Genomic DNA, 57671 nt, shown 5'->3' on the forward strand with positions numbered 1-57671 from the left:
GCGACCAAACCCCCGACTTGCCTGCGTCATAAACCTGTGCCAGACTTACCCACCATGAAAACCCAAGCATCCCTCACCCCCACCACCACTGCGACCACGCAGCGGGCCGGTGCGCGCGCGTTGATGGGTGCCCGCTCGACGACTGCCGCCTCCTCGGCCGCACTACACATCGCACTGCTACACCTAGTGATCGGCTGCCGAGCCTAGGGCTCGTGGTAGTTCGGCAGCCTGTCGCCACACCCGTCTTTTCCATTCGTGTGTCGCCATTCCAGGCAAAAGGTGCAGTCATGATGTTGCAAAACCCCAATACCAAATATCTCCCCAGCGTTCAGATCGACATCCCCGATCGCACGTGGCCGAACAAGACGATCACCCATCCGCCGATCTGGATGAGCACCGACTTGCGCGACGGCAACCAGTCGCTCATCGAACCGATGAACCACGAACGCAAAATGCGTTTCTTCGAACAGCTGGTGAAAATCGGCTTCAAGGAAATCGAAGTCGGTTTCCCCTCAGCGTCGCAGACCGACTTCGATTTCGTCCGTGCACTGATCGAAGAAAAGCGCATTCCCGCAGACGTCACCATCGAAGTGCTCACGCAATCGCGTGAAGACCTGATCCAGCGCACCATCGAATCGCTCGCCGGTTCGCCCCGCGCCATCGTCCACCTGTACAACGCGATCGCCCCGGCCTTCCGCAAGATCGTGTTCAACATGTCGAAAGAGCAGATCAAACAGATCGCCATCGATGGCACGACACTCATCAAGAAGCTGACCGACCAGCACCCGGAAACCGAGTGGATCTATCAGTACTCGCCGGAAGTGTTCAGCTCGGCCGAGGTCGAGTTTGCCAAGGAAGTGTGCGACGCGGTGTCTGAAGTGTGGGGTGCCACGCCTACCCGCAAGATCATCTTCAACTTGCCCGCGACCGTCGAAGGCTCGACGCCGAACGTCTACGCCGACCAGATCGAATGGATGCACCGCAACCTGGCGCGCCGCGACTCGATCATCCTCAGCGTGCACCCGCACAATGACCGTGGCACGGCCGTGGCCGCTGCGGAACTCGCTGTGATGGCGGGCGCAGATCGCGTCGAAGGCTGCTTGTTCGGCAGCGGTGAGCGTACCGGCAACGTCGACCTGGTCACGCTTGCCTTGAACCTTTACACCCAGGGCGTGCACCCGGGCCTGGACTTCTCCGACATCGACGAAGTGCGTCGCACGGCGGAATACTGCAACCAGTTGCCGGTGCACCCGCGTCACCCTTATGTGGGCGACCTGGTCTTCACCGCGTTCTCCGGTTCGCACCAGGACGCCATCAAGAAGGGCTTCGCCCAGCAAAAGCCGGATGCCTTGTGGGAAGTGCCTTACATGCCCATCGACCCGGCCGACCTCGGCCGCAGCTACGATGCGGTCATTCGCGTGAACAGCCAGTCGGGCAAGGGTGGCGTGTCGTACCTGCTCGAACAGGAACACGGCCTGGTTTTGCCGCGCCGCCTGCAGATCGAATTCAGCCGCGCGATCCAGCGTGTGACGGACGAAGAAGGCCGCGAAGTGACTGCTGCCGACGTCTACACGATCTTCCGCCAGGAATACCTGGAACGCGACACGCCCTTCCACTTCGTGCGTCACCGCATCGCCGGCGAAGAAGGCGAGGTGAAGGTGGAAGTCGACCTGAGGACGGAAGGTCAGGTCAAGACGGTTCATGCCAGCGGCAACGGCCCGATCGATGCCTTCGTGCATGCCTTGAACGCTGACATCGAACTCATCGACTATCACGAGCACGCCATTGGCAAGGGTGCCGATGCGGCTGCCGCCTGCTATGTGGAACTGCGTGTCGGTGGCTCGCCGGTAGGCTTCGGTGTAGGCGTGGACCGTGACATCGTGACCGCCTCGTTCAAGGCGGTGCTCAGCGCCTACAACCGCCTGGCACCGAGCGCCCAGTCGCAGGAAAAGCGCGCCGCCTGATCCGCGTGTCGTGTTGCCCTGCCATCAAGCTCGATGGCAGGGGTTGTCTGATCTGTTAGCGGTTCGTCCCGCCAGCCAGCCTGGCCGGGACTTGCCGTTTTCCCCTCAAGGCTTGGCCGCGATTTCCAGCGCGCGTTCAAGCGAGGCCCGTAGCATCTCGCCGTGGCCGAACTGGGGGAACACTTCATAGCTTGCATGCGCACCGCCCGCGCGCAGCCCCTCGGCCATGTCGCCGGCGGCACTGCGCGGAACTGCCTGCGTGTTGCTCGCAAGTGTCGCCGGCATGGGCCGTGCCGGATCGCGCGGCTTGGTGCCTACCAGCACCGCCACCCGTTTGCCGGCCGCCCGCGTGGCATCGAAGCGCTTCCACTCGTCTACCAGCACCCCATCGTTCCACCATGCCGACGGATCGCCCACGATATAGCGGGCGAACGCATCCGGCTGAGTGAACAACACATGCAGCGTGAACAGGCCACCATAAGAATGGCCCCACAGATACTCACGCGCCGGGTCGATGGCGGCCTGCCTGCGCACCAGCGGTTTCACCTGCGTGCGGATGAAGTCCAGGAAGATGTCGGCACCGCCGCCCTCACGGCCTCGCACGACCGGGTTGGGTGCCGAGGCTCCGTTTCCGCTGCTCGGCGGGGTGTAGTCATACGCGCGTGAAGTCACATTTACGCGAGTAGCCACGTCGTAGCCCACTGCCACCAGTACCGGCGTTACCGCCGCTTTGCCCAAGGCCTGCAGGTCGGCGTCGGTCAGTGCTTCCAGCGCGGCATTGCCATCGAGCATGTACAGCACCGGGTTGCCGCCTGCGGGTGCCGGTGTCTGGGGCACGGCGATCTGGATGCGGTAGTGGCGCTTGCCATCCACCGAATCAAGCTTATGCGTCTCGAAGCGGTAGACCGTAGAAGGTCGATCGGCCACGGTGTCGCCCACCGCTTGCATGCCTGGCCGTGCGGGATTGGCTGCGGGCTGGGATTGTGCGCTGGCGGCAACGCTGATGGCGGTCAGTGCGGTGGCGAGCGAAACACGGAGCAGAAGCGTCGATGGCATGGGGTGTTGCGGGTTCCTGAATGAGTCGTGGCCGCCGCCGGCGCAATGACGGCGGAAATAGGGCGCAATAAATAGGAATAAGACGCATTCTATGTGCTGGCGATGCCGCTCGTCATACGCTTGCCCGCTGCCGCATGCGTCACCGCTACTCTGTTTCGAACACCCGCTGACCCACCTGTTCCACCATCTGCGCCAATCCGGCCGTTTTGCGCGATGTCGCCCCTGTGAAAGAATCGACCCACTTACAGGATGGAGAACGGATTGCAGATCGACGCACAGCGGTTTCAGCAGCTCATCAAGATGCGACACCTTCGCCTGCTGCTGACCCTCGACGATTGCGAAAGCATCAAGGCAGCGGCCGAACGCCTGAACGTGACGCAGGCTGCCGTCTCGAAGGCCTGTACCGAGCTGGAACACATGCTCGGGCAGACCTTGTTCGAGCGCCAGCGCAATCAGCTGCGGCCCACGCCGATCGGTGTGCGCATGATCGCGGGTGCGCGGCGCATTCTGTCTGACGTGGGCGCGCTGGGTGAAGAACTGGTGCTGCTCAGTCAAGGCGCAGTCGGCACCGTGCGCATTGGCATGCAGACGATCTCCGCGCAGGCCTTCATCGCCGAGGTGAATACCTCGTTCAAGGCCATGTACCCGCATCTGACGCTGCGTTTCGGGCGCAACGTACTCGAAGGCTTGTTCGACGATCTTCGGCAAAACCGCATCGATCTGTTATTTGGTCGATTGACCGGCGATGCGCTCGACCCGATATTTGCCAATGCCCCCATTTTGTTCGAGCCGACCATGCTGGTTGCATCGGTCGGGCACGAATTATTGAAAGTCGACCGCCCGGATTGGACGGAATTGGTCCGACATGCGTGGATCGTGCCGCAGGCCGGCACACCGATGCGCGATTATTTCTATCGCTTTCTGGCTGGACGCGGATTGGCACCGCCTGCGAATCGAATAGAAACTGATGACGCTTTATCGATGGTGTCTTTGCTGCGTGCGGGTAAATACCTAGCGCTGGCTCCGCGTGGTATTGCCAAAAGCTGGATGGATACGTCTTTGGTGCGTGTCGTAAACGTTGATGTACCGCGCGTAGCCGGTCCTATCGGCATGGTCTGGCGGGCCGATCAGGTATTACCGCCCTCGGTCGCCTTATATAGAGATCACATTCTGCAGAATATCGTGACTGCAGAGTAAATAAGATTCATTCCCATTTTCTGTCCTTTGATTAATCAAATGGTTAATCAAAGGATAAAAAAACTTGGTTGAATTATTTCCGTTACCGCTAATACACTGCTTTTTGAGACACAAAGACAGCAAATTCAATCCGGATGCAGTAATGCACCAGTTTGGGGTTTGTATTAATAGTAATTAAGAAGTTTGGCACTTAAAGGGAGCGGTATGCAAACCAAGTTGGTGCGTATTTGGTCTTATGGCCTGATCGTCGCTGCATTTTCTGGTCTGACGGCCGGTACGGCTGTGGCGCGTGACCTCGTTGTCGCGCTGAAAACCGAGCCCAGTTCGCTCGATCCGCAGTACCACGCGTTGACGCCGAACAACCAGATCGCGCAGACCCTGTTCGAAGGTCTGGTCAAGAGCAGTCCGGACATCGTCCCGGAACCGGCACTGGCCGAATCCTGGACCAACGAAGGCAGCACCTGGACCTTCAAGCTGCGCAAAGGCGTGAAGTTCTCGGACGGCTCGCCGTTCACCGCCGATGACGTGGTCTTTACCTACGCACGCGCTGCCAAAGTGCCGAACAGCCCGTCGCCCTTCACGATCTACCTGAACGGTATCGAGAAGGTCGAGGCAGTCGATCCGCTCACCGTCAAGATCACCACCAAGGGCCCGAACCCGCTGCTGGTTACCAACCTCGGCAACGTGCCGATCCTGTCGTCCAAAGCCGCAGCTGGCCCGGCCGCTGAAGGAAAGACCACCGCCGAACTGAATTCCGGCAATGGTCTGGTCGGTACCGGCCCGTACAAGTTCGTGTCGTGGCAACGTGGTGCCGAACTGGTGTTCGAGCGCAACCCGCACTACTGGGGCACCAAGCCGGCCTGGGACAAGGTCACCTACCGTCCGCTCAGCAGCGCCGCCGCCCGCGTGGCCGCCCTGTTGTCCGGTGGTGTCGATCTGATCGAAGATCCCCCGACCGATGACCTGGCCAACCTGAAGAAGAACGATGCGCTGAACGTCATCGAAAAGGCCTCGGCTCGCGTGATCTACGTGGCGCTGGACCAGCACGGCGAAAAAACGCCGGGCGTGATCGGCACTGCCAAGAACCCGCTGCTGGACAAGCGTGTGCGTGAAGCGCTGTCGCTGGCCATCGACCGTCCGGCCCTGGTCGAACGCATCATGGGTGGCGTGGCCAAGCCGGCTGCTCAGTTGCTGCCGTATCCGATGCTGGGTGCAAGCCCCAAGCTGCAGGAAGCGCCGAAGGCTGACATCGAAAAGGCCAAGGCCTTGTTGAAGGAAGCTGGCTACGGCAGCGGCTTCGCCATTCAGCTGGGTGCACCGAACGGTCGCTACATCAACGACAGCCGCGTGGCGCAAACCATTGCGTCGATGTGGAGCCGCATTGGCGTGAAGACCAGCGTCGAAGCTGCTGCACCGCCGGTGTTCTTCAAGAACCGCGATTCGTATGCATACAGCGCCTATCTGGCAGGCTGGGGCACCGCAACCGGCGAAATGTCGAACACGCTGAACTCCTTGCTGGTCACGCCGAACCCGGCCCTGGGCATCGGAACGACCAACCGCAGCCGTTACTCCAATCCTGCCATGGACAAGCTGGTTGCCGATTCGGCCACCATCATGGATGACAAGGCTCGCGGTGCAAAGCTGGCAGAAGCCAGCGAGATCGCCATGGCTGACTACGCCATGCTGCCGATCCACTTCGAAATGTCCGTCTGGGCAATGAAGAAAGACCTGACCTACAAGGGTCGTGCGGACCAGATGACCCTGGTCCAGGACGTCACCGCCAAGTAATACCCCGCAAGTAAGTCCTTGCCGTTCGTTATGTGCCAGTTGCCGCCCGGTTCGCCGGGCGGCACGGGCCGGCACGTCCGTTATTTCATCTACCGGCCTTCCACAACATGCTTGCTTTCATTATTCGCCGCCTGCTTCAGGCCATCCTGGTGATGGTCGTGATGTCGGCGCTGGTGTTCATCGGGATCTACCTGGTGGGCGACCCGATTTCCATGCTCGCGAGTCCCGATGCCACTGAGCTCGATCGCGCCGCGATCCGCCAGTCGCTGGGACTTGATCTGCCCCTGTGGCAGCAATATATGGTGTTCGTCAGCCAGGCCGTCCAACTGGACTTCGGCAAAAGTTTCCTGGCCAATCAGCCTGCCATGCAGCTGATCCTGGAACGCATGCCCGCCACGCTGGAACTGGCGTTTGTGTCCATGTCGATCGCCGTCCTGGTCGGTGTGCCGCTGGGCATCATCGCCGGCCTGCGCCCCAAGGCTGTCGCATCGCGCGGCATCATGACCGGTTCGATCCTGGGTTTCTCGCTGCCCAACTTCTGGGTCGGCCTGATGCTCATCATGGTCTTCGCCGTGTTCCTTGGCTGGTTCCCGTCGGGCGGCCGTGGTGACACCGTTGCCGTCGGCCCGGTTCAGCTCAGCCTGTTCACGCTCGATGGCTGGAAGCATCTGCTGCTGCCCGCCCTGACCATCGCGTTGGCCAAGGGTGCACTGATCATCCGCGTGACGCGTGCCGCTACCCGCGAATCGCTGCCGATGGACTACATCAAATTCGCGCGCGCCAAAGGTCTGTCCTGGGGCCGCATCCTGCGGGTCCACCTGCTGAAGAACATCCTGATCCCGATCGTCACGATCAGCGGTCTGGAATTCGGTCAGGTCGTGGCGTTTGCCGTGGTCACTGAAACCGTGTTCGCCTGGCCCGGCATGGGCAAGCTGCTGCTGGATTCGATCATCACGCTTGATCGTCCGGTGGTTGTGGCCTACCTGCTGCTGGTGGTGTTCTTCCTGGTCATGCTCAATCTTGTTGTCGACATTCTGTATTCGGTGCTCGACCCGCGTGTACGTCTTCAAGGGGGCCGCTCATGAGCCAAGCCACTGTTACTGCTACGCCTGATGTGGCAAAGGTCGCTGGCGTCGAAACCCCGTGGCAACGTTTCAAAAGCGATTTCCTGGCCAGCAAGATTGCCATCTTCGGTCTGATCCTGATGATCCTGGTGCTGGGGGCCGCCATCCTGGCACCCTGGATCGCCCCGCAGAATCCGTACGACATCGGCAACCTGGACATCTTCGATTCCAAGCTGCCCCCGCTCAGCAAGAGCGCCGACGGCAGCATGACCTACTGGCTGGGTACCGACGGCCAGGCGCGTGACCTGCTCAGCGCCATCCTGTATGGCATGCGTACCAGCATGATGGTCAGCATCGTGTCGGTGGCCGCTGCATTGGTCCTCGGCACTCTGGTTGGCTTGGTTGCCGCCTACTTCGGCGGCTGGGTCGATGCCCTGCTGATGCGCATTGCCGACATCCAGCTGTCCTTCCCCTCGATCCTGGTGGCCCTGGTGCTGCTGGCCGTGCTGGGCAAGGGCGTGGACAAAGTGATCATCGCGCTGATCATCGTGCAGTGGGCGTACTTTGCCCGTGCCGCACGAAGCGCGGCGCTGGTCGAACGCACCAAGGAATACGTGGAAGCCGCGCGCTGCATGTCGCTGGGTTCGGCTCGCGTGCTGCTGCGTCACATGCTGCCGAACTGTCTGCCGCCGCTGATCGTGATCGCCACCATCGACCTGGCACACGCCATCGCGTTGGAAGCCACGCTGTCGTTCCTGGGCGTTGGTGTCCCGGTGACCGAACCGTCGCTGGGCATGCTGATCTCGAACGGCTTTGAATTCCTGATGGGCGGCAGCTACTGGATCTCGTTCTTCCCCGGTATTGCGCTGGCCCTGGCGATCATCGCGATCAACCTGGTGGGCGACCACTTGCGCGACATCCTCAACCCCTACAACGCTCACTAAGGAGGCATGTGATGGCAACAGAAAACACACGCGCCGCCGCTGGTGCGCCGGTACTGGACGTCGAAGGCCTCCAGACCCACTTCTTTACCCGTGGCGGTGTCGTCAAGGCCGTCGACGGGCTGGACCTGAAGGTCGGCGCAGGCGAAATCCTGGGCCTGGTCGGTGAATCAGGCTCGGGCAAGAGCATTACCGGTTTCTCGATCATCGGCTTGATCGACGAACCGGGCCGCATCGTCGGCGGCAAGATCAACTTCATGGGCGAGAACCTGGTCGGTGCAAGCGAGAAACGCTTGCAGCAGCTTCGCGGCAAAGACATCGCGATGATCTTCCAGGACCCGATGATGACGCTCAACCCGGTGTTGCGCGTCGACACGCAGATGATCGAGGCCATCCAGGCCCACGAGAAGGTCAGCACCCAGGCCGCCCGTGCGCGAGCCCGCGATGCGCTGGCGACCGTAGGCATCCCGGCTCCCGATGAACGCCTGACGACCTACCCGCACCAATTGTCGGGCGGCATGCGTCAGCGTGTGGCGATTGCCATTGCGCTGCTCAATCGCCCGAAGTTGATCATTGCCGACGAGCCGACCACCGCGCTGGATGTGACCATCCAGGCGCAGATCCTGTACGAAGTGCAGAAGCTGTGCCGCGAAACCGGTACCGCCCTGATCTGGATCACCCACGATCTGGCCGTGGTGTCGGGTCTGGCCGATCGCATTTCGGTGATGTATGCCGGACGCGTGGTGGAAAGCGGGTCGACCGCCAACGTCATCCAGCGCCCCGGTCATCCGTACACCGAAGGCCTGATCCATTCGATTCCGACGCGTGAGACGCATGGCAGTCTGCTGGCGCAGATTCCCGGCATGACACCGTCCCTGCTCAATCTGCCGAAAGGCTGCTCGTTCCGGCCCCGCTGCCCGCGCGCAACGGATGCCTGTCTGGAAGTGCCACCTGTGGTCGAGGTGAGCCCCGGTCAGTTCTCGCGCTGCTGGCACGCCACTGTTGCGGAGCCCGCGCTGTGAATACATCCGCTGTGAATACCTCTGCCATCAACGCTGCCGATGCCTCGGCACCCACCGCTACCCCCATTCTGTCGTTGCGCGGCATCCGCAAGCAGTTCGCGCAATCGCCCGACCTGGCGGCACGCATCGCCGGCATGCTGGGCGCGGCTACACCGCCGTCGGTAGTGAAAGCGGTCGACGGTGTCGATCTCGACATCCTTCCCGGTGAAGTGGTTGGCGTCGTGGGCGAATCCGGCTGCGGCAAGTCCACGCTGGGCCGCATGATTGCGGGCATCAACCCGCCGTCGGCCGGTGACATCCACTATCGCGGCAAGTCGGTCGCCGCGATGGACAACAAGACCCGTCGATCTTTCGAACTCGACGTGCAGATGATCTTCCAGAACCCGATGGCGTCCTTGAATCCGCGCATGCGGGTGGAAGACATCATCGGCGAGGCACCGGTGGTGCATGGCCTGATCAAGCGCGGCGAGCAAAAGGAATACGTGGCTGGTCTGCTGCGCCAGGTGGGCCTGGACCCGGCCTACGCCCAGCGTTATCCGCACCAGTTCTCGGGCGGCCAGCGCCAGCGTATCGGCATTGCGCGCGCGCTTGCGCTCAAGCCCAAGGTCATCGTCTGCGACGAGGCGGTTGCCGCACTCGACGTGTCGATTCAGGCACAGGTGCTGAACCTGTTCACGGAACTGCGCAAGACCTACGACCTGACGTATGTGTTCATCAGCCACAACCTGGGGGTGGTTGGCCACATCTCCGATCGTGTGGTGATCATGTACCTGGGCCGCGTGGTCGAAGTGGCAAACACCGACACGGTGTTCAACCGCCCGAACCATCCGTATACGCAGGCTTTGCTGGGCGAGCTGCCGTCGCTGGATGCCACCCGTCGTGAGTACCAGCCGATCAAGGGCGAATTGCCCTCGCCGCTGGCTCCGCCGCCGGGTTGCACTTTCCATCCGCGCTGCCCGCACGTGATGCCCAAGTGCAAGACGGAAGCCCCGAGCTTGAAGGGCATCGGCATCCGTCACCTGAGTGCTTGCCACTTGAATGACCTGCCGCCCGAACAGCGCCCGGCACCGCTGAACGCACACTGATTGCATGCTTTGAAGGCCAGCGCGGCAACCCTGCGCTGGCCTTTGTTCTGATCTGCACGACAAACGTAGTACCCAGCTGTCTCCCGAACACAGGATTTTCGATGTCCAGCCCGTCTACTGCGGTAACCGCCGCTGTCTCCGCCTCTGTCCCTGGGGCCTTTGCGCCCTACACCCTGACCCTGCCGCAAGGTGAAGCGCTTCCGCTGATCGGCGACTCGCCGCACAGTGGCACCACCTACCCGAGCGACTTCCGTTTTGCCGCCGATTTCATGGACGTGCGCTCGGGTGAGGACACCTACGTGCACGAGTTGTGGTCGCAGCTGCCGGCACATGGCGGCACGCTGCTGGCAGCGGAATTCCCGCGCAGCTACATCGACCCGAATCGTGAAATCGATGACATCGACCAATCGATGCTCGACGCGCCGTGGCCGGGTCCGGTCAACGCAGGCGAGAAAACCCGTCTGGGCATCGGCCTGATCTGGCGCGATTCGAACAAGAAAGCCATCTACGACCGCAAGCTCACGCCTGCCGAAGTGCAGTCGCGTATCGAGCGCTTCCATGTGCCGTATCACCTGGCACTGAATGCGCAGATCGAAGCGGCGTATCAGAAGTTCGGTGCGGTCTGGCATCTGAATCTGCATTCGATGCCGGGCAACTCCTACGAGTCGCTGCAGATCAAGTCGGACAAGCCTTTGGCTGACTTTGTCCTGGGTGACCGTGACGGCACGACCTGCTCGCCGGAGTTCCTCGACGTGGTGGCCACGGCACTGCGCAAGTGCGGCTACAGCGTTGCCATCAACGACCCCTTCAAGGGCGTGGCGCTGATCGGTCGCATTGGCCGTCCGCTGGAAAATCGGCATAGCATGCAGATCGAAGTACAGCGCTACCTGTACATGAGTGAAAAGAATTTCGAGCGGAATGACCACTTCGTCAAACTTCAGGCCGACCTGGTTGAAGTTACGAAAACGGTCGCCAGCTATATCCAGGAGAAAATTGCATGAAGACGATCGACGAAATCGAACGCGCCCATCCGGCGCTGACCGCCATCCGACGTGACTTCCACGCGCACCCGGAAATTGCCTTTGAAGAAGTCCGCACGTCGGCCCGCGTGGCAGAACTGCTGACCGAGTGGGGCATTGAAGTTACCCGTGGCCTGGGCAAGACCGGCCTGGTGGGTGTGTTGCGCGGAACCGGTGGCACGAGCACCCGTTCGATCGGCCTGCGCGCCGACATGGACGCACTGCCCATGCCCGAGCACAACCGCTTCGACCACGCCTCGCAGAACCCCGGCCGCATGCACGGCTGTGGCCATGACGGCCACACCACCATGTTGCTGGCCGCCGCGCAGTACCTGTCGGCACACCGTGACTTCGACGGCATCGTCAACTTCATCTTCCAGCCCGCGGAAGAAGGCGGCAACGCTGGCGCGCGCGCAATGATGCAAGACGGCCTGTTCGAGCGTTTCCCGTGCGACGAGGTCTATGGCATTCACAACTGGCCCGGCATGCCCACCGGTCACTTCGGCTTCCTGGTCGGCCCGTCGATGGCGTCCAGCAACCGCTTCGAGATCAAGGTGCACGGCGTCGGCGCGCACGCTGCCACCCCGGAAAACGGTGTTGACCCGGTCTTCATCGCAGCCGAGATGGTCGGTTCGCTGCAATCGCTGATCACCCGCAACAAGCCGGCCGGTTCGACCGCCGTGTTGTCGATCACGCAGATTCACGCAGGCGACGCCTATAACGTGATCCCGGCCGAGGCCATCATCCGTGGCACGGTGCGTACCTTCCACACGGAAACCCTCGACATGGTCGAGGAAAACATGCGCCGCATCGTGACGATGCTGCCGCAGGCTTATGGTGCCACCGGTGAACTGAACTTCATCCGCGCCTACCCGTGCCTGGTGAACCACGAGGAGCAGACCAAGTTCGCGGCCGATGTGGCTGAAGCCATGGTCGGCCCGGGCATGGTCACGCGTTCGTTGAAGCCCATCACCGGTTCGGAAGACTTCTCGTTCTTCCTGGAAAAGGTGCCGGGTTCGTACCTGTTCCTGGGTAACGGCGGCGGTGAGCATCGCGCCTACGAAGCCTACGAAGGCATGGGTCCGTGCGAGCTGCACAACCCCAACTACGACTTCAACGATGCGCTGCTGCCGATTGGCGGAAGCTATTGGGTGAAGCTCGTGCAGGCCTTCTTCGCGAAGGCTTGATTGTTAGCGAATCGGTAGCGACCAAGCAGGCACCTTGTAAACAAGGTGTCTGACCAAGCTCATGCTAAGACGGCGGCTCAGGCCGCCGTTGTCACGTCTGGGCCGGGCAATGCCGGGACGGTGGTGTCGGCACACTGCGTCACGTGGTTCGCCAGCCAGCGTTCCAGGTCGGCGGCTGGCATGGGCTTGGCAAACAGATAGCCTTGGGCAATCTGGCAACCGTGTTCGGCCAGGAAGCGGAACTGTGCTTCGGTTTCCACGCCCTCGGCCACCACGTCCATGCCCAGGCTTTCGCCAATGCGCAGCACTGAGGTCGTCAGTGCGCGGGCCGCGTCGCTGTGTTCCAGATCGTGCACAAAACTCTTGTCGAGCTTGAGTTCGCAGATCGGCAGACGATGCAGGTAGCTCAGGCTGGAATAACCCGTGCCGAAGTCATCGATCGACAGGCGCATGCCTCGGTTGTGCAGGGTGTCGATGCACGCAAGCGTGGCCGCATCGGCGTCCAGCATCACGCCTTCGGTCATCTCCAGCACCAGTTCGTCGGGCTGCAGTCCGTGGGTGGTCAGCAGAGAAGCCACGGTGGTCGGCAGTTCGGGATTGCGGAAGCTGATCGGCGACACGTTGACGGCAATCTTGGGTATGGCGATGCCGCGCTGACGCCAGTCGGCCAACTGACGGCAGGCGTGTTGCAAGACCCAGTCGCCCAACTGATCGATCAGCCCGCATTGTTCGGCCAGCAGCACAAAACGTGGCGGTGCAATATTGCCCAGCACAGGGTGCCACCAGCGCAGCAGTGCTTCCACACCGGTGACCCGGCGGGTGGCGACGTCGATCTGCGGTTGGTAGTGCAGCGCCAGCCCATCGGTTTTCAACACCTCGCGCAGACCCGCTTCCAAAAGCAGGCGTTCGTGCGCGTGGCGGTTCAGTTCCGCACTGTAGAAGCAGAAGCCGTTGCGGGTATCGGGTTCGACCTGGCGCATGGCCATGTCGGCGTTGCGCAGCAATACCCCGATCGACATGCCGTCGTTGGGATACATCGCGATGCCGATGCGCACATCGATGGTCGCCACCAGTGCGCCCAGCTCGAAGGGGCGGCGGCAGGCTTGCTGTATCTGTTCGGCCATGCCTGCTGCCTGGGTTGCATCGACGGGCAACAGCATCACAAAGTCGGCCCCGGTCAGCCGCACCAGGCTGCCGCCTTGGCCGGTCATGGGGGCCAGGCGTCGTGCCAAGGCGCGCAACAAGGCGTCGCCGGTCGGATAGCCGTGGAAATCGTTGATGCGCTTGAAGCGATCGACGTTGATGAACAGAATCGCAAGCGAGGTGCCGCGTCGCAGGGATTCAGTCAGCGCCTTGGCCGACAGCGACGCCAGTGCGGTGCCGTTGGCCAGGCCGGTCAGGGTGTCGCGTGATGCCAGATCGCGGATGAAATTCCGGCTTTCCTCACGTTCCAGCAGCATGCCGCAGAGGTCCACACAGGTCTCCACCAGCCGTTGGTGGAAGGGCGTGGGCGCAGTCCTGGTCCGGTAATAGAACACAATGGCCCCGACCACATCGCCATCGCTTTTCTTCAGGGGCACTGCCCAGGACGACAGCAGGCCCAGGGGCGTGGAAATCTCGGCGCAGCGGCGCGAGCGGGGATCGGTGGCCATGTCCTCGATCCAGACCGCATGGCCTTCATTCATGGCCGCGCCAAAGCTGCCGGCGTCGGGGCCGACCATCATGCCGTCGATCTTGTGCGCCGCTTCGGCGGGCAGGCTGGGTGCCGCCAGCGGGTGGATGCGCTTCATGCTGTCCACCGCGAAGATGGCCGCCACCACGTCGGGTGCCAGGCGCTCGACCTCGCGACAGATCAGTGACATGACATCGATCAGCGGGATTTCATGCGCAACGGCGGTCAGCGCCTTGTGCTGCAGCAGTTCGTAGATCTTGGTCTGGGTGATGTCGACCAGCGTGCCCAGGTAGTTGATCAGGCGGCCTTCGTCGTCATAGACCGGGCTGATCTGCACGGACACCCAGACAGGTTTCCCGGCCTTGCTGTAGACCAGTACGTCGATCTGCTGTCGTTTTCGGACGTCGGCGGGGGGGAGCGCGATCATCTCGCGGATTTTTGCGATCGCCTTCGGGTCGGTGTTCGGGCCGGTGATGACCTGGCTCGCGATCTTGCCTTCCAGGTCGGGCAGGGTGTAACCCAGCAGACGGGTGACCCCGGCGTTGATGTAGCGCACCCGGGTGTCCGGGCCGGTGACGATGGTTGCGCTGTCGCTTTCGTTGACGGCAACCAGCACCTGGCGCAGCAGGACTTCCTGCTCGCGCTGGTGGGTCACGTCTTTCAGGAATGCGGTGTAGAAGATGCGGCCGCCGCTGTCGATGCGGGAAAGCGACACGCTGACCCAGCGGCATTCGCCATTGGCACGCTCGATCGACACATCGCGCGAGATACCGATGGCGCGATTGATGCCGGTCTTGCGGTTGTTCTCGATATGGTCGTCATGACCGAATTGATGCATATGGGGGATCAGCAAGCTGACATGCTGACCCAGCACGGTGGCACGGGGCCTGCCCCATAGCGTTTCCGCTGCGGCATTGAACAAGGTGACGCAGTTGTGCTCGTCGATCACGACGACGGCATCAGCCGCTTGTTCCAAGGTCTGCGCGAGTATGTCGCTGGCAGCGTCGGCGCGTGGTTCGGTGCTCGTGTTCATCCTTTCAATTCCTGAACGCGCGACAGGTGGCCGATATCAGCCTTACCTACAGTAACGGTTCTTCGTTTCGTTTTTTTATGGCAATTATTGGCTTGCTGCGTTCCATTTATGGTGTGACAGCGGCATGGAAAGCCATGCTTTTGCGCGTCTGTTTGGGGTCTGGCAGCTGAAACCGGCTCGGTAAACTGCCCGTCCAAAGGCGTCCCGGCAGAAAAAACGGCCCATGATCAAGCTTGATGACATTGCCATTTTTGTCCACGTGGTCCGCGCAGGCGGGCTCGCGGCTGCTGCACGCCGCCTTGGCATGCCTGCCAACACCATCAGCCGCCGTCTGCGTGAACTGGAAACGGCGGTGGGGACGCCCTTGCTGCTGCGCTCGTCGCGCTATCTGCATTGCACGGCGGCAGGCGATGTCTTTTTTTCGCGCTGCCAGGACAGCGTCGATGTGCTCGAACTGGCTTCGCGCGACCTGCACTCGTCTGGTTGCCAGATTCGGGGCGAAGTCCGGGTGGCGATGTCATCGAGTTTTTCGGAGTTCGCGGGGCCGGGATTCTTCAACGATTTTCTGGATACCAACCCGCAGGTGCGGGTGCAGTTCATGATCATTGACCAGGAACCTCGCCTGGTCGACAACGGTATCGACCTTGCCTTGCGCCTGGGGCCCATCGACAAGCCCAGCAAGGTGGTCCGCAAGCTGGGCCGCGTAACCTTGGGGCTGTACGCAAGCGAGGCCTATATCGCGGCGTACGGCCAGCCGTGTCATATCAGTGACCTGCGTGCGCATCGGCATATTCGCTACCTGGACCCGCGCCACAACGAAAACTGGGTGATCAAGGGGCCGGATGGCGAGCACCCATTGCGCATGGACGGCCAGTTTGCGTCGGATTCGACCATGGGCATGATCCACGCGGCGGAAGCCGGCCGCGGTATTGCACTGATCAGCACCCAGGCCATGCGCCACGGCCGTCATGCCCTGGTGCGGGTGCTGCCCGATTACCACGTGGTGACCGACGGGTTCTATGCGGTGTACCCGGCCCACGGCACCTTGTCGGCAGCGGCCAGGGCGTTGCTGGATTTCGTGATTCAGGCGACGGCCCTGCTTGATCAGGCCGCGGGCGACGCCTGACAGATGGGGCAGGGCGGTCGGCCGGGTTGACCAATCAAAACCGGGAAGGCTCATGTCCCCCGGTTCTAGAACCTGCCTTCAGAACCCCGCGCCTGGCTGAGCCAGATAGACCACTTCTTCCGGCGTATTGGTACGACCAAGAATACGGTTGCGATGCGGAAAGCGGTCAAACTGCTTGATGACGTCGCGGTGACGGTGCGCGTAATCCAGCAGCAAGGCCGCGTTCGGATCTGCGCTGGTCAAGGCCGTGAACAAGGCAACCGATCGATCCTGCAGATTCAGGTCTTCCGCATGCTCGAAAGGCAGGTAGAAGAACGCACGTTCAACCGGGCTAACAGCCAGATCGTGCCCGGCATCGACCGCCTGCTGCGCCGCTTTCAACGCCACCGCGTCGCCGCTGAAAGCCTGCGGTGTGTCGCGCCAGATGTTGCGTGTGAACTGGTCCAGCAACACGATGCGGGCCAGCGCGCCGCGTGGCTCGGCTTCCCAGTCTTGCAGTCCACCATCCACCGCCTGCTGAATCAGCCGCTCGAAACGCGTGCGAATCTCGGCATCGAACGCCGGGTCTTTGCGAAACCACACCTCCCGACTGGCCAGGTGGCCAGCATCACCGGCCGGCAGAAACCAGAAATCCAGAACGGCCTGCCAGGGCCGGATGTCCTGCGCCACAGACGCCGACACCGTTCAAAAGCCCACGGTCAACGAGTCGGTATCGATCGCAATGCGGCTGCGGTCCAGGGCGGCAGCGGACTGCGACGCCAGCGATTCCAACAGATTGCGATTGGAATTCAGTCCCTCGTAACCCGCCGCGATGGCGATGGCGAGGATCTTGTCGATCAGCAGAACCTTGCCGCTGGGACGGATCGGTTCGCAACCCATCTTCTCGTAGGTTGCGTCCAGCCATTCGCGCGCACGCGAAGCGGATTGCGGGCTTTGGTCCACCTGGACCTGGAGTTCAATAGTCCGGCCCCGGCCGAAGTTGATCGACACGTCGCGTCGCATAGATGGTGTTCCTATCGAAAAAAGTGAAGTCGCCGTGCAGGCGACTTATTCCCAAGTGACATTCACGCCCTTCGCATTCGCGCGGCGCAGCAGGTCCAGCAGCGGAAAGGCACGTTGGCCCAGCCCGACATATTGGCGCGCCATGGCGGCCTCTTCGGGATCGTCTTCATCGAACTTCGGGTCTTTGGTGACCGCCAGTGCGCGCTCGATGCCGGCAATCGCGGCCGGCAGTTGTTCAGGCGTGAAGACCCCGCGTTCAGGCAGGGTGTCGCCCAGCGCTTTGCCGGCGATTTCAAGAATAGGCTTGGCATGTTCGCCAAGCATGATGACTTCGCCTGCGGCCTTGGAGCGAAACGTGACGACCATGGTGGACTCTCGGTTGGTAAGCAATGCGGGCATGCCTGCAAGCTTCAGGCCTGGGCAGGTTCCCGGCTTTGCGTGCACGCATTATCCGCCCGTTTTTGTACGCGCGTCATCCGCGTATTTGGGGTGTCGTCCATGCGGGGAACTGCGTGGGACATTCACTTGCCGATGCTGCGACGCAGCACATGCCAATCATGGATGCTGCCGGCTGGGCATGGTCACCGGGGCCATGCGGGCGCAGGAACAGGGCAATGGCGAGCACTCCCCACATCTCCACTCAACGGTGCACAAGGCGCGCCGCGCTTGCTGCTGGCCTGGCGTTGATGCTCGTCACCGTGCACGTTTTGGGCTGGGCGGCCGGTGCTGCGGCGCAATGCGGACCGTCGTTGCTGGGCGCGCCTTGCGCGGCCGACGGGGTGGCAACGCAAGCCGAAGCGGGCGCATCCAGCAGCCTGGCCGTGGGTAACCCGGTCAACCTGGCGACTGGCAACAAATATCAACGCGAAACAGATATGGCGGCTGCGCCCGGTGCCTTGGGCATCGAGCTGATCCGGCATTACAACGCCCGCGACATGCGTACCGAGGCACTCGGACGCAACTGGGTATGGTCCTATGACACGCGCCTGTTCCGGGTGGGCGACACCGTGCAGATCGTGCAGGCAGACGGCAGTCGTGTGGATTTTTCACGTGTCCCGGGTGCCAGCACCTGCTTGCCCTCCGATCCCGCATTGGGGGTCTTGCATGTGCAAACGGGCGTGCGCGGCGAGACCATGTCCTGGCAGTGGCGAGACGGGCGTGTGCTGAACTTTGACGAAGACGGCTTTCTGGTTGGCATCTCGATTGCCAGCGGTCAACGCGTGTCGATCCGGCGTGCACGCGACATGGGACGACACCGTGGTGCCTTGCTTGAAGTGGCTGATCCGCAAGGCAGGCAGTTGGCGTTTCGGTATGGCGCAGCCGAACCAGATGGCTGGCGACCGCTGCAAGGCGTGGACACGCCGGGCGGGCGTTTCACTTATGCACAGGACGCCGAGCGCCGCTTATCCACTGCCATCCGCCCCGATGGCGATGCGCGCGACTACTTATACGAATCCGGTTCGGCAGCATGGCTGACCGGCATCGTGGCGCGCCCGCTCGGGCAAGCGCCACAACGTGTGCGCAGCTGGATGTATGACACCCGCGGCCGGGTAGTGACCGCCGTGCAGGGCGCGCCAGATGCACAGACCGGGCGGCAGCAGATCGACTATGCCGATGGGCAGACCACGGTGCGCGACGAGGCCGGCGCGGTGACACGTTTGCTGCATCGTCAGGCGGGTGCGCGCACCGTGCTTACGTCAGTAGAAGGCGCGGGCTGCGAAGGCTGCGCACCGATTGACAACAGCCGTCGTTACGATGCGCTGGGGCGGCTGACGCAAGCCGAAGGCATTGGTGTCACGCGCGATGTGCTCGGTCGGGTGATGAGCCTGCGCGATGCCGGTGGCGCAACGCAGATTGCCTGGCTGGGCGACAGCAGTTTGCCCACGCAGGTCGATGCGCCCAGCAGGGTGGGTGGGCAGCGGCATACGCGACATATCGACTGGTTGTCCTTCACCGATCCCGCCACGGGGGTGTGGCGCGCCGTGCCCAAACGTATCTCGGAAGCAGGGTGGCGGCCGGGTGCCGATGGTCCGCAAGCCATCACGCGGGCGTGGGTGCTGAACTGGAAGATCGAGCGTGGCGTGGCGACGTTGTCGGATGTGGTGCCGGAGCAGTCCGCGTTGCATGAGGGCAGCGGGATGCGCGCGGTGCAAGCGGCAGCATCGAATCGGTCTTTGCAATCAACCCAATCAACTCCGTTAACACTGTTAACTCAATCGGAACCTGCGCAAGGTGCTCGGAAAGCTGGCGCAGCCCGTCAACTGCAACCGACAAAGCCAGCCGACGCCGATGCCAAACTAACGCCCATTACCGGCTGGCCAGACCTGCGCTGGCGGCGCGATGACTTCGGCCTGCCGGTACGGGCAGAAGGCAAGGGCGGCAAGCCGGTGGCAGGGACCGAAACACGCGACTACGATGCCGCCGGTCGTCTGGTGCTGCGCCTGTTCTCGGACGGCACCCGCTGGACCTACGACTACAACACGAGCGGGCAGTTGCAGACCCATCGGGCAACACGCGCGGGTGAATCTGTCGAGACGAAATTGCGTTGGAAACAGGACTTGCCGATCCGCATCGATCACCCGGTCGAGTCCGAACGCCGGGGCTATGGACCGGATGGCCGCATGGCATGGCGCGAGGTCTTCAGGCCCGTTGCTTCGGTGGCGGGTGTCAATGATGCGGCCGTGCGTTATGCCGAGTCATTCGCCTGGGATGCGCAAGGACGCATGGTGCGGCATGACCTGCCCGAAGGCGGCAGCCTGTTCTATGCGTGGTCCGACCAGGGCGTAACCGACATTCGTTATGCGCCGCGCGATGGAGACACCGTACTGGTGTTTCAGCAGTCGCCTGGCTTGAATGGTATTTCTCGGCGTTGGTTCAACGGAGTGAGCAGCGTGTCGCAAGCTGGGCGGAGGCTGCATTACCAGGGCAAAGACGGGGTCTTGTTAGGGCTGGCTCGGCAGATGGGTGCGGAGACAACATGGCAGCCGAGCTCACAGAAAAGTGGCGCGATGTCTGGGCAGAAAAATGGCCAGACAAGAGATCAAGTCAGCAGTCAGACGAACCGTCAGAACCATGATCGAACAGACGCTCAAGAACGGGTCGCGGCCGAAGTGGTGTATCGCCCGAGCCTGAAGACACCTGGCGCGGATCAGGCCGCCTCGTCATCCGGCGTGTTCGCCGTGCATCGTTATGCCTACGACGACGCAGGTCGCTTGATCGTCGCCAGTCATGCAGGCGGGGCGGGTGCCGTCCCCGCCATGTGGACGCCGCAACCCGTTGACTACTACGCGTGGCGCGACGGCGGTGAAGCGGTTGCGATTGCTGCGCAAGGAGTATCGATGCGACCGGCGCGCTTGCGTGAGGCGGGTGGTCTGCCGACGCGTGTCGATGGCCACACGCTGCGCTACGGTCCGTCGCGACGCTTGGCGGCAGTGGATCGAGGTGGTGTAGCCGTGGCTCGATATCGGCACAACGCATTCGGCGAACGAGTGATCCGGGAAGTGAACGGCAAACCCGCCACGCATGACTTCTATCTAGGCCAGCAATTGGTTGCCGAACAAGGCGACGGCCCGCTTGGCACGATTGCACGTCGTTATATCTATGCCGGACACGAAGCGGTGGCGATCCTGGAATATGCGGGCGGTCGTCAGATCGGCATGCGGCGCGTCGCTGCGGTAGACAAAGATGATGAAAGTGCAGGACAACCCGCCACGACAAACGGCGCATCAGGTTTGCTCACCACCTTATCTGTGACGCAGGACGAATCGTCCGGCTTCCTCGCCCATATGCGTCGGGCTGCGTCGTTCTTGCTGCCGTCGGCGTCAGACACCTTGCCCGTGCAAATACTCGCGGTTCACCCCGATGCCGTCGGCACGCCCAGGCTGGTTACTGATGCCGATCAGACCGAACGCTGGCGCGGCGATTTCGGCCCGTTCGGCGCGCTGCGCAGCGAAGCCGGCGACATGGGCATGCGACTGCGCCTGCCAGGGCAGGTGATCGATCCCGAGACTGGTTGGCATGACAACTATCTGCGCACCTACGATCCCTTGTCTGGCGCGTATCTGGAACCCGATCCGCTGGGCGCAGAGCCGGGCACCGAGGCCTATGGCTACGCGGCCCAGCAGCCCGCGCAGTTCATCGATCCCTTGGGGTTGCTGCTGTTTGCGTTTGATGGGACGGCAAATTCTCCACAGTCTCAGACGAATATTTTTCTGATGCAGCGCTGGTATCAGGATGAGGACGCAAGCGCGGCAAGAGTGGCACCCCAGCATTACGTATCAGGCCCTGGTTCTCAAGATAACCCGATCACATCGGGTTCGGATATTGCAGCTGCTTATACCTCCGACCTTCGGATAGAAGAGCAATGGCGAAATCTGCTCAACGCGTTATCAAGGTTTCCGGGCACCAGAGAGAAGCCCGTTCAAATCGACATCATCGGTTTTTCCCGTGGGGCAGCGTTGGCTCGGCAGTTCGCCAATAAGATTGGCGAACAAGTGAAGGACGGGCTTTTTTCTGCGCGCAGATATCCCTTATTCGGAGAATTGATCACGGCATGCGTGAATCTTCGATTCCTGGGTGTGTTCGATACTGTGCCGCAGATGTTTGTGGGGGCGACAGACATTGGTTGGAATTTTTCCATCGGTGCTGGCTGGGACAAGGTGGCACACGCAACCGCGCTGCATGAAACGCGGACGTTGTTTCCGTTGACGACCATGGAGGTCGGAGCCAACGGCTTTGGCGCACCCGCCAGTCCGGTCATCGAGATTGGCCTGATCGGCTCCCATTCGGATTTGGGGGGTGGGTACTTCTACACAGAAAATGGCAAGCGGATGGGCGACTTATCCAATGTGTCGCTGAACTGGATGATGTCGCAAGCGCTCGATGCAGGTTTGCAGTTCGCAAACCTGCCCACCGCATATCGGTACGTTAACGACCCCGCTTTACATGCAGAGACCAACTTTCGTATCCCTGCAGTCTCGGAACTCTTTACGCCTGTTGATCGATGGGTAAATACGGCAAATTCAGCCAAGAAATATGACCGGCAGGATCTACACCCTCTCCTTGGGAAAAGTCTGCGCGATCAAGTCAATACTTTCATTACCCCGGTCGAACGTTGGGTAAGCAAAACAGGGCCGGTAGTCGGCAACGTGGACATGGTTGCCTACAACGCGTGGTTGGAAAAAATGTACGGCTTGCGCATGCAGCCGTCGCCCATGTAATGCGATGCTAACCAAGTAAGCTGGATGCGCTGTCGCGCGCATCCCACCACCGTTTCCCCTGCTCACGGTCGAGACCGCCCGTGCCTGCTAACATTCCGCTCTTGCCCATCGCTATCGAATCGCCGACATGCTCCCTGAGCAACAGCAAAACCTCCTGTCCCTGATCGGCGCCGCCGTCGCCGCCGTCGCCCCCGAAGCTCGTCCGACCCTCACCCTGGAGCGCCCGAAAGTGGCTGCCCACGGTGACGTCGCCAGCAACGTGGCCATGCAGATCGCCAAGCCCCTGAAGCGCAATCCGCGCGATCTGGCGCAGGCGATCGTTGACGCGCTGCTGGCGCAGTCGGGCGCAGACGCCCTGATCGCTGCCGCCGAAATCGCCGGCCCGGGCTTCATCAACCTGCGCCTGAGCGCAGCGGCCAAGCAGCAAGTCATCACCGCCGTGCGCGAACAAGGCGCAGCCTTCGGTCGTGCCGCACGCGCCGACCGCAAGGTGCTGGTCGAATTCGTGTCGGCCAACCCGACTGGCCCGCTGCACGTGGGCCATGCCCGCCAAGCAGCGCTGGGCGACGCCATGTGCCGCCTGTTCGACGCCAGCGGCTGGGATGTCACGCGCGAGTTTTATTACAACGACGCGGGCAACCAGATTCATAACCTGGCAATCAGCGTGCAGGCACGTGCGCGCGGTTTCGTGCCGGACGGCGATGGATTCCCGGAAGACGGTTATCGCGGTGAGTACATCGCCGATATCGCCGCAGACTATGTCGCCAAGAAGTCCGTGCAGGCTGCCGACTGCGAGCCCGTGCAGGCCACCGGCGACCTGGACAGCCTGGACGATATCCGTCGCTTTGCGGTGGCCTACCTGCGCCGCGAACAAGACCTGGATCTTCAGGCCTTCGACCTGAAGTTCGACAATTACTACCTGGAAAGCTCGCTCTACACCTCGGGTCGTGTCGACAAGACCGTGCAGCGCCTGATCGACGCCGGTCACACCTACGAGCTGGACGGCGCGCTGTGGTTGCGCACCACCGAACTCGGCGAAGGTGACGACAAGGACCGCGTGATGCGCAAGTCCGAGGGCGGCTACACCTACTTCGTGCCGGACGTGGCCTATCACGTGGCCAAGTGGGAGCGTGGTTTCACCAAGGCCGTGAACATTCAGGGCAGCGATCACCACGGCACCATCGCGCGTGTGCGTTCGGGCCTGCAAGGGCTGGATGTGGGTATCCCGAAGGGCTACCCCGACTACGTGTTGCACAAGATGGTCAAGGTGGTGCGCAGCGGGGAAGAGGTCAAGATCTCCAAGCGCGCCGGCAGCTATGTGACCCTGCGCGACCTGATCGACTGGGTGGGCCGCGACGCGGTGCGCTTCTTCCTGATCTCGCGCAAGGCCGACACCGAATTCACCTTCGATGTCGATCTGGCGCTGAAGCAGTCGGATGAGAACCCGGTGTTCTACATCCAGTACGCGCACGCCCGGGTGAACTCGGTAATCGCGCAGTGGGGCGGCGACGTGTCCACGGTGGCTTCCGCCGACATCACGCTGCTGACCGCCGAGCGCGAGTTTGCGCTGATGCAGCGTCTGGCTGAATTCCCCGCGATCATTGCGCAGGCCGCCAGTGAGCTGGCCCCGCATCACATTGCGTTCTGGCTGACCGCAGTCGCGTCCGACTTCCACGCGTTCTACAACGCGGAACGTGTGCTGGTCGACGACGAGGCCCTGCGCCTGGCGCGTCTGGCCTTGCTGCTGGCCACCAAGCAGGTGATCGCCAACGGCCTGGCCCTGTTGGGCGTGTCTGCACCGGAACGTCTGGTGCGCGCGGATATCCCCAGCGCCGATCCCGCCGCGTGATTCTCCGATAACGTCCCGTAAATCGCAGGCCGCCAACCATGCGGCTGCGATCCGGGGCGTGTTCCGGCAAGCACGTTTTTTTGTACAAGGCAGGCATGAGTCCTTTGGCATCCACTTCTTCATTCGCGCGCACGCAGCGTGGTGGCACCCTGTTCGGCGCGATTGGCGGACTGCTGATCGGCTTGGTGGTCGCGGTGCTGGTCGCCATCTACGTGACCCGTGCACCGGTTCCGTTCGTCAATCGTGGCCTGGGCAAAGCGCCCGACCCGACGGTGATCGATCCGAGCAAGGCACCCGATCCGAACCGTGGCATGTACAGCGGTCGCGATGCACCGGCAGGCACCGCCCCGACGGTGACTCCTGGGACGCCCGCCACGGAAGGTGTGGGCACGCCTGCGCCGATCCCGGGTGCCCCGGCTCCGACCACGCCGACACCGATTCCGGTGCCTGGTACCGGCGTGTCGCCGCCTGTCATCCCTGGCTTCAATTCGCCTGCAACCCCGGCCCCGACGCCGGTTGCGCCGCCGACGGCACCCGCTGACGATGGAAGCACTTACTATCTGCAGGTGGGTGCATTCCGTGGTGTCGAGGAAGCGGAAACCTTCAAGGCGCGCTTGGCGCTGATGGGCTTCGAGGCCTTCGTGGCGTCGGCGCAGGTTAACCAGAACACCTTGTACCGGGTGCGCCTGGGCCCGTTCCGTCGCCTTGACGATATGAACCGTGCCCGTGCCCGTCTGGCAGAAAGCAAGATCGAAGCGTCGGTGATCAAGACGCGTCAGTGATCGACGCTGTCATGGTGTGCCGGTAATGTGGAACGCGCGCCGGGCAAACGCAGCACAAATGTGCAAGGCGCTTGCCCGGCGCGGAACTTCCCGCCTGGGGAGTGGGTCGGAGAACCTGTCCGGCTACACCTGCCGTTTTACTTTTCTTAAATTTATTCAGGGATGTTCATAATGGGTCGTCCGCTTTTCACCCGGGTTCTGTTTGGTCTGTCGTTTGCCGCAGCCGCTTTTGTCGCCGTTGCACCCGCTGCCCAAGCCCAGGGTACGGCACCGCGTCCGGGCACCGAGTTCCGCCTGATCGATCCGCCGCAGCCTGCTGACGATCCGTCGAAGATCGAAGTGGTCGAGTTCTTCTGGTACGCATGCCCGCATTGCAACGCCTTCGAGCCGGAACTGGTCGAGTGGGCGAAGAAGCTGCCTTCGGATGTGGTCTTCAAGCGTGTGCCGGTGCAGTTCAATGCCGGTTTCGAGCCGCAGCAACGCCTGTTCTACACGCTGGAAGCCATGGGCAAGATCGACGCCCTGCACGGCAAGGTGTTCCAGGCCATCCACACGCAGCGCCAACAGCTGAACACGGCTGACCGCATCACCACCTGGGCCGAGCAGCAAGGTCTGGATGCCAAGGCATTCGGCGACGCCTACAAGTCCTTCGGTGTGCAATCCAAAGTGCAGCGCGCCACCAAGATGATGACGTCCTACGGCGTGGACGGCGTGCCGATGCTGGCCATCGGTGGTCGTTACGTCACCAGCCCGTCGCAGGCTGGCAGCGGCACCCGTGCCCTGCAGGTTGCCGACTTCCTGATCGAGCAAGCCCGCAAGTCGAAGGGAAAATAAGCTTCGCATGATTGTCTTCATCACCGGCGCCAACAGCGGGATCGGCATGGCCCTCGCACGCGAATATGCGCGGCGGGGCGCGACACTGGGCCTGCTTGCGCGCCGGGGTGAGGCGCTTGAAGCGTTGGCCACCGAGCTAGGTGGCGGCGCACACCGGGTGTACTCAGTAGATGTGCGTGACCGTGCGGCCTTGCATGCGGCGGCGGCCGACTTCATCGCCACCACGGGTTGTCCGGACATCGTGATTGCCAATGCCGGCATCTCGGTGGGTAATCTGACCAGCGAGGTGGACGATTTCGAGGACACACGTGCGGTCTTCGAGATCAACGTACTGGGCCTGATTGCCAGCTTCGAGCCGTTCATCGGCCCGATGCGGCACATGGGCGGCGGTCAACTCGTTGGCATTGCCAGCGTAGCAGGCGTGCGCGGCTTGCCAGGAGCAGGTGCTTACTCTGCGTCCAAGGCAGCGGTGGCAACTTACTGCGAAAGCCTTCGCAACGAAGTGCGCCGCGACAAGATTTATGTCACGACCCTGTCGCCCGGTTATATCCGCACGCCGCTGACTGCCGGCAATCCGTACCGCATGCCTTTCCTGCTTGACCCGGCCGTGTTCGCGCAGCGGGCGGCGGTGGCAATCGAACGGCGGGTGCGCAGCACTGTGATTCCTTGGCAGATGGGTATTGTGGCGTGGTTCCTGCGCCGGGTGCCTGATCGCCTGTTCGACCTGTTTGCCGAAAACGGGCCGCGCAAACCGCGGCGGGTCGAACGCTGAGCCAGCTACCCGCTTCCACTAATCCGGGCGCATGTGTGCGTCGGGGTGTTGAGCGGGCCTTCTGATGGCTATTTTCCTGCTGCTGTGGCTGTTGTCGCTCGTCGCGCTGATCGTGCTGTGCGTCAAGGGGCTGCGGCTGGCCTTTCGCCCAGCTGCGCGTGCCGAGGCATGCCGGCGCTGGCTGATGACGGTCAGTCGGTGCGGCTGGAGGAATGCCGGGCAGCAAAAGGCAATCTGCTCGACGGTCATCCCATTCCAGTGAACAGCACGATCACCGCAACCGGCCCCCGCCAGTTGGATGGTCGCTGGCGTGTCAGCGCACCCCGCGAGGAAATGGTCGTGTTGCGGGGCGTTCCCGTGTTCAAGACCAGTTTCCTGCTCGATGACGCGCGGCGGCTCAGTTTCGTGGAACACGGCGAACTGGCCTGCCGCTTGAGCCTGGGTGACTTTGTCTACCCGGCGGGCACCGAGATCGAAAGCGCAGACGGCGACTGGCGCACGCGCGCGCCGGATGCCTGGATGTTCATCACTACCGCGAATCGGCAGGCATTGCGTAAGAGCGAGGCCGTTGCGGGCGGCGACTGGGTAGTACAGTCTCTGGATGGCAGGCTGCACGACGTCATTCCGGCTGCCCAGACACGCAGGCCGTTCGCGCGTTTCAAAACCGAAGGTGTGCGCGAGCCGCGACCGCCGTCCCCGGAAGCGTCTTGTGGTGAGATGATGTCGTCTATGCCCGCCACGACGCTTGCGCCGCAGGTACCCACTTTGCAGTAGGCCATCTTTTTGAGCCGGTTCTATCCATGACGTCCTTTGCCTCCAATGATGTGTTGGCGCTGCGCGACCTGATCGTGCTGATTTCCGGTCTTGGCCTGGTGGTATTGGGAATCTGGATGTGGCGGCTGATATCCCGGCCGGTCACCCGTCAGCAGCCGCGCGACCGGCGTCTGCACACCATGATCGTGCTGGGCATGCTGGCGTTTGCGTCGGCGCCCATCATCTTCCTGGCGTTCAATTTCTCGCGATTGCAGCCCACATCCTTCGCCACCGAAGAACCCACGCGAACGGTGCTGAACGCGCCTACGCGCGTCGGTGGCATCGACATGCCCAGCGGCACGCGGCTTCAGCTTGAGCGCGAAGAACAGCTCGACTCATTCAGCTCGGCGGTCTTTACCAGCCCGGTTCAGGCCTACGGTGTGCCGGCCATGCGCATCAACCGCCAACTGCGCGTGACCCAGCGCGATGGTGACGAAGTCCACGAACCCACGGGTGCCTACGTGACCGTGGCCGGTGACCAGACCGTGGACGGGTGGACGTGCACCTCTGGTGCCGTGGAAGGTCGTCGTCGCCCCACCTTGCATTTCCAGCTTGCGCGCGATGGCAGCGCACGTGCCTTCGAAGGGTGTCTGACAGCGGCCGGCAATCTGGTGGACGGCCACGCATTGCCGCTGGGCAGCGACATCGGTGCCGCCAAATACCCCGACCGGCCGGCGATCCGCTGGCGCGTCAGTCCGGGCGATGACAAGCTGTTCACGGTGCGGGGCATCCCGGTCTACAACGCCACCTTGTTGGTCGATGCCAAGCGCCAGGTAGTGGGCGTGCAGCACGCACAACTGGCGTGCCGATTGACCTTGGGACCGGTGACTTATGCCCCCGGCACGGAAATCGAAAGCGCCGACGGCGACTGGCGTAAGCGCTTCCCCGATGCCTGGTTCTTCAAGACCTCATCGACCCGCCTGGCCACGCAGGTGGGTGGCGACATCACGCCCGGTGCCTGGGTGGTGCAATCGCCCGACGGCGTCCTGCGCGGCACCATGGCGGCACGCGGCGACGCGCGCACCCTGGGGCGTGACAAGTCCACCCGCACGCCGGGGTTTGCTGCACCGGCGCAGGATGAACCTTGCCCATTTGTGCCTGCGGCGCAAAGCTGACGCGGATGTGCAGCGGGTCTGTAGTCAGGCGATGGTCTGAGGCCGTTTGATCTATGGCCGTTCAGGCAGGCTGCGTCGCGACGGGATCGTCTGGCAACACAGATGCCGCCTTCACCCTCGCCAAGGCCCCACTCACTTCGCTGTGAAAGCGCATCAGCGCCAGCGTATCCAGCGCAGGCGGCTGCACGGTCTGCCATAACAGCCGCATGATCTGATCGGCCGTGACATCGATATCGACCGCCTCATTGCGGCGAATGGCTCCCCACAACACGTGTTCCATCGGCCCGTAGATCATGGCGCGCAGCAGCCGCAGCGGCACATCGTCGCGGATTTCACCGCACTCGCGTGCCTCGGCCAGCACGGCCATCACGGGGGCGGTGTAGCGGCGTTGCAGCGCTGAAAACGTCTCGCCAAGTTCGTCGTTGCGTGCCCGTCCTTCAGCCAGGATCAGCGCGCACAGTCCGGTGCCGTCGACCAGCAGATGGCGCAGGTGGCTGTGCACCACGAAGTGCAGCTTGGCGTAGGTGCCGGACAAGGCAGGCAGCTTGCTTTCGATATCGACAATTATCTCGTCGTACCAGTCGCTCAGTACCCGCACGCAGAGTTCGCGTTTGCCCCGGAAATAGGTGAACACGGTTGCCTCGGATACCCCAAGGCGCTGCGCAATATCGGTAGTGGTGGCGCGCTCGAACCCGTGCTCTGAGAACACCGCCCGCGCGACCCGAAGAATGTCCTTGATGCGCTGTTCCGACTTGGCGCTGGCAGGCGCGCGCCTGACCCGCACGACCGTAGTGTCAGCGGATTGCGCATCAGCAGACTGCACATCAACAAGCGGCGCAGAAACAGGCGATAGATCGGTGGGTGAATGAGCGGTCTTGGCCATGAAAGCACTCCGAAGCGATGCGCCATGCTACCAGCGTCATGGCTAGCCCTCATATTGTTGAGCCTGAATCAATTTCCCGGAATTTGATGAATCATAGGTTAGGGTTTATCAATATGTCCGATCAATTGACATTAAATTGAGTATTACTCAATATTTCTACCAGGCTCGAAGTCGGACTCGCCAGCCATCCTGCATTCGCAGGGCCTGTACACGGCGACACCGCATTCACCACCCAAAAGGAGTCCTGCTGTGCCGCATGGAAATGACATGGTGCCCCCACACGCGGATAGCCCTGCAAGCGCAGGCAGCGCTTCAGATGCAGACACCACATCGCGTTATCGCTCTGCCTTCCGTCCCGGCCTGTTTGACGGGCGAGTGGTGGTAGTGACCGGCGGCGGCAGCGGTCTGGGCCGCTGCACCGCGCACGAATTGGTGTCGCTGGGCGCACAAGTGGTGCTGGTGGGCCGCAAGACCGACAAGCTGGTGGCGGTGCAAGACGAACTCAGCCGCATCTACCCGGACCAGGCGCACACGCTGCGCCACCATGCGGTCGATATCCGTGACGAAGCCGGTGTGCGTGCAACGGTTGCCGCAATACTGGCAGACGTCGGACGCATCGATGGTTTGTTCAACTGCGCAGGCGGACAGTTTGCCGCGCCGCTGGACAAGATATCGGCCAACGGCTGGGAGGCAGTGGTACGCACCAACCTGCTGGGCACTTTCCTGATGGCGCGCGAGTGTTTTACCCAATGGATGTCTGCGCACGGGGGTGCGATCGTCAACATGCTGGCCGACATCTGGGGCGGCATGCCAGGCATGGGGCACTCGGGCGCAGCGCGTGCCGGGGTATGGAACTTCACGGAAACGGCTGCGTGTGAATGGGCCTACGCAGGGGTGCGGGTCAATGCGGTGGCACCGGGGTGGATTGCATCGCACGGCATGGACAGCTACGACCCGTCCTACCAGGCCGTGTTGCGGGCGCTGAAAAAGAAGGTGCCCCTGCAACGCTTCGGCAATGAGGCCGAACTGGCCGCTGCGGTCACCTTCCTGTTGTCGGATGCCGCATCATTCATCAACGGCACAGTCATCCGGGTAGATGGCGGGGTGCCGAACGCCCGCCATTCGTGGGAGCTGGCCCCGGCCGAGCGCACCAGCAGCTTCGACGGCTTTCCTCTTTACCGCCCGCCTGCGGGCTTGCAAGAATAAGGACAGGATTCTGATGAGCAGGACGACAACATGCTGACGCCGACCGACGACTACGCTTCGCTGGCAAGCAGCTTTGCCTGGCAGGTGCCCACGCACTACAACATCGGTGTGGATGTCTGCGACAAGTGGGCCGACGGCAGCGGCCGCCTGGCGCTGATCTACGAACAGGCCGATGGCCACCAGACCCACTACACCTTTGACGACATCCGTGCGCTGTCGAACCGGCTGGCCAACAGCCTGACCGAACAAGGCGTGGTGGTGGGGGATCGCATCGGCATTCTGTTGCCGCAAGCGCCCGAGACGGCGGTGGCGCACGTGGCGGCCTACAAGCTGGGCGCGATTGCCGTGCCGCTCTTCACGCTGTTCGGCGTGGATGCGCTGGAATACCGCTTGGGCAATTGCGGGGCCACCGCCTTGGTGACCGATCGCGAAGGGGTCGAGAAAATCCGCCCGATCCGGCATCTGTTGCCGGCTTTGAAGACGGTGTATTGCGTGGATGTGGCGAGTTCTGCGGCTGTGCCGGCGCAGCCTGCCACCGGACAGATCGACGGCAGCGCGCACACGAACCTGTCTGCCGATGCAGTGCTCGATTTCCATGCTGAACTGGCCGCGTCTTCGCCAGCCTTCATTCCCCGCCAGACCCTGGCCGACGATCCGGCCGTGATCATCTACACCTCGGGCACCACCGGCAAACCCAAGGGCGCACTGCATGCACACCGGGTGCTGCTGGGCCACCTGCCGGGCGTGGAGATGTCGCACAACTTCTTCCCGCAAGATGCCGGGCTGATGTGGACGCCGGCCGACTGGGCGTGGATCGGCGGCTTGCTGGATGTGTTGATGCCGTCGTGGCATCACGGCATTCCGGTGCTGGCCCGACGCTTTGAAAAATTCGAGGCGTCGGCAGCCGTCGAGCTGATGGCGCGTCACAAGGTCACGCACACCTTCCTGCCGCCCACTGCCTTGAAACTCATGCGTGGCAAGGTCGATGAGTCGGTGCGGCCCGGCCTGTCATTGAAGTCGGTGGCCAGTGGTGGCGAATCGCTGGGCGAAGAACTGATCGACTGGGGACGTCGTGTGTTCGGCGTGACCATCAACGAGTTCTACGGCCAGACCGAATGCAACATGACCGTGTCCTCGTGCTCGGCCATGTTCGCGCCGCAGGTCGGTGCCATCGGCAAGGCCGTTCCCGGCCATGCGGTGGCCATCGTCGATGACAACGGTGTGCCGGTAGCAATCGGGGTCGAGGGCAACATCGGCGTGCGCTCGCCCGACCCGGTGATGTTCCTGGGCTACTGGAACAACCCCGAGGCCACGCGCGAAAAATTCGCGGGCGACTACCTGTTGACCGGTGACATGGGCACCTGCGACGAGGACGGCTTCATCCGCTTCGTGGGCCGCAATGACGACGTGATCACCAGCGCGGGTTATCGCATCGGCCCGGGTCCGATCGAGGACTGCCTGATCAGCCACCCGGCCGTGCGCATGGCGGTGGTGGTGGGCCGGCCGGATGACATCCGCACCGAGATCGTGAAGGCCTTCATCATCCTGCACGAAGGGGTGGTCGGTGACGATGCGTTGGTACGCGAAATCCAGGCGCATGTGCGCACACGCCTGGCTGCACACGAGTACCCGCGCGAAATCACCTTTGTCGACAGCCTGCCGATGACCGCCACCGGCAAGATCATTCGCCGGGAATTGCGTCAGTTGGGCTGATATCGGGTGATGCATCCTGGGGCGTGCATGTACCGCGACGCCCCAGGATGCCCCTGGTTATTTCAGCGCGAAACCCGGCTTCGCAATCTGCGCCAGCAAGTCCTGCATGAACTGATCGCAGCGTGCCAACTGATCCAGCTCGATGAACTCATCCGGCCGGTGCGCCTGTTCGATCGAACCCGGTCCGCAGACGATGGCCGGAATGTCGATTTCTTCGAACAAGCCGCCCTCGGTACCAAAGGACAGCGTGATGGTGTCCTTGAAACCGGTCAGCGCGCAGCAGAAGCTTTGCAGACCGTGGGCATTGCGGCCTTGTAGGCCGGGGTAGGCCGAGATCCGCTGGAAGTGCACGCCGCAGGCTGGGTCCACCACACGCATCTGCGGTTCCACGGTTTCGCGTGCGAAGGTGCTGACTTCATCGATCATCGACACCACGTCGTCCGTGGGCAGATACCGGATCTCGAAGTCGAATTCGCAGCGCTCGGGGATCACGTTGATCGCAATGCCACCCGACACCTTGCCCGTCTGGATCGTGGTGTAGGCCGGCTCGAACGCCGCATCGTGCGGGCCGTCATCACGCAGGCTGTTGGCCTTGTTGCGCAGGAAGGAAATCAGGTCGCAGGCGTATTCAATTGCGTTGACCCCCAGGTGGGTCAGCGCCGAATGTCCGGCGCGGCCTTCAACCACCACGCGATAGGCCTGCTTGCCCTTGTGTCCACGCGCCACGTGCATCAGCGTGGGTTCGCCAATGATCACGGCCAGCGGTTTCACCGGTTCGTTGGCCAAGGCCGCCAGCAAACCACGCACGCCCACGCAGCCGACTTCCTCGTCGTAGCTGAAGGCCAGGTGGATGGGCACGTCGCGCACACCCGCCACGAACGACGGCACGGCGGCCAGCACGCAGGCGATGAAGCCCTTCATGTCCGACGTGCCCCGGCCGAACACCTTGCCGTCGCGTTCCACCAGCGTATAGGGGTCGGCAGTCCACGGCTGGCCGGTGGTCGGGACCACATCGGTGTGGCCCGACAAACAGATGCCGGCCACACCCTTCGGGCCGATGGTCGCGTACAGGTTGGCCTTGGTGCCTTCGGTATTGAAGGTCAGGGCGCTTTCCACGCCATGCTGCGCCAGATAGGCCTCGATCCAGCGGATCAGATCCAGGTTGGATTTGCTGCTGGTGGTGTCGAAGGCGATCAGCTGGGCGAGCAGGTCGCGGGTGGAATACGTGGTGGGCATGATGGGGGCGGTGGCAGGCGAGTTCGTGGATGTAACGCAACTTCCTTCGGGCCGTTCTGCTTGATCGACATCGTCAGAAGGTGGGGTCTAATCATAAAGCGAACTTGCGGCGGCCATCCGCCTGGTCATCAGCCGCTATGCAGTCATGGTCAAAAACAGTGCCGAGGTCCATACGCGTGATTGATCGCGCTGACGCGCGCATATGAACAATGGATGTTCGCGATCCGCGCTCAGATGAAGGTCTTTGATACCGATCTGACCCGCCAATTCGCGTGGCAGGGCATGCGCGCTTATGCGTTCAAGAGACAGCTTCAGTTCTGCGCCCGGCAAGGCAATGACGCGTTGCCCCTCGGCCAGCAAGTCGTCACCGGCGACGGCAAGTTCGACGCTGGGCGCATGCACATAAGCTTCCGGCTGAGCGGGGTCCCCGACCTTCACATAGCTGTCGATGCGGCTGTGGATCTCGATGCTGGCCCCGGCCAACTGAGACAGCTCGATTTCAATGCTGTCCGTGTCGCCATTGGTGTCGGTGCGGAAGGCCAGGCTGGTGGCGTCCTGACGCCATACCGTCTGCTCGGGATGATCCAGACCGAGTGCGTCGAACTGTTTGATGACGACACCTGTCACCCGGATTTCGCCGGTCCAGTAGGCACCGCGATACCGGTCCTTGATGCGTGCGCCGCCCAGGCGCAGGCGAACACGCTGGCTGCTGAAGCCCAGTTCTTCGTGCAGGTTGCGTGACCAGATCAGGCGTTCGCCGTCGAACAGATCGACTTGTTCCCAACCGCTTTCCCCCAGCAGGCGGTAATCAAGCGTGGTCTCTGTCGTTGCGGTGAAAACTTCACCCATCACATGTTCGCCCGCTCGCAAGCTGGCGAATGAACGTTCTCCGGTGGTCGCAAAGGTGCGACGGGCGCGTAGTGCCTTGCCAACATTGGCACGGTCAAACCCCGACGACAGCACGCCTGTCAGTCCGCCGCGTGAGCCGAACACCGCCGTAGCCGGCACGCCGCCCCCACAGCGGCCCTGGTGCTCGTCGCTATTGGCGGCGGCACCCACGCGATAGCCGCGTTGCAAAGCTTCGGCATACACCCAATGGAATTGGCCCCACGCCGAGCCGACTTCGATCAGGCGTTCCAGGTCCGGGTGATGCCAGTCCAGATTGCAGCGACGGCCGCCCACGTGCGGCATCATCAAATGGCCTTCGGGATCTTTGGCATAGGCTGCATACAGTTCGTCCACCGGCCAGGCACCTGGTTTGATGGTCCCTGCGGTGAATTCGTTCCATTCGAAGGACCGCACCAGACGTCCCTGATTGTCGAATGGAAACTCCGGTTTTCGGTCGTGCAGGAACACCACGTTGCGGTCTCCACCTGCGCAGGAATTGCCACACCATTCCGTGCCCGGGTAGCAGACAAAGCGGCCGGGCTCGTTCAGCTCATGAATCAGCTCGACGGCCTGATCCCAGCGCGCTTCGGTGATGTTGAAATCGTTGGCGGTGTAACCCAGGATGTCCAAGCCAGCAACATCTCGGCCGTAGCTCAGGTTGTATAACGTGTCGTTGGTGCCTACCGTGTCGTCGGAGTGCACGTGCAGGTCTGCATAAAGCGGCCGCAACCCGGTGCCTTGTGGGTCTGCATTGACGAAGGCCTGTGCCGGTGCCACATCAAGATGATCGACATGGGCGCGCAGTTGCCATTCGCCGATTTTCTGAAGCCGCAGACCAGGCAGGCGCACGACTGCCCAGCCTTCGCTGGCAAGCGTGAAAGACAAGCTTTGCGATTCGCCATCCGGTCCCCGCAAATGCAGAGTGCCTGGCAGTGGCAACTGGCGGCAGGTGTTGCCCCAGACATCGTCCACACGCAGCAATACGTCGAACGCCTCATCGACGCTGATCAGTCGCGGCGCAATCAGCTGCAAGCGGCTGGGGGCACCCGGCACGATGTCCCACACCAGGTCGCCGGGTACTTCGGCAAATTTCGAACTGCCCAGCGGATCGATGAACAGGCGCAGTCGGAAATCCTTTTCGACGAAACTCTGTACACGCGTGCCCGCGCCGCCTTGGCGACGGTCGCCCAGACGAACGACAATGCGGTCGCCAGGGTTCAGGTAGCCATCGACGATGTCGATGATGATCGCCTTTTGAAAGGGGCGCTCGTGCCCTTTCTGGTCGAAGCGGACCTTCAGGTGCTGCACGGTGGCCTGGCTCTGGCCCGGGACCAGTTCACCTGCCTGATATTCGACGCTGACATAGTTGGCACCTGCCGGGTTGGAGGTCTGAAACAGCGCCCAGTCGGAATAGAACTTGAAGGCGAGCTTCAACCAGGCTCCATCGGCAAGGCCACTGGCACCCACTTCATAGGTCAGGGTGATCTCATCCCATTGCCCGGCGACCAAGGTCTGCCGGTTGCTCTGGATGCTTCCCAGAAACGGACGGGCTTTGTTGCGTTCGTAGAGGCCTTGCGGCGCGGTGTAATTACCGGCGTCGCGCGGATCGAAAGATGTGGTCAAGATGCACCTCGTGCAAAAGATCGGGTATGCGGTCGAGCGCAGGATCAGTCCGCGCGCCAAGCCTGGTAATGACGTTCAATGCGGCGAAACACCAGGCTTTCCATCAGCCAGGCCATCAGGCCGATCAGCGCAATGCCCAGCAGCACCTGGCTGCTGTTGCCGATCTGCCCGCCCATCGACACCATCCAGCCGATGCCTTGTGATGCGCCGATCATTTCTGCGGCCACCAGCGCCCGCCAGCCCTGACTGAAACCAATGCGCAGGGCAGCAGTCAGGAAAGGCAGCGAGGCCGGCAGATAGATGTGTGCCAGCAGTTGCCACGGGTTGGCTCCCAGCGTGCGCGCAGCACGTACCTCGCCGCCGCGAATGCTCTGTACGCCCTCTTGAATCGTGACAGCCATCGGAAACATGGCAGCGATGAAAATCACCAGCACGATCGAGAAGAATCCCAGGCCGAACACAATCATGATCAGCGGTGCCCACGCGATTGGGGGGATCGCCATGAACAGGCTGTTGAGCGGTGCGACGAAGTCACGGAATTGCCGTGACAGTCCGCCTGCCATTCCCAGCAAGACGGCCACCACTACCGCCGAGCAGAAGCCCGCCAGCTCTGCCAGCATGCTGGCGCGAAACTGTTTCCACAGCGACCCGTCGCCGATCCAGCGAACAGCTTCTTGCGCCACTGTCCACGGCTGCGGCAGCACGTAGCTGGGTACCTGCGAGGCCGCAACGATCCAGATCAGCAGCAGAAAGGGCAGGGAAGCCCAGCCCCAGGTCGGTTTCAACATTGGCATCACCTGTTCAGCGCGAGGCTTTTTCCAGGTAGGACGTATCCACCAAGTCGGCAATTGCCGGTTTGCCATTCATGAAACCCAGATCGGTTGAATAGTTCATCAGGCGTTCGATGAATTCAATGTCCTTGGCCCGCAGTTCGGTAGACCAGCCAAGGCGCGTTCGCGCCTGCGCAACGATGTCCACCGGATTGATGGTCTTGCCGTCCGCCCCTTGCACCGCTTCGAGCTTGAATGCCTCGGCGATGATGCGGTTGGATTCCTCTGGATGCTGATTCAGGAAGTCCACTGCCTTGCGGTGCGCGCGCAGCAGTTTCACGACATCGTCGGGACGTTCCTGCAAGGTCTTGGGCAGACCGATCACCACATACCAGGGGTATTGCGGCAATGCCTGATTGATGTCGAGCAGCACGCGGCTGTTGCCGCGCAACAAGGCTTGACTGACAAAAGGCTCCCAGGTGAATGCCGCATCGACAATGCCCTTGTCCAAGGCGGCATTCATGTTGCCCGGGGGCATGTCGATGATGTTCACGTCTTTGTCGGGATTGAGGTTGGCGTTTTCCTTCAGCACATAACCGCGCAGCAGCACGTCCATGCCGCTGCCTTTCTTTACGCCGGCGAGCTTCTTGTCTTTCAGATCGACCAGTGTCTGGACCGGACTTTGTTTGCCGACGATGACCGCCGCCTGTCCGTAATTCACCTTGGCCAGAATGGTGCTCTTCAGGCCACGCGTGTACCACTGGTAGACGGGTGGGGTGCCCACGTAGGCCACGTCGAGTTCGCCCGCAGCCAGTGCCTGCTGGATCACCGGGCCATCACCCAGCGCACGCAGGTCGACCTCCAGGCCTTCCTGTTTGTAGAACCCTTGTTTGTCGGCGATCAGCGCCGGGGCATTGGCCATGGCAAAGACATATCCGACGCGCAACGGTCGGTCAGCGGCCCAGGCGTTGCCGGTCAAAGTCAGGGCAAGCATGGAAGCTGCCAGGAGTGTGCGTTTGATCATGCGTTCAACTCGGGTGAAGGGCTAGGGTTGGATGGCGTTTTCGGACTGCGCCATGACACTGGCAATGCGCTCCATGAGCGTGTTGCGATAATCCAGAAACGCAGACAGGCGGCGCGTCTGCAAGTTGTTGCGCGGGCGCGGCAGATCGATCTGCAACTCGCTGTGTATGCCACCCGGCGCGATGTTCAGCATCACGACCCGATCGGCCAGAAACACGGCTTCGTCGATGTCGTGCGTGATGAACAACACCGTCTGGCCTAGTTGTGCCCAAATGCGCAAAATCTCTTCGTTCATGGCGGCGCGGCTGATCGCATCCAGCGCGGCGAACGGTTCATCCATCAGCAATACGCCAGGTTCTAGCGCAAGCGTGCGGGCCAATGACACCCGCTGCTGCATGCCACCCGACAGCTCTCGGGGCAGACGCAATGCCGCGTGTTCAAGACCGACCAGACGCAGGTATGACCTGGCCTTCTCGCGTTGTTCGGCCACACTGCCCTGGCGTGCCATACGCAGGCCAAAGCGGACGTTTTCCAGCGCACTCAGCCAAGGGAACAGTTGCGGTCCCTGAAACACGTAACCCAGCTCGGCACGTTCGGGGCGGACCGGCGCATTGTTGATGTGGATATGGCCGGCCTGAGGTTGTTGAAAGCCAGACAGCAGGTTCAGCAATGTGGTCTTGCCACAGCCGGACGGCCCCAGGATGGCAACGAATTCACCGGGCTTGGCGCGCAGGCTGAAACGGTCGAATACCGGGCGGCCATTGGCGTAGCTGAAGCTGACCGCATCGGCGCGCAATGCATCGACCGACGGGCGCGACTCTGGCGGAATTTGGGGCATGACGGCGGGCGCGCACTACTACAATAGAGATCTTGCAATAATACGTATTAATACAAGTTGGCTTAAGACTGTATTGTCATATCCATAGAGACGAAGCAAGATGCCGCGCCGATATGGCTCCCGCGCTTTTGGAATTTCACTTTGAGTATTCTTCGCGACAGCACTACATCGCTTTACCAGCAGATCGCTCAACAGCTTCTGGATGAAATCCGGCGTGGGGATTTCGAGCCTTCTGGCAAGTTGCCGTCCGAGGCCGAACTGGGTCAGCGTTTCAAGGTCAGCCGGGTCACAGTCCGTCTGGCGATCGGCAAACTCAGCGATGACGGCGTGGTCGAACGCAAACAGGGCAAGGGTACGTTCGCGGCAGCCAAACAGGTGCGGCACGGCCTGGATGCTTTGCGCAGCTTTCATGAAGCGCTGCTGCTGCAAGGCTTGAACGCAAGCATGCGAGTGACCGGCAGTCAGGTAGTGGCTGTACCCGAGACGCTGCGGGTGCTGTTTGGTTCGTCACTGCAATGTCTGTGCGTCGAGCGCCTTCACTTCGTCGACGGCGAGGCCATTGCGATGGGACGCAGTTATTTGCCGCTTGAACTGGAAACCGTGGTGTGGAAAGACGTGGAGCAGCAACCGATCTACTCGGTGCTGGAAAGCGTCACCGGCTGTGCAGTCAGCCGTGCCGACATGGCCATCCGTGCCCAGCAGGCAGACAAGACATTGGCCACTGCGCTGAACGTGCCGCGCGGGGCGGCGTTGCTGGTGATGGAGCGTACGTCCTGGTTCGCCGATGGCCGCTGCTGCGACCGAACAACGTTCTACATCCGGCCGGAACGCTATTCCTTCGTACTCAGTGGCGTATTCAAACAAGGGCATTGAGTTGGAAATCAACGTGTCTGCCGCAACGAGCGACGTGAATCCATAGCCGTGTGGAACGGTGATGCGGGACCTGGGTATAGTCGGGCCAGATGGCCTGCCCTTAGACAGCTTGCATATCCTGGTTTTTTCTCATGATCCTTGCACGATGAGCCGCGCCCGCTGGCAGACCTGGCTCCGCCCCTATGCCCCATTCCTGGCTTGGCCACGCCCCACCGCGTCCAGCCTGCGCGCCGACGCGCGTGCCGGGCTGACACTGGGCCTGATCCTGGTACCGCAAGCCGTGGCCTATGCCATCCTGGCCGGCATGCCGCCGATCACCGGCTTGTATGCGGCATTGCTGCCGCCGCTGGTGGGCATTTTGTGGGGATCTTGCGGCCTGCTGGGTATCGGGCCGGTAGCCCTGACCAGCATGTTGATCGCCGGTTCGCTGTCCGGGCTGGCATGGGCCGGATCGCCACGATGGGCAGAACTCGGCGTGTGGCTGGCGCTCATGTCGGGGGCGATCCAGTTCGCCATTGGTGCCTTGCGCCTGGGCACCATTGTTGATTTCCTGTCATCCACTGTGGTGAAGGCGTTCACGCAGGCGGCCGCCTTGCTGATCGTACTGTCGCAGTTGCCGGCCTTGTTGGGCATGGATGCAAGCCAGGTGTGGGGTGCCCTGCGCGAAGGCGCGCCCGCGGTTGCGTGGTACAGCATCGACAAGCTGGGTGCCTTGTTCGGCCTGGGCACGATGGCGTTTCTGGTCTTGCTGCGCCGCTACGGAAAACGTTATCCACTGGTGGTGTTTGCGGCCTTATGCACAGGCGTGCTCAGCTGGATCACCGGCTACCGCGCACGCGGTGGCGCGGTCGTGGGTGAGTTGCCGGCAGGTCTGCCGGACATCACCATGCCCACGCTGATGAACTGGTCCGACTACCGTGCGCTGCTGCCCGCAGCAATTGTGATTGCGCTGGTCAGCTTTGTGGAAACCTTGGCCAGCGCCCGCAGCATTTCGCGTATTCAGCGCGTGCGCTGGGATGGCAATCAGGAATTGATCGGACAGGGCCTGGCCAAGGTGGCCAGCGGTTTCTGCGGGGCATTCCCGGTCAGCGCGTCGTTCTCGCGTTCGGCATTGAATGTCTACAGCGGTGCGTTCAGCGGCTGGACGGCAGGCTTCTCGTTCCTGTGTGTGCTGGCGACTTTGCTGTGGTTCACGCCGCTGCTGGCCTGGTTGCCGCTGCCGACTCTGGCCGCAGTGATCATCGTGTCGTCGGTACTGAACCTGATGGAACCCAAGTGGTTCGTGCAGCTGTGGCGCGCATCGCGGACAGAAACCTTCATCGCACTGGCAACCGTGGTGGCGACCCTGATCGCCGCTCCGCAATTGCAGTGGGGCGTGCTGGCGGGCTTTTTGCTGTCCCTGGGGCATTACCTGTACCAGCGTTCACACCCGCGCATCATCGAGGTCAGTGCGCATGAAGACGGCACCTTGCGCGACCGTCAACGGCTGGATTTGCCGCCGCTTGCCCCCGGCCTGCTGGCCGTGCGCATGGACGAGGCGCTGAACTTCGTCACCGCATCGCCCTTGGAACACTTCATCCTGGACCGTTGCCGCGCCGACCCGGGCATCCGCCAGGTGTTGCTGCATGCCGGGCCGATCAACGGCATCGACAACAGCGGCGTCGAGACGCTTGCCTACCTGGTTGGTGCCTTGCGCGAGCGTGGCATCGCACTGCACCTGTCTGGTTTGAAAAAGCAGGTCGAAGACGTGTTGCGGGCCACTCAGGTGCTGCCCCTGCCCGAACCAGGCAAGGTGTTCGCGACGGAAGGGCAGGCGATTGCGGAACTGCGCAGCTAGGCTGCGCATCTTGTGATGTCAGCCTCCAGGCGCTCAACCCCAGGAACGCAGACTTTTACCCAGCCACCACAAAGCGCACGATCCCATCGTCCCCGATCGTGCGCGTCAACTGCCCGCTGTAATACAGCAGATGCTGATGCGCCAGCGCTTCGCCCAGCGCAAAGGTCAGCTGGTGCACATCCAGCTTGCGCTTGAACATCAGCGGCACGATCTCGGCGGCAGACTGGGGTGTCTTGCTGGCGGCCAGCACCTCGGCCAGGCGCTCGGCATGGTGGTCTTCCTGCTGACGAATGCGCTCGTGCAAGCCGTGGAAAGGGCGGCCGTGCGAAGGCAGTACCAGCGCATCTTCCGGCAAGGGCGCGAACTTCTTGATTGAGCGCAGATACAGACGCAGCGGGTCGGCCTCGGGTTCGGTATCGAACACGCTGACATTGGTCGAGATGCGCGGCAACACCATGTCGCCCGCGATCAGGATGTTGCGCTCGCGGTCATACAGCGCCGCATGTTCCGGCGAATGGCCGGCACCGTCGATCACCTCCCAGGTGAAATCACCGATGCGAATCTGGTCGCCATCCATGATGCGAACCATCTGGTCGGGCACCGCAGGCACCAGATCGGAAAAATAGCTGCTGCGCGCACGCAGCTGTCCCAGCGCATCCGGGTCGGTCACGCCGTGGCGCGCATAGTGCGCGGCGATCTGATCGCCACGGCCCGGGTTGCGGCTTTCCGTATGTAGCTTGGCCAGCGCGTAATCCGTCATGGTCATCCACAGCGGCGCATTCCAGGTCTCCGTCAACCACGACGCCAGGCCCACATGGTCTGGGTGCATGTGGGTGACCAGCACGCGCAGGATCGGCAGACCATCCAGGCCGTGATCGAAAATCTCGGTCCAGTACGCCTTCAGATTGTCGCGCGACACCCCACAGTCGACTACCGTCCAGCCCTCGCGACCATCGATGCGGTCGCGCAGCAGCCAAAGGTTGACGTGGTCCAGCGCAAACGGCAGCGGCATGCGCACCCAGCGCAGGCCGGGGACGATGTCGCGGGTCTTGCCGAATTCGGGCAGTGCATCGCCGAAGGGATAGTTGAGGCGGGCTTCCAGAGGATTCATGGCGTTCCTGGGTGTGCTGGTGTGCTTGGCAAGAGGCCAGCCAGCCACGGAAACAGCCTGGCGGGCGGCGAGGATTGGTTGACGTTTACGTAAACTGCAAGTGTACGTGAGCGCCAGATCCTGTGGCTGCCTTGGCAGCGTATTTGGTGCCACGCTGCTTTTTGAAGGACTTGCTGTGGGCAGAAGGTCGCCGTGCTATGCCAAGACTTGCAAGCCGTGTTTTTGAACGATGCTCAGCAGTTTGAGCGCCATGCCGCTTGGGCGTTTGGCCCCCGTCTCCCACTTTTCGACGGTGCTCTCGCTGGTGTTGAGATAGCGGGCAAAAACCGGCTGGCTGACGTTGTTGGCCTCGCGAAGTTGTTTGATCTGCGCAGGTTCGATGCTGTCGGGCACTGCCAAGTGACGTGCATCAAAGTCCCGCATCGTTGCTTTGTCGAGTGCACCAAGCTTGTGGAGCATGGCCGCAGCCGAATGGATCGCTTCGGAGCTGTCGCGCTTGAACTTATTTTTGGTTGTCATGGCAAAAATGTAGCACTGGGTGCTACCAAGCGGATACCGCACAAACCTTTCGTCGCCAGCAAGTGGTCGATGCAAGCGGCTACGGGACAACAGTGCTGGCGCTGGATTGGCCTTGAAGCAAGTAAACGATGGGGGAGAGGGCGGCCGAGCATGGACGACGGTGACATCGTCCACTAGAATGAGTTGACGTTTACGTAAACTGCCAGTGTACGTGAGCCCCGGGCCGCAGGCCCAGCCCAACCCGCAATCAAGCGGGGTATGCAGGAGTTTCCATGGCCACGCCAAGCACCAAACCGCCCGTCCAGACCGCAGCGACGACCGCACCGACCACGCCACCCGCTGCGTCTTCTGCGACCTACACGATCTCTGCGCTGGCGCGCGAGTTCGACATCACGCCGCGTGCGATTCGTTTCTACGAAGACCAGGGCATCCTGTCGCCGTCGCGCGCGGGTCGCAATCGTGTCTACGCTGCCCGCGACCGGGCACGGTTGAAGCTGCTGCTGCGGGGCAAACGCCTTGGCCTGTCCTTGTCGGAAGTGCGCTCGCTGATCGATATGTACGACTCGCCGCGTGACACCGAGGCGCAGTTGCGCGAATTCCTGGCCGTGCTGGCGCGCCATCGTGCCACGCTGGAGCGTCAACGCGAAGATATCGGGGTGACCTTGGCCGAAATCAGCGCCCATGAAACGCAGTGCCACGCCTTGCTGGTTGCCCAGGAAACCGCGTCAGCCGCCGCCGACAGCGCCGATTCGCAGGCTGCGTCTACCAAAACACCCACCAAGGCACCCGCCAAACGGGCGCGCAGCCGCGCAACCGCCGCCCAGGAATAAACACCTTGGTCATCCCGCAGATCGTCTTGCGGGTTTTGACCAGTTGAATTTCTCCATCGATCCTGCGTAAAGTGACGTTTACGTAAACGTAAACACAGTAGTTAACAGGGGCCTGCGCCCAGGAGACCGTCCATGAACCTTCCCGGCCTGAATTTCGATCTGGGCGATGACATCGACATGTTGCGCGACGCCGTGCGCGATTTTGCACAGACCGAAATCGCGCCGCGCGCCGCCGAGATCGATCGCAGCGACGTGTTTCCGGCAGACCTGTGGCAAAAGATGGGCACGCTTGGCGTGCTGGGCGTGACGGTCGACGAAGCCTACGGCGGCGCGGGCATGGGTTACCTGGCGCACATGATCGCCATGGAAGAAATCTCGCGCGCCAGTGCATCGGTAGGCTTGTCCTACGGCGCGCATTCGAACCTGTGCGTGAACCAGATCCACCGCAACGGCACGGAAGCACAGAAGCAGAAATACCTGCCCAAGCTGATCAGCGGCGAACACGTCGGTGCCTTGGCGATGAGCGAACCCGGTGCCGGGTCCGATGTGGTCAGCATGCGCCTGCGCGCCGAACACAAGGGCGACCGCTACGTGTTGAACGGCACGAAGATGTGGATCACCAACGGGCCAGACGCCGACACCCTGGTGGTCTACGCCAAGACCGACCCGGACATGAAGTCGCGCGGCATCACCGCTTTCCTTATCGAAAAAGGATTCAAGGGCTTTTCCATCGCCCAGAAGCTCGACAAACTGGGCATGCGCGGCAGCCACACCGGTGAACTGGTGTTCGAGAACTGCGAAGTGCCCGAGGAAAACGTGCTGGGCGGCGTGGGCAATGGCGTGAAGGTCTTGATGAGCGGCCTGGACTACGAACGTGCCGTGTTGTCCGGTGGCCCGATCGGCATCATGCAGGCTTGCCTGGATTCCGTCATTCCCTACGTGCATGAACGCAAGCAGTTCGGCCAGGCCATCGGCGAATTCCAGCTGATTCAAGGCAAGCTGGCCGACATGTACACCATCTTCCAGGCCAGCCGTTCTTACTGCTACACGGTGGGCAAGAACCTGGACCGCCTGGGCAACGAACACGTTCGCCAAGTGCGCAAGGATTGCGCATCCCTGATCCTGTATTGCGCCGAAAAAGCCACCTGGATGGCGGGTGAATCGATTCAGGTACTGGGTGGCAATGGCTACATCAATGAATACCCGGTGGGCCGCCTGTGGCGCGATGCCAAGCTGTATGAAATCGGTGCCGGCACCAGCGAGATCCGTCGTATGCTGATCGGCCGCGAATTGTTCAACGAGACCACCTGAGCCTGTCGTGGATCGTCATGGTGACCTGCCCGTGATCGTGCAGGCTCCGGCTGCTGCGCCGGTAGCCAGCGCGGTTGCGCGTGCGATCCTGGCGGGCTTCGATCGTCACTACGCGCTGTTCCGTTATTGCGCACAGCGCGCCAAGTCCTTGTTCGAATCGGGCGACTGGATTGGCATCCAGCGCCTGGCGCGCGAACGCATCGAATACTACGACGCACGGGTACGCGAATGTGTGGCCAAGCTTCGCGCCGCCTACGGCGATGCCTTGTCGTCCGATGCGTTCTGGGCACCGTTGAAGCAGGAATTCGTACTGCTGCTGGCCGACCACAGCCAGCCCGAATGTGCGGAGACCTTCTTCAATTCGGTCTGCAGCCAGGTGCTGCACCGAGATCACTTCAACAACGCCTTCCTGTTCGTGCGCCCCGCCGTGGCAACCGACCATCTGGATGCCGGCGTCCCGTCCTATCGCTGCTATTACCCCTTGCAGCAAGGCTGGCGCGCGAGCCTGACGCAGATGATGGCCGACGTGGGCCTGGCATGTCCGTATGCCGATCTGCCTGCCGACATCGGCCGCGTCATGCGGGCGGGCGTCCGTTATCTGCGTGCGTTGCCGGGTGCGCCCTTGGCCGGTTTCGAGCTGGCCCTCGATTGCCAATTGCAGGTGCTGGGCACGCTGTTCTATCGCAACAAGGGTGCTTATCTGGTCGGACGGCTGGTCAATCAGCACACCATCTACCCGTTTGCGTTGCCCCTGCTGCGAGATCCGGGCGGCAGGCTGTATATCGACGCGCTGCTGTTCGACCGCGATGACCTGACCGCACTCTTCAGTTTCACGCGCGCGTACTTCCTGGTCGACATGGAAGTGCCCGCCGCCTACGTGCGTTTTCTGCGCACGCTGATCCCCAACAAGCCCGAAGCCGAGCTGTACACCACCATCGGTCTGCACAAGCAGGGCAAGACACTTTTCTACCGCGACTTCCTTCACCACCTGCGTCATTCGCATGACCGATTTGTGATTGCGCCAGGTATTCGCGGCATGGTCATGTTGGTCTTCACGCTGCCGTCATACCCATATGTGTTCAAGATCATTCGTGACCGCATTGCCAAAGACCGCATGGACCGCACCACCGTGCTGGCCAAATACCAGCTGGTGAAGTTGCATGACCGGGTCGGCCGTCTGGCGGACACCTGGGAATACTCGCAAGTAGCCTTGCCGCGTGCGCGCGTCGCCCCCGCGCTGATCGAGGAATTGCAGCGTCTGGCACCCAGCGCGATCGAAGAAGTGGGTGACATGCTGGTGGTCAAGCACGTGTATATCGAGCGCCGCATGACGCCGCTCAACCTTTATCTGCAAGACGCCAATGATGTCCAGCTTGAACATGGGATACGCGAATATGGCAATGCCATTCGTGAGTTGGCCGCGGCCAATATCTTCCCTGGCGACATGCTTTTCAAAAATTTTGGCGTGACGAGACTCGGCCGTGTCGTGTTCTACGATTACGATGAAATCCAGTACATGACGGAGATGAATTTCCGTCGTATACCGGAGGCTCCCAACGAAGAAGCAGAGCTCGCCAGCGAGCCCTGGTATCCGGTGGGGGCCAATGACGTCTTTCCCGAGGAGTTCGAGCGTTTCCTGCTGGGTGATGCACGGGTTCGTCGCACGTTCATGAAAGAACATGCGGCGCTGCTCGATGCCGACTACTGGCAAGCGGCGCGCGCACGCAATCGGCGTGGGCGTCTGGATGACATCTTCCCGTACGACACAACCCGGCAATTTGTCCGCACGACCCGTGACGCCGTTCGCGCGTCACGCAAGTGAGCTCAAACTTCGTGGCACTCTTATCCTGGAGCTTTGCATGTCCGATTCCATCGTTATCGTTTCCGCCGCTCGCACGCCCGTAGGCAGCATGCTGGGCGAGTTGTCTTCCTTCACTGCGCCGCAGTTGGGCAGCATCGCCATCAAGGCCGCGGTTGAGCGCGCCGGGTTGAAGCCGGAAGACGTGCAGGAACTGATCTTTGGCAACGTATTGCCTGCGGGCATTGGTCAGGCACCTGCACGTCAGGCCGTGATCGGCGCGGGCCTGCCGCTGTCGACCGGTGCCACCACCATCAACAAGGTCTGCGGCTCGGGCATGAAGGCCACGATGCTGGCCCATGACCTGATCCTGGCCGGTACCGCCGACGTCATGGTGGCGGGTGGCATGGAAAGCATGAGCAATGCCCCCTACCTGATCCCCAAGGGTCGCCAGGGTTACCGCTTCGGCCACGCCACCATGTATGACCACATGGCCCTGGATGGTCTGGAAGATGCCTACGAGCGCGGCACCGCCATGGGCGTCTACGCCGAAGCATGCGTGTCCAAGTACAGCTTCACCCGCGAAGACCAGGACGCCTTTGCACTCGAATCGCTGCGCCGCGCACGCCAGGCGACGGAAGACGGTGGCTTCAAGTGGGAAATCGCCCCGATCACGATCAAGGGCAAGAAGGGTGACCAGGTCATCGACCGTGACGAAGGTCCGGTGCGCGCCATGCCGGAAAAGATCCCCGGTCTGAAGCCCGCCTTCAAGAAAGACGGTTCGGTTACCGCCGCCAATTCCTCGTCGATCTCCGATGGCGCAGCTGCGCTGGTGGTGGCACGCGAATCGAAGGCGCAAGCACTGGGCTTGACGCCGATTGCTCGCATCGTTGCGCACACCACGCACTCGCAGGAACCGGAATGGTTCACCACTGCCCCGGTCGGCGCGATCAGCAAGCTGCTGGACAAGACCGGCTGGAAGGTCGAGGACGTGGATCTGTTCGAGATCAACGAAGCCTTCGCGGTCGTGGCGATGGCAGCGATGAAAGAACTGAACCTGCCGCATGAGAAGGTCAATGTGCACGGTGGTGCCACCGCACTGGGTCACCCGATCGGTGCCAGCGGTGCCCGCATTCTGGTGACGCTGATCGGCGCGCTGAAGCAAAGCGGCGGCAAGCGCGGCATTGCCAGCCTGTGCATTGGTGGCGGTGAGGCTACGGCCATGGCGATCGAGCTGATCTGAACTGAGTTCAACTCGTAGGTAGTGCCCTGAGCGGGCGGCAGGTGTGCATGCACATCTGCCGCCTGTTTTCATTTGGTCCTGAACGTTGACGCGGTGCAGTCGGGTGTACTGACGACTACACCATCACGTGCGAAGGCGGCGCGATGATTGCCTTGGTCAACGGCAACAATTTCATGAACAGTCATGCTTGTGTCGCGAATATGTAATGACCGGGTAAAAGACCGACAACATAGCTGATGGCTCGGTGTGACTGAGGTCACAGGCTCTGGGGATTTAACCGTCAGGCAAAACTTTTCCGACAAAAATCAATACTTTTACCCTGACGATTCTCTTACAAATACTTGCACGCGGGGCGAGATTTGAGAGAACCGGATGACAGTAGTGACGCAGATCGCCGCGGGTGGCACAGCCCGCCGGAATACACCACCGAGGGCTCGCTCGAGTCGTCTCGCGGTTGCGCCATGAGGGCTTGCCGTTTTCCCGTTGACCATCTTGCCGCCCTGCTACCTCACCTTGCGACGCCCCTGGCCGGAGAACCGCCGGACGCGTATGGCGAAGGCAATCCTGCCTCCCTTCATCGCCGCACCAACGTTCGTCGGTGTGTATCCCGACTGCACGATTTCCTGACTGGACCCACATGAGCTACAGCACCCAAACCGGCACGATCAATATCGAGTCGCCCGTCGACAGCATCTCCAGCTACGAAGCCACGGGTTTGGCCGGTGGCGGCATCGCGAGCCTGTATACGCGGTCGTCGTCCGGGAATCCAGCGCAGTATTTCCTGGAAATGTTCGATGCCAGTGGCACCCAGATTGGTCAACTGATCAGCTTGCGCGGCTTCGTTAGCACCACAATGGAGAATTACACGTTCCGGGTTCTGGGGCTCTCCGATGGAAAGGTGGCCGTTGCCTATTACAAACCCAGTACCACTGGGGTAGGTCCCGGCAACGCATATTTTTTCGTCGTCGATCAAAGCGGCAACAAGGTCGTGGCCGACACGCAGATCAATACCTTCACCGGGAGTTCGCTTACCCGGGCGCTTGACTTGGTCGAACTGGAAAACGGCAACATCGCCTTTTCGTATCAGCGCGCCGACAATGCCAGCCACGCCACGCGGGTCTTCACGCCCACGGGAACAGCTGTCAGCGCCGAAACGCTTGCATCCAATTCGATCTCGTCGCTCAGTGCTATCGCTGCGAATAAGAACGGCGGCTATATCGTCACCTATGGGAACAACGGCGCGCTCGATTTCAAGATCTACTCTGCCGATGGCGTACAGCAGTCGGCCGGCACCGCCTATACCCCGTCCGGTACCACTTCCATCCTGTGGGAGGTCACCGGGCTGGAGACCGGAAATTACTTGCTCACCTACATTCCCGGATCGACCACCACGCTGACGTCGTCCGGCGTCCTGGTGACTGGTGGCGGCCAGGTGTCGTCGATCGGGACCATCCAGGGCGGTGGTGGTGCCGGGCGCGTGGTGTCGGTCGTGAATTCTGACGGCACGTCGGGGTTCGTGACAATGAACACGCCCACCGCGAACAGGGATCAGGCCACGCTGTACTACTACTCCAATGACGGCGTGCTGCAAGGGTCGACCCCGAATGCCGCGTCGGCCGTCAACAACGGGGTGGTACCGGGCTTCCAGCTCTATGCCGGTCATGCTCAAGGCTCGACGCTTCTCATCCGCGAAGCTCCAACCGCTAGCGCTGCAAATGGCACGACCCTGAAAGCCGTGTTGTTCGACCAGGCTGCCACCCCCGTCGTCTCGCTGTCGACCAACACCGCGTCGATCAATGAAGCTGCAGGCATTGCCACCATCACGGCAACGATCAGCAGCGTGGCCGCCACCGACACCATCGTCACGCTGAAGCTGGAAGGCACGGCCACGGGCGGTGGTGTGGACTACAGCGCGGCCGCGCCCACCATCACCATCCAGGCCGGTCAGTTGACCGGCACGACCACGCTGACTGCGGTCCAGGACACCCTGGATGAGAACGACGAAACCATCGTGGTCGGCATCCAGTCGGTCAGCGGGGGCGGCAATGCGCGGGCGGGCACGGGCCAGGTCACGGTGACCATCATCGACGACGATCTGCCCCCTGCCTTGTCGATTGCGGACAGCAGCGTGCAGGAAGGGAATACCGGCACCACGGCCATGGTCTTCACGGTGAGCCTGGGTGCTGCGTCAGGCAAGGCCGTGACGGTCAACTACGCCACTGCCGATGGCACCGCCACCGCCGGCAGCGACTACACGGCCGCCAGTGGCACGCTGACCTTCGCCGCGGGCGAAACCAGCAAACAGATCACGGTGCTGGTGATCGGTGACACGATCACGGAGGCCAACAAGACCTTCACCGTCAATCTCTCCGCACCCACCAATGCGTCGGTCGGTACCGCCAGCGCGACCGGCACGATCATCGACGACGAGAACCCTGCGCCCACGCTGGCTACGCCCTCGCCGATCACCCTGGTCGACACCGCCGCCGCCGACACCTTCACGAACGTCACCGGCAGCCTGAGCGCAAGCGATGCCGACGGCATTGCAGGCTATGGCATCACGGGAAGCAGCGCCGTCAACGTGTCGATCGATGGCGCGACCTACAACCTCAGCCGCACGGGTAGCTACGGCACGCTCTACCTCGCCAGCAGCACGGGCAACTACGTGTATGTGCCCAATGCCACTGCCATCGATGCGCTGGGTGCCGGGCCGCAGTCGGAAACCTTCACCGTATCTGCCACGGACAGCCATGCGTCGCCGGCCACCGCCACGGCATCCCTGGTCGTCAACGTGACCGGTGCCAACGATGCACCGACGGCGCTGGCGCTGAGCCGGGCCAGCGTCAACCAGAGTGCGGGCGTGAACGCCCTTGTGGGTAGTCTCACGACGACCGACGCGGAAAGCGGCCAGACCCACACCTACAGCCTGATTGCGGGCAACGGCACCAACGATCAGCACAATGCCAGCTTTGACGTCGTGGGTGCCGCTCTGCAGGCGAAGAATGCGGGTGCGCTGGCAGCCGGTACCTACAACGTCTTTGTCCGTACCGACGACGGCCAAGGCGGCCACTTCGACCGCGCCTTCACGATCACCGTGGTCGACGACGTCCCACCCACCACCACGCTCGCAGGCATCGGCTTCAACGACACCGGCGAGAACACCACCGACTTCATCACCAACTTGGCCGCGCAGACGGTAACCGCCACGCTCAGCCAGGGCCTGGCGGTTGGCGAGCGCGTGCTGGCATCGGTGAATGGCGGCACGGACTGGGCCGATGTGACCGGCAGCGTGCTCGGCACCAGCCTGACCTGGACGGCAGCAACGTTCCTGCCGGGCATCCAGGAGCTCCAGCTGAAGGTGGTCGATGCCGCCAACAATTCGGGAACGGTCGGCAGGCAGGCATATGAACTCGATGTCACGGTGCCTGCCAATCCGGTGATCACCTCGGCGGCGCAGACCAGAAATGCCGCGCCCGTGATTTCCGGCACAGCCGAAGCCGGTACCCGCGTCACGCTGACGGTGGGCGGGGCAACCTACACCACCACGGCCACAGGCGGTAACTGGTCCGTCGACCTGGCCACGGCGCAGCCGAACGATGGGTCGCTGACGCTGAATGACAATGGCAACAACGCGGTATCGGTGACGTCCAAGGACGTCGCCGGCAACGAGTCGCCGCAAACCACCCAGACCCTGGTCATCGACAGCATTGCGCCTCTGGCACCAGTCATCAGCTCTCCAGCGCTGACCAAGCAGGCCGCACCCGTCATCAGCGGCACGGCCGAGGTGGGGGCAAGCGTCACGGTGACGATCGGCACGGCGACCTACACCACCACCGCGACGGCGGGCGCCTGGTCGGTCGACCTTGGCACTGCCCCGACGCAGGGATCTTTGTCGCTGAACACGAATGGCAGCAACGCCGTGTCGGTGACGGCGACCGACCCTGCCGGCAACGACTCGCCCCCGGCGACGCAGGCGCTGGTCATCGACACCACCCCGCCAGCGACGGTCTTCAGCGCGGTGACCTTCAGCGACGACGTGGGCACCGACACAACCGACCTCATCACGAATGTCACCGTCCAGACCATCAGGGCGACCTTGAGCATCGCCCCGATCGTTGGCGACAAGGTTTTCGGCTCAGTGGACGGTTTGACCTGGGTCGACATCACGGCCAGCGTGGTCAACACAGCGCTGACCTGGGAGAACGTTTCCTTGCCGGCAGGCACGGGCACGCTGCGCTTGAAGGTGACGGACGCGGCCGGTAACGACAGCGTCGTTCAAGACAAAACCTACGTTCTGGACCTCGTGGTGCCGACCACGCAGGCCACGGCAGCTTCGTTCTCGCTGCTGGCGGACACGGGTGCCCAGTCCAATGACTTGATCACCAGGACGGCGCAGCAGGACCTGAGCGGTCAATTGAATGCCGCGCTGCAGAGCGGCGAATTCGTTGAAGTGTCCGTCAACGGCGGCACGACCTGGGTCCGCGCACAGGCCAATGTCGGCGACTCCACCTGGACGGCAGGCAACCTGACCCTGCTGCCGGGTGCCCAGTCCTTCGCGGTACGGGTGTCCGACATCGCCGGCAATCACGGTGAAGCCATCAGCCGGGCCTACGTGCTGGATACGGGTGCCCCGCAGTTCAGTGAGGCGCGTGTCAATGGCACGAGCCTGGTGCTGAGCTACACCGACACGAGTTTGCTCGATGCGGTGAACTTGCCCGCCAACAGCGCGTTCACCGTGACGGTGGCGGGCGACGTGATCGCAGTGGAGTCCGTGACGATCGACGCAACGGCCGGCACGGTGACGCTCACCCTGGCAAGCGCGGTCACTGCGGGTCAGGCGGTTACGGTCGCCTACACGGACCAGGTCGGAGACGATGCCAACGCCATCCAGGACTTGGCCGGTAACGATGCCGCGACATTTGCGGCTGTGTCGGTGAGCAACGTCACGCCAGTTCCGCCGGTGACGCCGCCCGTCACGCCGCCGGCCGGCACGATGGTGGACGGCGTGCCGGTGCAGGTCGGCACCGGGTCGGACGGCCAGCAGCAGATCACCGTTCCGGTGGTCACCCCCACCCGCAGCGAAGACAACAGCACGCCCAACAGCACGCTTGCGGATATCGCGGTGGTGAGGAATGCCAGCGGTGACGCATTGCTCAACCTGGGTCTGCCAGTTGGTACGGGCCTGACGACCAACGGTCCCGCCACCACGGTGTCGGTCACCAACGCCCATGCGGTGCTCGATGGCCGCATCGCCTCGGTCAGCGGCACGGCGGCGCAATCCGCTGCGGCACAGGCCTTCCTGGATTCATTGCCGGCAGGTAACCAGGTGGTGGTGCAGACGGTGACAATCACCGCGCAAGCTGCCGGAGGCGGTCCGCTGGTCATCAGCGCGGCCAACCTGCAGAACGGTCAAAATACGGCGGTGGTGATCGATACGCGGGCGCTGCCGGCCGGCACGCTGCTGAGCCTGAACAACATCGACTTCGCGATCATCGTGGGCAACGCCCGGGTCACTGGCGGCGCAGGTGCCAACATTGCCTACGGCGATGACGATAACCAGTTCATCCTGCTTGGCGAAGGCGACGACATCCTGCACGGTGCGGGGGGCAACGACACGGTCGGTTCGCTGCGCGGCAACGACCAGACCTTCGGCGATGGCGGCGACGACATCGTCTACGGCGGCACCGGCAACGACACGCTGCACGGTGGCAGCGGCAACGACCGCATGAATGGCGGTTTCGGATTCGACACCGCCGTGCAGTCGGGCGTGCTGAGCGACTACACCTATGCACTGGACGGCCACACCGTCGTGCTGACGCACAAGGTAAGCGGTGAGATCGACCGTTTCCTCGATGTCGAGAACATTGTTTTCGACAGCGGTCGTTCGATCATCGTCGCGCACGAGGCCGGCGACGTGGCCACCTTGACCGCGCGGGTCGCCGATGCGGAGCTCATCGCCTTGAACGCGAACCGAGCAGTCAGCGGTACCGCGGGCAACGACGAGGTCACACCCACGCTGGGCATGGCGCTGAACATAAATCTGGGTGACGGCATCGACATCGTCCGCCTGGGCGGGGGCCGCACCGACGTGCACATCGACGTCGAAGCAGGTGAACGTGCGGAACTGACCCGGTTGGAAGACGGTGCGATGCTGGCGTTCAACAAGGTGGAAATGCTTGCCTTCGCCAACGGCAATGTGACCGTGCTCGCGCATAACCACGCTGAGGCCGTGATCGGTCGCAGCTACGAGCTGCTGCTTGGCCGCAATGTCGACACCGGGGGTTATGGGTTCTGGATCACGGGCATCCGTACCGGGGTCGGCCTGCACGACACCTTGAACCGCATGATGCAATCGCCGGAGTTCACCGGCGGTACACTGTCCAACGCCGACTTCATCGAGTCGCTGTACACGACGGGGTTGAACCGGGCGTCGGACGCCAGCGGCAAGGCGTTCTGGGTCGGGGCGCTGGAAAATGGCGTCAGCCGCGCGCAGGTGTTGGACGGTTTTGCCTCCACGACCGAGGCCGTCGCCACCATCGGCAGCACCATCGATGTAACCGTCGTGTCGTAATCGGATCAGCATCGCCGGTCCTGGAACAGGGGTTGGCGATGCCGTGGCATGCGGATTCATCATGGCGCGCCGGGTTCATGTTGCGGCGCACTGCGGGTTTAGCCTGCCTTGAATCGTGGGCCCAGGTGCGCATAAATTGACGTTTACGTAAACGTCATTGATGTGGGTGGTGTCGACCCGTGCCGCCGAACAGACAGTGGCATGGTCGGGGCGTCGGGCCCGCCCGCCATTCTGCAGCACACTGCGAAGGAGAATGCATGTCCCTCACTGAAGACCAGCGCATGGTGCAAGAGGCGGTCCGCACCTACGTGAGCGAACAGGTCGCCCCGCATGCCGCGTCATGGGACAAGGAAAGCCGGTTCCCGGCCGAGGCCCTGAAGGGCTTGGCCGAGCTGGGCTGCTTTGGCATCACCGTGCCGGAGCAATATGGTGGTGCAGCGCTGGACTACGTGTCCCTGGCACTCATCATCGAAGAAATCGCAGCCGGCGACGGCGCGACTTCCACCATCATTTCGGTGAACAACTGCCCGGTGTGTTCCATCGTGCAGACCTTCGGCAACGAAGCGCAGAAACAGCAGTGGCTGGTGCCGCTGGCGCGCGGCGAGATGCTGGGTGCGTTCTGCCTGACCGAGCCGCACGTGGGGTCTGACGCATCCGCCTTGCGCACCACTGCGCGCCGTGATGGCGACGAATATGTGATCGACGGGGTGAAGCAGTTCATCACGTCCGGCAAGAATGCCGATGTGGCCATCGTGCTGGCCGTCACCGACCGCGACGCCGGTAAGCGTGGCATCAGCGCGTTCCTGGTGCCGACCAATGCGCCGGGCTACATCGTTGCACGCATCGAAGACAAGCTCGGTCAGCACGCGTCCGACACCGCGCAGATCGTGTTCGAGAACTGCCGTATTCCAGCCGCCAATCTGCTGGGCGCGGAAGGCGCGGGCTACAAGATGGCGCTGGCCGGGCTGGAAGGCGGGCGTATCGGTATCGCATCCCAATCAGTAGGCATGGCGCGCGCGGCATTCGACGCTGCCTTGAAGTACGCGCACGAACGCACAGCGTTCGGCAAAACCATTTTTGAACATCAGGCCGTGCAGTTCCGCCTGGCCGACATGGCCACGCAGCTGGAAGCCGCACGCCAATTGATTCACCACGCAGCGCGCCTGCGCGACGCTGGCGTGCCGTGCCTGAAAGAAGCGGCGATGGCGAAGCTGTTCGCCTCGGAAGCCGCCGAAAAAATCTGCTCGGACGCCATCCAGATTCATGGTGGCTACGGCTATCTGTCCGACTTTCCGGTCGAGCGCATTTACCGCGACGTGCGCGTGGCGCAGATCTACGAAGGCACCAGTGATATTCAGCGCCTGTTGATCGGCCGCGCATTGGCTGCGTAGAAGAAGCTAGCGGCGGGCTGCATGGTGCGAGTGCGGCCCTGGCGAACACTCCGCCGCGCTTCTGAATTCCATCACGCAGCGCTTCAAACGATTCCTCCTTTTCAGAGTCCAGAATGCAAACACCCCCACGCTCTCTTCGTTCGCTGCCCCCCAAGGGGGCTTCAGTAACCTTCGGGCGGCCGGGCGGTTACTGATATGTCCATCATCGAGTCAAAGATCAACGCCCGCTCGGCCGACTTCACGGCCAATGCCAGCGCCATGCAGGCCCAGGTGGACGACCTCAATGCGCAGTTGGCCAAGGTGTCGCTGGGCGGCGGTGAGGCCGCGCGCGCCAAGCACACGGCGCGTGGCAAATTGCTGCCGCGTGATCGCATCGCCAACCTGCTGGACCCCGGCAGCGCCTTCCTGGAAATATCCCCGATGGCGGCCTGGGGTCTGTATGACGACGAAGCCCCCAGCGCAGGCGTGATCGCAGGCATCGGGCGCGTGTCGGGCCGTGAATGCGTGATCGTGTGCAACGACGCGACGGTGAAGGGTGGCACCTACTACCCGATGACGGTGAAGAAGCATCTGCGGGCACAGGAAATTGCTGAACAGAATCGCCTGCCGTGCGTGTACCTGGTGGACTCGGGCGGTGCCTACCTGCCGCGCCAGGATGAGGTGTTCCCGGACCGCGATCACTTCGGCCGCATCTTCTTCAACCAGGCCAACATGTCGGCGCAAGGCATTGCGCAGATCGCCGTGGTAATGGGGTCTTGCACGGCGGGTGGCGCGTATGTGCCGGCGATGAGTGATGAATCGATCATCGTGAAGAACCAGGGCACCATCTTCCTGGGTGGCCCGCCGCTGGTGAAGGCGGCCACGGGTGAAGAGGTCAGCAGCGAAGACCTGGGCGGCGGTGACGTGCACACCCGTCTGTCGGGCGTGGCCGACCACCTGGCGTCGAACGACCTGCATGCGCTGCAACTTGCGCGCAATGCGGTGGGTCGTCTGAACCTGCAAAAGCCGCATCCGCTGGACATCAAGCCCTCGCGCGAGCCGCTGTACGACCCGTCGGAAATCTACGGCGTGATCCCGGCCGATACGCGCAAGCCTTATGACGTGCGCGAGATCATTGCGCGCTTGGTCGACGGCTCTGAATTCGATGAATTCAAGGCGCGTTTCGGCAGCACGCTGGTGACGGGTTTTGCGCACATCCACGGCATGCCGGTCGGCATTGTGGCGAACAACGGCATTCTGTTTTCCGAGTCGGCGCAGAAGGGCGCGCACTTCATCGAGCTGTGCGGCCAGCGCAAGATTCCGCTGGTGTTCCTGCAGAACATCACCGGTTTCATGGTCGGTCGCAAATACGAAAACGAAGGCATTGCGCGTCATGGCGCGAAGATGGTCACGGCGGTTGCCACCGTGCAAGTGCCCAAGTTCACCGTGCTGATCGGTGGGTCCTTCGGGGCCGGCAACTACGGCATG

Annotated in this window: 42 protein-coding genes (1 of these 42 cut by a window edge); 29 read left to right on the top strand and 13 right to left on the bottom strand. The window is 62.3% G+C overall.

Annotation, left to right across the window (positions count from 1 at the left end; translation table 11 throughout):
- The first annotated feature begins 287 nt into the window (after window positions 1-287).
- Complete coding sequence (gene leuA, locus FXN63_RS01030) at window positions 288-1964, top strand: 2-isopropylmalate synthase (RefSeq protein WP_148812002.1); 1677 nt, start codon at window positions 288-290, stop codon at window positions 1962-1964.
- A 105-nt stretch (window positions 1965-2069) separates the two neighbouring features.
- Here leuA and FXN63_RS01035 read toward each other — a convergent pair whose 3' ends face one another.
- Window positions 2070-3020, bottom strand: coding sequence for an alpha/beta hydrolase (locus FXN63_RS01035; RefSeq protein WP_148812004.1), 951 nt, complete (start codon window positions 3018-3020; stop codon window positions 2070-2072).
- Window positions 3021-3320: 300 nt separating this feature from the next.
- Here FXN63_RS01035 and FXN63_RS01040 point away from each other — a divergent pair, with 300 nt between their 5' ends.
- The 8 genes from FXN63_RS01040 (at window position 3321) to FXN63_RS01075 (ending at window position 12323) form a co-directional block, all read left to right on the top strand.
- On the top strand, window positions 3321-4217 hold the full coding sequence (locus FXN63_RS01040) for a LysR family transcriptional regulator (protein ID WP_187395054.1): 897 nt from the start codon (window positions 3321-3323) through the stop codon (window positions 4215-4217).
- Between the two features lie 204 nt (window positions 4218-4421).
- Window positions 4422-6005 carry an ABC transporter substrate-binding protein gene (locus FXN63_RS01045; protein WP_148812008.1) on the top strand — a complete coding sequence of 528 codons (1584 nt, stop codon included), beginning with the start codon at window positions 4422-4424 and terminating at the stop codon, window positions 6003-6005.
- Window positions 6006-6112: 107 nt separating this feature from the next.
- Window positions 6113-7090 carry an ABC transporter permease gene (locus FXN63_RS01050; RefSeq protein ID WP_148812010.1) on the top strand — a complete coding sequence of 326 codons (978 nt, stop codon included), beginning with the start codon at window positions 6113-6115 and terminating at the stop codon, window positions 7088-7090.
- Window positions 7087-8013 (top strand): ABC transporter permease, encoded by a 927-nt coding sequence (locus FXN63_RS01055; protein ID WP_148812012.1) that lies wholly within the window; start codon window positions 7087-7089, stop codon window positions 8011-8013. The genes FXN63_RS01050 and FXN63_RS01055 overlap by 4 nt, the downstream gene beginning before the upstream one ends.
- An 11-nt stretch (window positions 8014-8024) precedes the next feature.
- Window positions 8025-9032, top strand: coding sequence for an ABC transporter ATP-binding protein (locus FXN63_RS01060; protein WP_148812014.1), 1008 nt, complete (start codon window positions 8025-8027; stop codon window positions 9030-9032).
- The gene (locus tag FXN63_RS01065; protein ID WP_425468640.1) at window positions 9029-10117 is read left to right on the top strand and encodes an ABC transporter ATP-binding protein; all 1089 of its coding nucleotides are present in this window, start codon (window positions 9029-9031) and stop codon (window positions 10115-10117) included. The genes FXN63_RS01060 and FXN63_RS01065 overlap by 4 nt, the downstream gene beginning before the upstream one ends.
- Window positions 10118-10218: 101 nt before the next feature.
- Entirely contained in the window at window positions 10219-11118 is a 900-nt protein-coding gene (locus tag FXN63_RS01070) for an N-formylglutamate amidohydrolase (RefSeq protein WP_148812017.1), read from the top strand.
- Window positions 11115-12323, top strand: a complete 1209-nt coding sequence (locus FXN63_RS01075) for a M20 aminoacylase family protein (protein WP_148812018.1) — start codon at window positions 11115-11117, stop codon at window positions 12321-12323. Before FXN63_RS01070 ends, FXN63_RS01075 begins: the two co-directional genes overlap by 4 nt.
- A 77-nt stretch (window positions 12324-12400) precedes the next feature.
- Here the strand turns inward: FXN63_RS01075 and FXN63_RS01080 are convergent, their stop codons facing one another.
- Entirely contained in the window at window positions 12401-15028 is a 2628-nt protein-coding gene (locus FXN63_RS01080) for an EAL domain-containing protein (RefSeq protein WP_148812020.1), read from the bottom strand.
- A 223-nt stretch (window positions 15029-15251) separates the two neighbouring features.
- On the opposite strand from FXN63_RS01080, the gene FXN63_RS01085 reads away from it, so the two are divergent.
- The gene (locus FXN63_RS01085) at window positions 15252-16154 is read left to right on the top strand and encodes a LysR family transcriptional regulator (RefSeq protein ID WP_148812022.1); all 903 of its coding nucleotides are present in this window, start codon (window positions 15252-15254) and stop codon (window positions 16152-16154) included.
- Between the two features lie 78 nt (window positions 16155-16232).
- Here the strand turns inward: FXN63_RS01085 and FXN63_RS01090 are convergent, their stop codons facing one another.
- Genes FXN63_RS01090 through FXN63_RS01100 form a run of 3 tightly spaced genes read right to left on the bottom strand, consistent with a single transcriptional unit; the run spans window position 16233 to window position 17522 of the window.
- A complete protein-coding gene (locus FXN63_RS01090; RefSeq protein ID WP_148812024.1) occupies window positions 16233-16835 on the bottom strand; it encodes a DUF924 family protein in 603 nt (200 codons plus the stop codon).
- Window positions 16836-16838: 3 nt separating this feature from the next.
- A complete protein-coding gene (locus FXN63_RS01095) occupies window positions 16839-17156 on the bottom strand; it encodes a hypothetical protein (protein WP_148812025.1) in 318 nt (105 codons plus the stop codon).
- Window positions 17157-17201: 45 nt separating this feature from the next.
- The gene (locus tag FXN63_RS01100) at window positions 17202-17522 is read right to left on the bottom strand and encodes a DUF1840 domain-containing protein (protein WP_148818802.1); all 321 of its coding nucleotides are present in this window, start codon (window positions 17520-17522) and stop codon (window positions 17202-17204) included.
- A 248-nt stretch (window positions 17523-17770) separates the two neighbouring features.
- Between FXN63_RS01100 and FXN63_RS01105 the strand changes: the two genes are divergently transcribed.
- The 8 genes from FXN63_RS01105 to FXN63_RS01140 all read left to right on the top strand — a co-directional run bounded on the left by FXN63_RS01105 (window position 17771) and on the right by FXN63_RS01140 (window position 28540).
- Complete coding sequence (locus FXN63_RS01105; RefSeq protein WP_187395055.1) at window positions 17771-22375, top strand: DUF6531 domain-containing protein; 4605 nt, start codon at window positions 17771-17773, stop codon at window positions 22373-22375.
- 127 nt (window positions 22376-22502) lie between these two features.
- Window positions 22503-24224: an arginine--tRNA ligase gene (argS, locus tag FXN63_RS01110; protein ID WP_148812030.1), complete on the top strand. Its 1722-nt coding sequence runs from the start codon at window positions 22503-22505 to the stop codon at window positions 24222-24224.
- Window positions 24225-24319: 95 nt separating this feature from the next.
- A complete protein-coding gene (locus FXN63_RS27240; RefSeq protein WP_148812032.1) occupies window positions 24320-25006 on the top strand; it encodes an SPOR domain-containing protein in 687 nt (228 codons plus the stop codon).
- 171 nt (window positions 25007-25177) lie between these two features.
- Window positions 25178-25840 (top strand): thiol:disulfide interchange protein DsbA/DsbL, encoded by a 663-nt coding sequence (locus FXN63_RS01120; RefSeq protein ID WP_148812034.1) that lies wholly within the window; start codon window positions 25178-25180, stop codon window positions 25838-25840.
- A gap of 7 nt (window positions 25841-25847) precedes the next feature.
- Window positions 25848-26612, top strand: coding sequence for an SDR family oxidoreductase (locus FXN63_RS01125; RefSeq protein ID WP_148812037.1), 765 nt, complete (start codon window positions 25848-25850; stop codon window positions 26610-26612).
- Window positions 26613-26676: 64 nt separating this feature from the next.
- Window positions 26677-26874 carry a hypothetical protein gene (locus FXN63_RS01130; protein WP_148812039.1) on the top strand — a complete coding sequence of 66 codons (198 nt, stop codon included), beginning with the start codon at window positions 26677-26679 and terminating at the stop codon, window positions 26872-26874.
- A complete protein-coding gene (locus FXN63_RS01135; RefSeq protein ID WP_148812041.1) occupies window positions 26871-27386 on the top strand; it encodes a hypothetical protein in 516 nt (171 codons plus the stop codon). The genes FXN63_RS01130 and FXN63_RS01135 overlap by 4 nt, the downstream gene beginning before the upstream one ends.
- Window positions 27387-27412: 26 nt before the next feature.
- On the top strand, window positions 27413-28540 hold the full coding sequence (locus FXN63_RS01140; protein ID WP_148812043.1) for a hypothetical protein: 1128 nt from the start codon (window positions 27413-27415) through the stop codon (window positions 28538-28540).
- Between the two features lie 61 nt (window positions 28541-28601).
- Here the strand turns inward: FXN63_RS01140 and FXN63_RS01145 are convergent, their stop codons facing one another.
- Window positions 28602-29423 carry a TetR/AcrR family transcriptional regulator gene (locus FXN63_RS01145; RefSeq protein WP_148812044.1) on the bottom strand — a complete coding sequence of 274 codons (822 nt, stop codon included), beginning with the start codon at window positions 29421-29423 and terminating at the stop codon, window positions 28602-28604.
- Between the two features lie 267 nt (window positions 29424-29690).
- On the opposite strand from FXN63_RS01145, the gene FXN63_RS01150 reads away from it, so the two are divergent.
- Window positions 29691-30629, top strand: a complete 939-nt coding sequence (locus FXN63_RS01150) for an SDR family oxidoreductase (protein WP_148812046.1) — start codon at window positions 29691-29693, stop codon at window positions 30627-30629.
- 30 nt (window positions 30630-30659) lie between these two features.
- Window positions 30660-32342, top strand: coding sequence for an acyl-CoA synthetase (locus FXN63_RS01155; RefSeq protein ID WP_148812048.1), 1683 nt, complete (start codon window positions 30660-30662; stop codon window positions 32340-32342).
- 57 nt (window positions 32343-32399) lie between these two features.
- Here the strand turns inward: FXN63_RS01155 and argE are convergent, their stop codons facing one another.
- The 5 genes from argE to FXN63_RS01180 form a co-directional block, all read right to left on the bottom strand.
- Window positions 32400-33578 carry an acetylornithine deacetylase gene (gene argE, locus FXN63_RS01160; RefSeq protein WP_148812050.1) on the bottom strand — a complete coding sequence of 393 codons (1179 nt, stop codon included), beginning with the start codon at window positions 33576-33578 and terminating at the stop codon, window positions 32400-32402.
- A 135-nt stretch (window positions 33579-33713) separates the two neighbouring features.
- Window positions 33714-36089, bottom strand: coding sequence for a CehA/McbA family metallohydrolase domain-containing protein (locus FXN63_RS01165; RefSeq protein WP_148812052.1), 2376 nt, complete (start codon window positions 36087-36089; stop codon window positions 33714-33716).
- Window positions 36090-36133: 44 nt separating this feature from the next.
- A complete protein-coding gene (locus FXN63_RS01170) occupies window positions 36134-36877 on the bottom strand; it encodes an ABC transporter permease (protein ID WP_246164996.1) in 744 nt (247 codons plus the stop codon).
- A 13-nt stretch (window positions 36878-36890) separates the two neighbouring features.
- Window positions 36891-37853: an ABC transporter substrate-binding protein gene (locus tag FXN63_RS01175; protein ID WP_246164997.1), complete on the bottom strand. Its 963-nt coding sequence runs from the start codon at window positions 37851-37853 to the stop codon at window positions 36891-36893.
- 51 nt (window positions 37854-37904) lie between these two features.
- Window positions 37905-38720, bottom strand: a complete 816-nt coding sequence (locus tag FXN63_RS01180) for an ABC transporter ATP-binding protein (RefSeq protein ID WP_148812058.1) — start codon at window positions 38718-38720, stop codon at window positions 37905-37907.
- 141 nt (window positions 38721-38861) lie between these two features.
- On the opposite strand from FXN63_RS01180, the gene FXN63_RS01185 reads away from it, so the two are divergent.
- Together FXN63_RS01185 and FXN63_RS01190 are read left to right on the top strand one after the other, a co-directional pair.
- On the top strand, window positions 38862-39593 hold the full coding sequence (locus FXN63_RS01185) for a GntR family transcriptional regulator (protein WP_148812060.1): 732 nt from the start codon (window positions 38862-38864) through the stop codon (window positions 39591-39593).
- A 145-nt stretch (window positions 39594-39738) separates the two neighbouring features.
- On the top strand, window positions 39739-41430 hold the full coding sequence (locus FXN63_RS01190; RefSeq protein ID WP_148812062.1) for a SulP family inorganic anion transporter: 1692 nt from the start codon (window positions 39739-39741) through the stop codon (window positions 41428-41430).
- A 55-nt stretch (window positions 41431-41485) separates the two neighbouring features.
- Here the strand turns inward: FXN63_RS01190 and FXN63_RS01195 are convergent, their stop codons facing one another.
- Together FXN63_RS01195 and FXN63_RS01200 are read right to left on the bottom strand one after the other, a co-directional pair.
- On the bottom strand, window positions 41486-42541 hold the full coding sequence (locus FXN63_RS01195; RefSeq protein ID WP_148812064.1) for an MBL fold metallo-hydrolase: 1056 nt from the start codon (window positions 42539-42541) through the stop codon (window positions 41486-41488).
- Window positions 42542-42736: 195 nt separating this feature from the next.
- Window positions 42737-43060 (bottom strand): helix-turn-helix domain-containing protein, encoded by a 324-nt coding sequence (locus FXN63_RS01200; protein ID WP_148812066.1) that lies wholly within the window; start codon window positions 43058-43060, stop codon window positions 42737-42739.
- A gap of 272 nt (window positions 43061-43332) precedes the next feature.
- Between FXN63_RS01200 and FXN63_RS01205 the strand changes: the two genes are divergently transcribed.
- The 7 genes from FXN63_RS01205 to FXN63_RS01235 form a co-directional block, all read left to right on the top strand.
- The gene (locus FXN63_RS01205) at window positions 43333-43890 is read left to right on the top strand and encodes a MerR family transcriptional regulator (RefSeq protein WP_148812068.1); all 558 of its coding nucleotides are present in this window, start codon (window positions 43333-43335) and stop codon (window positions 43888-43890) included.
- Window positions 43891-44022: 132 nt separating this feature from the next.
- A complete protein-coding gene (locus FXN63_RS01210) occupies window positions 44023-45201 on the top strand; it encodes an isovaleryl-CoA dehydrogenase (protein ID WP_148812069.1) in 1179 nt (392 codons plus the stop codon).
- Between the two features lie 7 nt (window positions 45202-45208).
- Window positions 45209-47023 (top strand): bifunctional isocitrate dehydrogenase kinase/phosphatase, encoded by a 1815-nt coding sequence (aceK, locus tag FXN63_RS01215; RefSeq protein WP_148812071.1) that lies wholly within the window; start codon window positions 45209-45211, stop codon window positions 47021-47023.
- Window positions 47024-47060: 37 nt separating this feature from the next.
- On the top strand, window positions 47061-48242 hold the full coding sequence (locus FXN63_RS01220; RefSeq protein ID WP_148812074.1) for an acetyl-CoA C-acetyltransferase: 1182 nt from the start codon (window positions 47061-47063) through the stop codon (window positions 48240-48242).
- Between the two features lie 637 nt (window positions 48243-48879).
- On the top strand, window positions 48880-54813 hold the full coding sequence (locus FXN63_RS01225; RefSeq protein ID WP_148812076.1) for a Calx-beta domain-containing protein: 5934 nt from the start codon (window positions 48880-48882) through the stop codon (window positions 54811-54813).
- 257 nt (window positions 54814-55070) lie between these two features.
- Complete coding sequence (locus FXN63_RS01230) at window positions 55071-56204, top strand: acyl-CoA dehydrogenase family protein (protein ID WP_148812078.1); 1134 nt, start codon at window positions 55071-55073, stop codon at window positions 56202-56204.
- 195 nt (window positions 56205-56399) lie between these two features.
- On the top strand, window positions 56400-57671 hold the 5' portion of the coding sequence (locus FXN63_RS01235) for a carboxyl transferase domain-containing protein (RefSeq protein ID WP_148812080.1). Its footprint extends 336 nt past the window's final position; the window shows 1272 of its 1608 coding nt (coding positions 1-1272); it begins with the start codon at window positions 56400-56402; its stop codon lies beyond the right edge, outside the window.

The organism is Pigmentiphaga aceris, from assembly GCF_008119665.1.
Lineage (GTDB): Bacteria > Pseudomonadota > Gammaproteobacteria > Burkholderiales > Burkholderiaceae_B > Pigmentiphaga > Pigmentiphaga aceris.

Bases quoted from the DNA above. Each gene is read 5' to 3' on its own strand.
- FXN63_RS01095 (WP_148812025.1), bottom strand. From the start codon at position 17,156: ATGCGACGCGACGTGTCGATCAACTTCGGCCGGGGCCGGACTATTGAA.
- FXN63_RS01175 (WP_246164997.1), bottom strand. From the start codon at position 37,853: ATGCTTGCCCTGACTTTGACCGGCAACGCCTGGGCCGCTGACCGACCG.
- FXN63_RS01220 (WP_148812074.1), top strand. From the start codon at position 47,061: ATGTCCGATTCCATCGTTATCGTTTCCGCCGCTCGCACGCCCGTAGGC.
- FXN63_RS01210 (WP_148812069.1), top strand. From the start codon at position 44,023: ATGAACCTTCCCGGCCTGAATTTCGATCTGGGCGATGACATCGACATG.
- FXN63_RS01050 (WP_148812010.1), top strand. From the start codon at position 6,113: ATGCTTGCTTTCATTATTCGCCGCCTGCTTCAGGCCATCCTGGTGATG.
- FXN63_RS01130 (WP_148812039.1), top strand. From the start codon at position 26,677: ATGGCTATTTTCCTGCTGCTGTGGCTGTTGTCGCTCGTCGCGCTGATC.
- FXN63_RS01055 (WP_148812012.1), top strand. From the start codon at position 7,087: ATGAGCCAAGCCACTGTTACTGCTACGCCTGATGTGGCAAAGGTCGCT.
- FXN63_RS01195 (WP_148812064.1), bottom strand. From the start codon at position 42,541: ATGAATCCTCTGGAAGCCCGCCTCAACTATCCCTTCGGCGATGCACTG.
- FXN63_RS01180 (WP_148812058.1), bottom strand. From the start codon at position 38,720: ATGCCCCAAATTCCGCCAGAGTCGCGCCCGTCGGTCGATGCATTGCGC.
- FXN63_RS01120 (WP_148812034.1), top strand. From the start codon at position 25,178: ATGGGTCGTCCGCTTTTCACCCGGGTTCTGTTTGGTCTGTCGTTTGCC.
- FXN63_RS01105 (WP_187395055.1), top strand. From the start codon at position 17,771: ATGGCGAGCACTCCCCACATCTCCACTCAACGGTGCACAAGGCGCGCC.
- FXN63_RS01085 (WP_148812022.1), top strand. From the start codon at position 15,252: ATGATCAAGCTTGATGACATTGCCATTTTTGTCCACGTGGTCCGCGCA.
- FXN63_RS01125 (WP_148812037.1), top strand. From the start codon at position 25,848: ATGATTGTCTTCATCACCGGCGCCAACAGCGGGATCGGCATGGCCCTC.
- FXN63_RS01225 (WP_148812076.1), top strand. From the start codon at position 48,880: ATGAGCTACAGCACCCAAACCGGCACGATCAATATCGAGTCGCCCGTC.
- FXN63_RS01140 (WP_148812043.1), top strand. From the start codon at position 27,413: ATGACGTCCTTTGCCTCCAATGATGTGTTGGCGCTGCGCGACCTGATC.
- FXN63_RS01075 (WP_148812018.1), top strand. From the start codon at position 11,115: ATGAAGACGATCGACGAAATCGAACGCGCCCATCCGGCGCTGACCGCC.
- argE (WP_148812050.1), bottom strand. From the start codon at position 33,578: ATGCCCACCACGTATTCCACCCGCGACCTGCTCGCCCAGCTGATCGCC.
- FXN63_RS01080 (WP_148812020.1), bottom strand. From the start codon at position 15,028: ATGAACACGAGCACCGAACCACGCGCCGACGCTGCCAGCGACATACTC.
- leuA (WP_148812002.1), top strand. From the start codon at position 288: ATGATGTTGCAAAACCCCAATACCAAATATCTCCCCAGCGTTCAGATC.
- FXN63_RS01060 (WP_148812014.1), top strand. From the start codon at position 8,025: ATGGCAACAGAAAACACACGCGCCGCCGCTGGTGCGCCGGTACTGGAC.
- FXN63_RS01070 (WP_148812017.1), top strand. From the start codon at position 10,219: ATGTCCAGCCCGTCTACTGCGGTAACCGCCGCTGTCTCCGCCTCTGTC.
- FXN63_RS01200 (WP_148812066.1), bottom strand. From the start codon at position 43,060: ATGACAACCAAAAATAAGTTCAAGCGCGACAGCTCCGAAGCGATCCAT.
- FXN63_RS01190 (WP_148812062.1), top strand. From the start codon at position 39,739: ATGAGCCGCGCCCGCTGGCAGACCTGGCTCCGCCCCTATGCCCCATTC.
- FXN63_RS01040 (WP_187395054.1), top strand. From the start codon at position 3,321: ATGCGACACCTTCGCCTGCTGCTGACCCTCGACGATTGCGAAAGCATC.
- FXN63_RS01035 (WP_148812004.1), bottom strand. From the start codon at position 3,020: ATGCCATCGACGCTTCTGCTCCGTGTTTCGCTCGCCACCGCACTGACC.
- FXN63_RS01100 (WP_148818802.1), bottom strand. From the start codon at position 17,522: ATGGTCGTCACGTTTCGCTCCAAGGCCGCAGGCGAAGTCATCATGCTT.
- FXN63_RS01170 (WP_246164996.1), bottom strand. From the start codon at position 36,877: ATGTTGAAACCGACCTGGGGCTGGGCTTCCCTGCCCTTTCTGCTGCTG.
- FXN63_RS01145 (WP_148812044.1), bottom strand. From the start codon at position 29,423: ATGGCCAAGACCGCTCATTCACCCACCGATCTATCGCCTGTTTCTGCG.
- FXN63_RS01230 (WP_148812078.1), top strand. From the start codon at position 55,071: ATGTCCCTCACTGAAGACCAGCGCATGGTGCAAGAGGCGGTCCGCACC.
- argS (WP_148812030.1), top strand. From the start codon at position 22,503: ATGCTCCCTGAGCAACAGCAAAACCTCCTGTCCCTGATCGGCGCCGCC.
- FXN63_RS01150 (WP_148812046.1), top strand. From the start codon at position 29,691: ATGGTGCCCCCACACGCGGATAGCCCTGCAAGCGCAGGCAGCGCTTCA.
- FXN63_RS01045 (WP_148812008.1), top strand. From the start codon at position 4,422: ATGCAAACCAAGTTGGTGCGTATTTGGTCTTATGGCCTGATCGTCGCT.
- FXN63_RS01205 (WP_148812068.1), top strand. From the start codon at position 43,333: ATGGCCACGCCAAGCACCAAACCGCCCGTCCAGACCGCAGCGACGACC.
- FXN63_RS01155 (WP_148812048.1), top strand. From the start codon at position 30,660: ATGCTGACGCCGACCGACGACTACGCTTCGCTGGCAAGCAGCTTTGCC.
- FXN63_RS27240 (WP_148812032.1), top strand. From the start codon at position 24,320: ATGAGTCCTTTGGCATCCACTTCTTCATTCGCGCGCACGCAGCGTGGT.